Genomic DNA, 57,260 nt, shown 5'->3' on the forward strand with positions numbered 1-57,260 from the left:
CACCCGAGCAGATCTGGGCGGGCAACGGCAGCAACGAAGTGCTGCAGCACGTGCTCCAGGCGTTCGGCGGCCCCGGCAGAACGCTGCTGTCGTTCTCGCCCACGTACTCGATGTACCCGCTCCTGGCACAGGGCATCGCCATGGACTACGTCGCAGCTCCGCGACGCGACGACTTCACCGTCGATGCAGAGCTGGTGCGAGAGGCCGTCGCCGAGCACGATCCCGACATCGTGTTCCTCTGCGGCCCGAACAACCCGACCGGAACTCCGCTCGACCCTGCAGCGATCACGGCTGCGCTCGAGTCGCGGGCGATCGTCGTGGTTGACGAGGCCTACGTCGAGTTCGCGACCGATCGAAGCCGCACGGCCGTCTCGCTGCTGCCCGAGCACCCGCGCCTCCTCGTCTCGCGCACCATGAGCAAGGCGTTCGCCTTCGCCGGGGTCCGACTCGGGTACCTGATCGCGCATCCGGCAGTCACCGACGCGCTTCGTCTCGTTCGTCTCCCGTACAACCTCTCTGCGCTGACGCAGGCTGCCGCGTGCGCTGCGCTCGAGCACTCCGACATCATGCTCGCGCAGGTCGACGAGCTGCGCGCACAGCGCGACCGCCTCGAGACCGGCCTCCGCGAGCTCGGTCTTGCTCCGCATCCGTCAGACTCCAACTTCGTGCTCGTCGGCGGCATCGACGACCCGCAGCGTGTGTTCGAGGCCCTGCTGGCAGAGGGCGTGCTCGTGCGCAATGTGGGTCTTCCCGGCACGCTGCGCATCACGGCTGGCACGCACGACGAGACATCGGCTGTGCTCGCGGCTATGGCGAAGGCGACGGGGCGCGTCGAGCCGTCGCAAGACGCCTAGGATTGACGCATGGCACGTACAGCATCGAACAAGCGCGTCACCAGCGAGAGCACTGTCTCGGTCGAGGTCGATCTTGACGGAACAGGCACGAGCTCGATCTCGACGAGCGTTCCCTTCTTCGACCACATGCTCACGGCGCTGTCGAAGCACTCGCTCATCGACATGCGCATCGAGGCGACCGGCGACACCGAGATCGACGTGCACCACACGGTCGAAGACACCTCCATCGTCCTCGGCCAGACTCTCGCTGAGGCGCTCGGCGACAAGCGCGGCATCACGCGGTACGGCGACGCCACCGTGCCCCTCGACGAGGCACTCGCCCGTGCTGTCGTCGACGTCTCCGGTCGTCCGTTCCTCGTGCACGAGGGCGAGTCAGAGGCATTCGTGCACCACCTGATCGGCGGTCACTTCACCGGGTCGATGGTTCGCCACGCATTCGAGGCGATCACACTGAACGCGCGCATGAGCGTGCACATCGACGTGCTGCGCGGTCGCGACCCGCACCACATCGCCGAAGCCGAGTTCAAGGCGTTCGCCCGCGCGCTGCGCGTCGCTGTCTCGCCGGATCCCCGGGTCGACGGCGTTCCCAGCACCAAGGGAGCCCTGTAGTGCCGACCGTCGCGCTGCTCGACTACGGCAGCGGCAACGTCCACTCGGCCAAGAAGGCCCTTGAGGCGGCCGGTGCGCAAGTCGATCTCACTCGTGACCGCAATGCCGTGATGTCGGCCGACGGGCTCGTGGTGCCGGGCGTCGGCTCCATCGCCGCGTGCATGGAGGGGCTTCGCGAGGTGAACGCCGGCGAGCTGATCGGCCGGCGCCTTGCCGGAGGCCGTCCTGTGCTCGGCATCTGCGTCGGCATGCAGGTGCTCTTCGACGAGGGACGCGAGGGCGGCGAGACAACCGAGGCCCTCGGCGAATGGCCGGGCGTTGTCGACAGGCTCGACGCACAGGTGCTCCCGCACATGGGCTGGAACACCGTCGAGGTGCCCGAGGGCTCGCGCCTCTTCGAAGGCATCGAGTCGGAGCGGTTCTACTTCGTGCACTCGTACGCCGCAAAGGAGTGGCTCATCGAGCAGCACCCGCGCATCCGCACGACTGCCCTCACCTGGGCGACGCACGGCGAGCGATTCCTCGCGGCCGTCGAGAACGGGCCACTGACCGCGACGCAGTTCCACCCTGAGAAATCGGGTGAGGCCGGCGTCCGGCTCCTGGCAAACTGGCTGGCGACACTCAGCTGAATCGAGAGAGAAGACCATGACCGACTTCAACCAGTCCCCGAAGCTCACGCTGCTGCCCGCAATCGATGTGGCCGACGGCAAGGCTGTGCGACTCGTCCGAGGCGAGGCCGGCAGCGAGACGAGCTTCGGACATCCGGTCGACGCCGCTCGCGACTTCGCAGAGCAGGGCGCCGAGTGGATTCACCTCGTCGACCTCGACGCGGCGTTCGGCCGCGGCAACAACACCTCGGTCATCAAGAAGGTCATCAAGGCCGTTCGCGACGAGGTCAGCATCGAGCTCTCGGGAGGCATCCGCGATGACGATAGCCTCAAGGCCGCGCTCTCTACTGGCGTCAAGCGCATCAACCTCGGCACCGCGGCGCTCGAGAACCCGCAGTGGACCGAGGCCGTGATCTCGCAGTACGGCGAGCAGATCGCCATCGGGCTGGATGTGCGCGGCGAGACGCTCGCAGCCCGCGGCTGGGCGAGCGAGGGCGGCAACATCTGGGAGGTCCTCGAGCGACTCGAGCAGGCCGGCGCCGCACGCTACGTGGTCACCGACGTCAACCAGGACGGCACGCTCAAGGGGCCGAACATCGACCTGCTCCGAGCAGTCGCCGAGCGCACCGACAAGCCCGTCATCGCATCGGGCGGCGTCTCGAGCCTCGACGACATCGCAGCGCTGCGCGAGCTGGTGCCGACCGGCGTCGAAGGCGCGATCGTGGGCAAGGCCCTCTACTCGGGCGCCTTCACGCTCGCGGCAGCACTCGACGTGGCAGGAGACTGACGCTTGTCCGGTGCAGACAGAGACGCCGACTCCGCAGGGTTTCCCTGGGAGGGGCGCACCTTCAACCACCACGACACCGAGTACAAGGACGACGACGGCTCGATTCCGGCCGGCTTCGCAGCTGCGATGGCAGCGTTGCGCGCGCAGGGCGACAAGGCAGCAGAGACGGATGCGCTGGCACGGGCGGTCGCGTCCCTCGCCGGCCAGCGGCTCCTGATTCCGCTTGTGGCCGAGGCTGGCGAGACCGGGCACACGCCTGCGGGCAAGCTCGTCGACAAGTCGCAGGAGCTCTCGATCCCCACGGTCGAAGGCCCTGACGGAGCGCCCATCCTGCCGGTCTTCTCGAATGCGGCAGCCATGAGCGCGTGGAATCCCAAGTCGCGGCCGGTGCCGGCCTCGGTGCAGCGCGTGGTGTTCGCGGCGCTCGAAGACGATGCGCAGCGCGTCGTGATCGACGGCGGCACCGACACCGAGCTCGTGCTCACCGCTCCCGTCCTTCGTGCCATGGCGGCCGAGCGCGATTGGAGCCCTGCCTACGCCCGCGCCGATGTGATGGAGGCGATCGGGCTCGCGGCGACGCAGCTGCAGACGGTCGCCGCGATGGCGGTCGTGCCGGGGGATCCGCAGTCGATGCTTCGCGGACCCGAGATCCTCATCGTGCTCGTGACCGGTGACGAGGCCGAGACGCGCAGCGAGCTGCCTGCGTTCGTGGCGGCGCTCGGTCAGGCAGAGCCTGTCGCGCTGCATGCGGCGTCTATCAAGGTGAGCCTCTACCCGCTGGGCGAGAGCGGGCTCGACGTGCAGTTTCCTCCCGGAAGCCGCGTCGCCGGGCTTCGAGCCTGACGAGCGGCCCCGGCTCAGATGACTGAGCCGGTGTACTTCTCGCCGGGGCCCTTGCCGGGCGCATCGGGGTGGTGCGAAGCCTCGCGGAAGGCGAGCTGCACCGAGCGCAGGCCGTCGCGCAGGGGAGCGGCGTGCGAGCTCGAGACCTCGGGCGCAGCGGCCGTGATGAGGCCTGCGAGCGCGTTGATCAGCTTGCGCGCCTCGTCGAGATCCGTCTGCGTCTCGGGGCTGTCGGCGAGGCCGACCTTCACCGCAGCTGCGCTGAGGAGGTGCACGGCAACCGTGTTGATCAGCTCCACTGCCGGCACATCTGCGATGTCTCTGGCCTCGTCGTTCCCGTTCAGCTGCTCGTCGCTCATGCTTCTCCGCTCGTGGTCGCTCTTGGCCAAAGCCAAGTTGCCTGGTAGTATCTTGCAGGTTACCGGGCATTTGTCCGGCGAAGAGGAGTCACTCCCACCCGCAACCGACTCAAGGTTACCGGGTTCCGAACGCCCCGCCGCTCGCGGCAGGTGCATCTTCATCAGATGCCAAGGGTGTGGTTGATGCTCCGCTTTGCTTTGTACCAAGCAGATTTAAGGAGCACGCTATCAGCGACGACCACCGCATCAATGAGCGCATCAGAGTCCCCGAAGTACGTCTTGTCGGCCCCAGCGGCGAACAGGTCGGCGTCGTGGCCGTGGATGTTGCGCTCCGTCTCGCACGGGAGGCCAGCCTCGATCTCGTGGAGGTCGCCCCGGGATCGCGCCCGCCGGTGGCCAAGATCATGGACTTCGGCAAGTTCAAGTATGAGCAGGCGCAGAAGGCCAAAGAGGCACGTCGCAACCAGGCGAACACGGTGCTCAAAGAGGTGCGATTCCGTCTGAAGATCGACGAGCACGACTACGAGACCAAGCGTCGCCGCGCCGAGGGATTCCTCCAGGCTGGCGACAAGGTCAAGGCGATGATCCTGTTCCGCGGCCGCGAGCAGTCGCGTCCCGAGATGGGCGTCAAGCTCCTCCAGCGCTTCGCAGAAGACGTCGCTGAGTTCGGTGCCGCAGAGACGCGCCCGACGATCGACGGACGCAACATGACGATGATCGTCGGCCCGCTGCGCTCGAAGTCCGATGCACGTGCCGAGATCAACGAGGCACGCAAGGTGCAGCGCAACCGCCAGCAGGAGAAGCGTCGCGAAGCCGCCGAGAACAAGGCTGCGCACCAGGCCGAGGCTGAGGCTGAGCGTGCGAAGCGCCCCGCGGCCAAGGTAGATGCGACGTTCGACGTCAAGCGCAACCAGACCACCGCTTCTGCGGCGGCCAAGGTCGCTTCGGCACGCCCTGCCGCTGAGAAGAAGCCGAGCACGGCTCCTGCTGCAGCCGCAGAGAAGAAGTCGAGCGCTGCGTCAGCACCGAAGTCGGCGTCCGCGCCGGCCGCCAAGAAGCCCGCTGCAGCTGCAGCACCGAAGTCGACCGCCACGACCGGCCAGAAGCCGGCGCCCGCAGCGGCCGAGAAGAAGCCGCGCGCGGCAGCTGACAGCAAGTCGGCAGCGGCTCCGGTGAAGCCCGTCGCCAAGGCGACACCCAAGCCCGCGGCCAAGCCTGCTGGCGGATCGACCCCCAAGCCTGTGGCCAAGCCCGCAGACCGGCCGGCCGCCAAGCCTTCAGCCAAGCCCGCAAGCCCGAAGCCGAAGCCCAGCTCCGGCGATTCCCAGTAGGAGAAGAACAATGCCAAAGCAGAAGACGCACTCCGGTGCGAAGAAGCGATTCAAGGTGACCGGCAGCGGCAAGATCCGCAAGCAGCAGTCGGGCATGCGCCACAACCTCGAGGTGAAGTCGTCGGTGCAGACCCGTCGTCTTAACCGCGACAAGGTGGTTGCACCCGCTGACGCCAAGAACATCAAGCGGCTGCTCAGCAGCTAGACGCTTCACACAGGTTTATAGGAGAGAACAATGGCACGAGTAAAGAGGGCGGTAAACGCCCAGAAGAAGCGTCGCACAATCCTGGAGCGCGCAGAGGGCTACCGCGGACAGCGGTCACGCCTGTACCGCAAGGCGAAGGAGCAGGTCACACACTCCTTCAAGTACTCATACCGCGACCGTCGCGCGAAGAAGAACGAGTTCCGTCGCCTCTGGATCCAGCGCATCAACGCTGCGTCACGCGCCAACGGCCTGACCTACAACCGTCTGATCCAGGGCCTCGGCCTGGCAGGCGTCGAGGTCGACCGTCGCATCCTGGCCGACCTCGCAGTGAACGACGCAGACACGTTCGCCGCCCTGGTCGCCAAGGCGAAGGCAGCGCTTCCCGCCGACACCTCCGCTCCGAAGAGCGAGTAGTCGTGCTGTCGTCTCCGCGCTCCCCGAGAGTGCGCGAGGTGGCAAAGCTCAAGACGAGAACAGCCCGGTCCGAGACCGGGCTGTTCTTGCTTGAGGGGCCACAGGCGCTCGGCGAGGCCGTCGCAGCGGATGCGCGCGTGCACGAGGTGTTCTTCACAGAAGCCGGTGCCGAGAAGCACCCTGCGCTCATGCAGCACAGCGACGCCGAGTACGTCGAAGTCAGTGAAGAAGCACTTGCACGGATGGCCGACACGCGCACTCCGCAGGGGTTCGTCGCAGTCGCCAGTCAGTTTCCGAAGACCCTCGACGATGCCCTCGAAGGAGCATCACGTGTCGTGATCCTGCACGAGGTCAGAGACCCGGGCAACCTCGGCACCATCATCCGGGTCGCCGACGCAGCGGGCTTCGACGCCGTCATCGTCACGGCTGAGTCCGTCGACGTGTACAACCCGAAAGTCGTCCGCGCGACCACAGGATCACTGTTCAACATGGTGCACTCAGTCGAGGTCACCACGATCGACGCCATCGCGGCCGTGAAGCGACTCGGCATACAGGTCATCGCAGCAGACGTCTCGGGCGATGATCTGCGCGAGCAGACGGCGGCGTTCGAGCAGCCGCACGCCTGGGTGTTCGGCAACGAGGCTCGCGGGCTCGACGACACGACGCGCGACCTCGCAGACGTCACGCTGCGGGTTCCGATCTTCGGCAGAGCCGAGTCGATGAATCTCGCGACCGCAGCTGCGGTCTGCCTCTATCAGAGCGCGTTCGCCGCTCGCTGAGGGCACCAGCCTCGCGGGAGGGGAGTTCTCCCCTCCCGCGAGATGACAACCATTCGGTCACGATTGTGCCTGCGCTGTCAGCAAAGAGACGAAACCTAGGGTTTACTGTCAGCATGATCCCTGTCATCGAGGTCGAGCACGTCAACAAGCACTACGGCGAATTCCACGCGCTCAAAGACATCAGTCTCACGGTGAGCAAAGGCGAAGTCGTTGTCGTGATCGGCCCTTCGGGCTCCGGCAAGTCGACCCTCTGCCGCACCATCAACCGTCTTGAGACCATCACCGACGGTGAGATCCGCATCGACGGCAACGTGCTCCCGAAAGAGGGCAAGGGCCTCGCGAAGCTCCGCGCCGACGTCGGCATGGTCTTCCAGTCGTTCAACCTCTTCGCGCACAAGACGATCCTCGAGAACGTCATGATCGGGCCCATCCAGGTCAAGAAGATCCCCAAGGCCGAGGCCGCAGAAGACGCCCGCCGTCTGCTCGACCGCGTCGGCGTGGGCCACCAGGCCGACAAGTACCCCGCGCAGCTCTCCGGCGGCCAGCAGCAGCGCGTCGCGATCGCGCGCGCCCTGGCGATGAAGCCAAAGGCGCTGCTCTTCGACGAGCCGACCAGCGCGCTCGACCCCGAGATGATCAACGAGGTCCTCGACGTCATGATCGAGCTCGCCAAGGAGGGCATGACGATGGTCGTCGTCACGCACGAGATGGGCTTCGCTCGCAAGGCCGCCGACCGTGTCGTGTTCATGGCAGACGGCGAGATCGTCGAGGAGTCGACGCCCGACGAGTTCTTCACGAACCCCCAGACTTCGAGGGCGCAGGATTTCCTCTCGAAGCTCATCACCAACTGACCACTCAAGAAGACCCATCACCCCACAAAGGAGTAAACGATGATGAAGCGACGTTTTGCCGCCATGGCGGCAGCTGGTGCCGCAGCGGCACTGGTCCTGACAGGATGCGCGGGCGGAGGCGGCGGCGACAACGGCGACCAGCCCTGGACCGTGGCTGAAGACGTGACGATCGAGGGCTCGGCCACGTTCGAGGCGATGCAGTCGGCCGGCCAGATCGTGATCGGCGTCAAGGAAGACCAGCCGGGTCTCGGCTACCTCGACGCAGCCACGGGCGAGCGCACCGGCTTCGACGTCGACATCGCGCGCTGGATGGCAGCAGAGCTCGGCTTCGGCGAAGACCAGATCGAGTTCAAGGCGATCCCGTCGGCCAACCGCGAGCAGGAGCTCGTCAACGGCAACATCGACATGTACGTCGGCACCTACTCGATCACCGACTCCCGCAAGGAGCAGATCGACTTCGCAGGCCCCTACGCCATCACAGGCCAGGGACTCCTCGTCGCTGCTGACAACGACTCGATCAACGGACCCGACGACCTCGCAGGTACCAATGTCTGCTCGGCAACCGGCTCGACCCCGATCCAGAACATCCGCGAGAACTACCCTGAGGCCAAAATCCAGGAGTTCGACACCTACTCGCAGTGTGTTGCCAAGATCGAAGACGGCTCGGCTGACGCAGTCACCACCGACGCCCTGATCCTGCTCGGCTACGCAGCGCAGTCGCCCGACACGCTCAAGACCGTCGGCGACACCTTCAGCGAAGAGATCTACGGCATCGGCGTCCCCAAGGGCGACGACGCATTCCGTGACTTCCTGAACACGGCGCTCGAAGAGGGCGGCGAGACCTGGACGGCAATCTGGGACGCCAACCTCGGCGAGACCGGTGTCGAGGGCGAGCAGCCCGCTGTCGACCGCTACTAGCAAGTGAGAGTCGGGGCGGCAGAGCGCTGCCGCCCCGACTTGCACCGCAGATTCATCTCAACCCCGCACCAACTGGAGGAGCGCGCCAATGGGCGTCATCACCGATAACTGGGATCTCTGGGTCGACGCAACCGTCGGCACGCTCCAGATCTTCTTCTTCGGACTCATCATCGCCTTGGTGCTGGGATTCATCGTCGGCGCCATGCGCGTCTCGCCCATCCCGATTGCGCGATGGGTCGGCACCGCCTATGTGAACCTGGTGCGCAACACCCCGCTGACGCTCATGTTCTTCGTCTTCGCCTTCGCTGTTCCGGTCGTGTTCGAGATCCGAGACCTGAGACTGCTCGGCATTCTCGCGATCGGGCTGTACACAGCGACGTACGTTGCAGAGACGCTCCGAAGCGGCATCAACACCGTGCCTGTCGGCCAGGCTGAAGCAGCTCGTGCCGTCGGCATGAGCTTCACGCAGGTCATGGGGCACATCGTGCTTCCGCAGGCGGCCCGCAGCGTGATCCCTCCGATGATGAGCGTCATCATCGCCTTCCTCAAGAACACCACGGTCGCAGCAGGGTTCTCGATCATGAACCTCGGCTCCATCCGCGCGTATCTCTCCGAGCGCGGTGAGAACGCGATGGTCGTGCTGCTCTGGGTCGCGCTCGTGTTCGTGGTCATGGTGTTTGCCCTCAGCGGCGTCCAGCGATATCTCGAGAAGAAGTGGAGGGTGGCCCGATGAGCGGTGGCGCCTCTGTTCTGTATGACGTTCCGGGCCCGAAGGCAATCGCCCGCAACCGCATTCTCGGCGGTCTCGTCGTTGTCGTCGTGCTTGCCGCGTTCGCCTTCACCATCTTCCGGCTTGCCGACTCCGGCCAGTTCTCGGCCGAGAAGTGGGAGGCCTTCACCTACCCCTTCATCTGGCAGAACATCGGCCTTGCGCTGCTGCGCACGCTCAGCGCGTTCGTCCTGTCTGCTGTCGGCGCACTCGTGCTCGGATTCCTGCTCGCGGTCGCACGCCTCTCCACCGTTCGGGTGCTGAGCATCCCGGCCACAGTCGTGACCGAGGTGCTGCGGGCCATCCCCGTGCTCGTGCTCATGATGCTGCTGTACTACGGCTTCGGCTCCATCGGCGTGCCGATGTCGTCGTTCGCGGCAGTCGTCATCGCGCTGATCGCCTACAACGGCTCTGTGCTTGCAGAAGTATTCCGTGCCGGCGTCGAGTCGCTGCCGAAGGGCCAGGGCGAAGCCGGCTTCGCGATCGGCATGACGAGCCGTCAGGTCATGAACCTCATCCTCATGCCGCAGGCAGTTCGAGCGATGATGCCCGTGATCATCGCGCAGCTCGTCGTGACGCTGAAAGACACAGCCCTCGGGTTCGTCATCACATACAACGAGCTGCTGTACTACGCTCGCTACCTCATGTCGCAGACCACACTCGGCAACCCGATCATTCCGTCGATCCTGATCATCGGCGCGATCTACATCATTCTCTGTCTGCTGCTGTCGTGGCTTGCCCACACCGTGCAGAAGCGCACAAGCCGCTCGGTCAAGGTCAAGGTCAAGGTCGCAGCGCACCACCCGGGCAACCCGGGCGGAGCCACCGACACGCAGATGATGGCCGCGCAAGACGTCGGCACCGACGATCAGACCGGCCACTCGCAGGCCGGCGGCTAGCGCGATTCCCCAACCAGTCACCGAATCACCGGCACGCCGCCCGCTGGCGGTCGTTAGGATAGATGCTTGTGTCATCTCTCACTCTCGCCGAGCAGGTGGAGTCCGCCGTGAGCCGAGCGCTCGCTGAGATCAATGCGGCAACCACCAGCAGGCAACTGCAAGCGGCCAAAGCCGCCCACAATGGTCCTGACTCCGAGCTTGCGAAGCTCAACGCGTCGCTCAAGTCGCTCGCGCCCGAGCAGCGGAAGGACGCCGGTGCAACCATCGGCGGCGGCCGCAAGCAGGTCGGGCAGGCCCTGACCGATCGGGCCGTCGAGGTCGCGGCAGCCGAAGAGCAGGCAAAGCTCGAGGCCGAGTTCATCGACGTGACGGCGCTTCCGCAGCGACTGGCTTCCGGTGCACGGCATCCGCTCGCCCTCATGCAAGAAGAGATGAGCGATGTGTTCGTCGGCATGGGCTGGGAAGTCGCCGAGGGGCCCGAGGTCGAGCACGAGTGGTACAACTTCGACGCGCTGAACGTCGACCCCGACCACCCCGCCCGCAGCGAGTCCGACACCTTCTACGTCGAGCCCGAGGGCAGCCACCTCGTGCTGCGCACGCAGACCAGCCCCGTGCAGATCCGGTCGCTGCTGACCCGTGACCTGCCCGTGTATGTCGTGTCGCCCGGTCGCGTGTTCCGCACCGACGACGTCGACGCGACGCACCTTCCGGTGTTCACGCAGATCGAGGGGCTCGCGATCGACCGCGACCTCAACATGGGGCACCTCCGCGGAACCCTCGAGCACCTCGCCAAGGCGATGTTCGGGGCGGATGCGCGCATCCGGCTTCGCAACAACCACTTTCCGTTCACCGAGCCGAGCGCCGAGATGGACGTCTGGCACCCGGGCATGCGCGGCGGACCTCGCTGGGTCGAGTGGGGCGGCTGCGGCATGGTCAACCCGAACGTGCTCCGCGCGGCCGGCGTCGACCCCGACGAGTACCGAGGCTTCGCATTCGGCATGGGCATCGAGCGCTCGCTGCAGTTCCGCTACCAGCTCTCTGACATGCGCGACATGATCGAGGGCGATGTTCGCTTCTCACAGCAGTTCGGAATGGTGATCTAGATGCGGATTCCCCTTGACTGGCTTGCCGACTACGTCGAAGTGCCAGCAGACGCGACTCCTGAGAGCGTGCTCGAAGCGCTCGTGAACGTGGGCCTTGAAGACGAGGCGATCCACGGCGGCGACGTGCGCGGGCCGCTGACGGTCGGTCGCGTGCTCGAGTTCGTCGGCGAGCCGCAGAAGAACGGCAAGATCATCCGCTGGGTGCAGGTCGATGTTGGCGAGGCAGAGCCCCGCGGCATCGTGTGCGGCGCCGACAACTTCGAGGTCGACGACCTCGTGGCTGTTGCCCTGCCCGGCACAGTGCTGCCCGGCGGCTTCGAGATCTCGGCCCGCAAGACGTACGGCCATGTCTCCGACGGCATGATGGCCTCCTCTCGCGAAGTCGGTCTCGGCAGCGACCACGACGGCATCATGCGCCTGAACGAGATGGGCTACGACGCGGCTCCCGGCGACGACGCGAAGGCCCTGCTCGGCCTCGACAAGGTCGCGGTCGAAGTCGCTGTGACGCCCGACCGCGGCTACGCGCTCAGCATGCGCGGCATCGCGCGCGAGTTCTCGAACTCGACGGGCGCCGCGTTCACCGACCCCGCGCTCATCGAGACCGGCAGCGGCTCGGGCTACACCGTGACGCTCGCCGACGACGCACCCGTTCGCGGCCGTGTCGGCTGCTCGCGCTTCATCACGCGCTCGGTTCGAGGCATCGATGCGCTCGCTCCGACGCCGGCCTGGATGTCGCAGCGACTCACCCTCGCAGGCATGCGCTCGATCTCGATCGCGGTCGACGTCACGAACTACGTCATGCTCGAGTTGGGGCAGCCGCTCCACGCGTACGACGCCGACCAGCTGACGGGCGGCATCACCGTGCGCCGCGCCCGCGCCGGCGAGACGATCACGACGCTTGACGACAGCGAGCGCAAGCTGAGCACCGAAGACCTGCTGATCACCGACGAGTCGGGCCCGATCGGCATCGCCGGCGTCATGGGCGGCGCGACGACCGAGGTCACCGACCAGACGCAGAACGTGCTGATCGAGTCGGCGTGGTTCGAGCCGGTCACGATCGGCCGCTCATCCCGCAGGCACCGTCTGCCGAGCGAAGCGTCGAAGCGCTACGCACGCGGCATCGACCCGACCATCCAAGAGGCGGCAGCCGAGCGCGCGGTGCAGCTGCTCGTCGAGTTCGCGGGCGGAACAGCGGATGCGCTGGGCGGCATCGCAGAGATCGACGTTCCCGAGACGGTCGCCATCAGCCTCGATCGCCAGAAGGCGCCTGCCATCATGGGCATCGCATACACCGATGCCGAGCAGCGCCAGGCTCTTGAGGCGATCGGCGCAGACGTCGCCGACACCGAGAGCGGCTGGCTCGTGACGCCTCCTGCCTGGCGCCCTGACCTGACTGGTCCAGAGCAGCTGGTCGAAGAGGTCGCCCGCATCGTCGGCTTCGACCGCATCGAATCCCTGCTGCCGGTGCCTCCCGCAGGCCGCGGCTACACGCAGAGCCAGCGCATCCGTCGCGAAGTCGAGCGCCAGCTCGCCGCCGCAGGTGCCACGCAGGTGCTGCTTGCTCCGTTCATGTCGCGGGCTCAGATCGACATGACGGGCGAACCCGCTGCCGAGCTGTCGAACGCGCTCGACAACGAGCGACGCTGGCTTCGCACCGGTCTGACCGCAGGGCTCGTCGAGGCGCTTGCGCGCAACGTCGCCCGAGGGCTCACCGATGCTGCGATCTACGAGGTCGGCACGGTGTTCCTGCCCTCGGGCGAGCACGGAACGGCTGAGCTGCCTTCGGCGGCGCAGCGACCCGATGCAGCGACGCTCGAGCAGCTCGACAACCTTCCGAAGCAGCCGAAACACGTCGGCATCGCGCTGACGGGTGCTCGCACGCCGAAGCAGCCCGGCCAGCCGGCTGCGGCGTACGATCTGGCGGATGCGATCGACCTGCTGCGCGTTGCCGCACGGGCCGCCGGTGCCGAGTTCGGCGTGCGCCAGGGGCAGCGCTCATGGACGCACCCGGGCCGCACTGCAGAGCTGACGGTCGGCGAAGCCGTCGTCGGCTACGCGGCCGAGCTGCTTCCGGCGGTCGCCAAGGAGCACGCGCTGCAGACGGTGATCGTCGGCGAGATCGATCTCGACCTGCTTGAGCAGCTGCGGCGCGCATCCCTCGCTCCGGGCGAGATCGCCGCAGTGCCGGCAGCCACACAAGACCTGTCGCTGACGGTCGCGAGCGAGATTCCTGCTGGCGACGTGCTCGCCGTGGTCAGGGAGGGCGCCGGTGGGCTGCTCGAGTCGATCACACTGGTCGACGACTACCGCGGTGCCGGCCTGGCAGAGAACGAGAAGTCACTGACATTCGCGCTGCGCTTCCGCGCGGCCGACCGAACCCTGAAGGCCGAAGAGGCGTCTGCTGCGAAGCTCGCAGGCGTCGCCGCGGCAGAAGCGCGCTTCGGCGCGACACTTCGCGCTTAGGAGAACCCATGGTGTATTCCGTTGCCGTAGCAGGAGCAAGCGGCTACGCAGGCGGAGAGCTGCTGCGTCTGCTCGCAGCTCATCCTGAACTCGAGGTGGCCACAGTCACTGCGCACTCGCGAGCGGGCGAGCCGCTGGTGAACGTGCACCCGCATCTGCGCTCGCTCTCGCACCTGGGTCTCATGGAGACATCGGCCGAGCGTCTGGCCGGCCATGACGTCGTGTTCCTGGCGCTGCCGCACGGTCACTCGGCCGAGCTTGCCGAACAGCTGGGCGAAGACACGCTCGTCATCGACTGCGGTGCCGACCACCGTCTTGAAGACCCTCAGGACTGGGTCGACTACTACGGCACCGAGGCGGTTCCCGCTTGGCCGTACGGCATGCCCGAGCTCGAGACTGCCGACGGCAAGCAGCGTCGTTCGCTGCGCAGCGCCAACCGCATCGCGGTTCCCGGATGCAACGCGACAGCGGTGACGCTCGCGATGATTCCCGGCATCGAGGCGGGCCTAGTGGACACCCAGCACATCGTCGCGACGCTCGCGGTCGGACCGAGCGGCGCCGGGCGAACGGCGAAGACGAATCTGCTGGCGGCCGAGCTGATGGGCAACGCTCGCCCATACTCTGTGGCGGGACACAGGCACATCCCCGAGATCAAGCAGAACTGGCGCACGGTCACCGACGCCGAGATCGGCCTGACCATGACACCTGTGCTCGTGCCGATGTCACGCGGCATCCTGGCGACGGTCGTGGCACCGCTTGCCGAAGGCGTGGCTGCTGAGCGAGTCGATTCGATCTGGCGCGGGGCATTCGACGGCGAGGACTTCGTCACGGTGCTGCCCAAGGGGCAGGTTCCCCAGGTGAGCGACGTCGTGGGATCGAACCAGGCGCTGATCGGCGTGGCCGTCGACGAGCGGGCCGGCACCGTCATCGCGATGTGCGCCATCGACAACCTCGGCAAGGGCACCGCCGGCGCTGCAGTGCAGTCGGCGAACATCGCCCTGGGGCTCGATGAGCACCTGGGGCTGTCTGCAGACGGGATCGCGCCGTGAGCGTCACAGCTCCCCGCGGGTTCGCGGCCGCCGGTGTCGAAGCCGGCTTCAAGCACTCCGGCGGACGCGACCTGGCCCTCGTCGTCAATCGCGGCGAGGCCCGATCCGCGGCCACGGTGTTCACGAGCAACCGTGCGAAGGCGAATCCGGTGCTCTTCAGCGAGAAGGTCGCAGCGGCCGGCGACGTGCGCGCGGTCGTGCTGAATGCGGGCGGCGCCAACTGCTTCACGGGCGACGAGGGCTACCGCGTGACCGAAGCCACTGCCGCGCTGACTGCGACAGAACTCGGACTCGACGCCATGAACGTGCTCGTCTGCTCGACCGGCCTGATCGGCGAACAGCTGCCGATCGCGTCGTTCGAGCGGGGTGTTCCTGCCGTGGTCGAGGCACTGAGCGACGATGCGGCCGGCGGCGATTCCGCAGCCGACGCGATCCGCACGACAGACACCGTCTCGAAGCAGTCGGTGCACCAGGCAGACGGATGGTCGGTCGGCGGGATGGCGAAGGGCGCGGGAATGCTGGCGCCAGGACTTGCGACGATGCTCGTGGTGCTGACCACCGACGCCGTCGCAGCGCCGGACGTGCTCGAGAAGGCGCTTCGCGCATCCGTTCGCGTGACGTTCGATCGCCTCGACTCCGACGGCTGCATGTCGACCAACGACACCGTGACGCTGCTGGCGAGCGGCGAGAGCGGCGAGACGCCGAGCGAAGCCGCGCTGACCGAGGCGATCACTGCGGTGTGCGCTGATCTCGCGCAGCAGCTGCAGCTCGATGCAGAGGGAGCCAGCCACGACATCACGATCGAGGTCGTCGGCGCCGCGAGCGAAGACGACGCCGTGACCGTGGGCCGCTCGTGCGCGCGCTCGAACCTGCTCATGACCGCGATCTTCGGCAATGACCCGAACTGGGGCCGCGTGCTCGCCGCGATCGGCACGACCGATGCGGCATTCGACCCCTACGACGTCGACGTCTCGTTCAACGGCGTGCGCCTCTGCCGCAAGGGCGGCCCCGACCGGCCTCGCGACGAGGTCGATCTGACGCCCCGCGCGACGCACATCCTCATCGATCTCCACGCGGGCGACGAGACCGCCACCGTGCTCACCAACGATCTGACTCACGACTATGTCCACGAGAATTCCGCGTACTCCAGTTAGCCGCGAGGCCGCGAAGGGCAAGGCCCTCACGCTGATCGAGTCGCTGCCGTGGCTCGAGCGCTTCCGCGGCACCGTGATGGTCATCAAGTACGGCGGCAACGCGATGGTGTCGCCCGAGCTGCAGCGCGCGTTCGCAGAGGACGTCGTCTACCTGCGACACGTGGGAATCCTGCCGGTCGTGGTGCACGGCGGCGGGCCTCAGATCTCGAGTGCGCTCGAGCGCTTCGGCATCGAGTCCGAGTTCAGGGGCGGGTACCGCGTGACGACTCGCGAGGCGATGGACGTCGTGCGCATGGTGCTCACCGGCCAGGTCTCTCGCGAGCTCGTGTCGCTGATCAACAGGCACGGGCCGCTCGCGGCGTCGGTCTCGGGCGAAGACGCGGGGCTGTTCACCGGCAGGCGCAAGACCGTGCAGGTCGACGGCGAGACGGTCGACCTCGGTCACGTTGGCGACGTCGTGTCGGTCGACGCGTCGCGCGTTCGGCGCATGCTCGATGCCGAGCTGATTCCGGTCATCTCCTCGGTCGCACCCGACGAAGAGCACCCGGGCGACTCGCTCAACATCAACGCCGACGCCGCGGCCAGTGCGCTCGCGATCGCGCTGCAGGCCGAGAAGCTCGTCATCCTGACCGATGTCGAGGGCCTCTATGCCAACTGGCCCGACCGGTCGTCGCTCATCTCGTCGCTCGATGCGGCCGAGCTCGAGCGCATTCTGCCGTCGCTGGCGAGCGGCATGATCCCCAAGATGCAGGCGTGCCTCGACGCAGTGCGCGGCGGCGTGCCGAAGGCTGCGATCATCGACGGCCGCGACGAGCACTCGATGCTGCTCGAGGTGTTCACCGACGACGGCTCCGGAACCGAGGTCGTGGAGCAGCTCGAACGGTAGACTCCGGGCCATGCAGACCGAGACGATGCACGCAGACGTGGCGGTGATCGGCTGGGGCAAGGCCGGCAAGACGATCGCAGCCAAGCTGGCGGCCGGCGGCACGCGGGTCGTGATCGTCGAGCAGTCGGATGCGATGGTCGGCGGCACGTGCATCAACATCGGGTGCGTCCCCACGAAGACGCTGCTGCACGATGCCGGCGGGCGCCGCGCAGACGATGACCCGCAGTCGTTCTTCGATGCCGCGCAGCAGCGTCGCGATTCGCTCATCGCCAAGCTCAACGGCGTCAACCGCACGATGGTCGAGCAGCACGAGCAGGCGGTCGTCGTCATGGGCCGTGCTCGATTCTCGGGTGAGCGCACGATCGAGGTGACGGCGGGCGACGACCTCCTCACGGTCACCGCCGACAGGTTCGTGATCGGCACGGGTGCTGTGTCGCGTCAGGCTGATGTGCCCGGGCTCGACCCTCGATCGCCTCGTGTGCTCGATTCGACGACTGCGCAGGGCGTGCATCCGCTTCCCGATCACTTGGCCATTGTCGGCGCAGGCCCGATCGGGCTCGAGTTCGCCACCATGTTCGCGCTGTTCGGCTCTCGGGTGACGCTGATCGACCGCGGAGCACGCCTGCTGCCAGAGCACGACGAGCAGCTCTCGGCCGAGGTCGAGCAGCGGCTGCGTGAGCAGGGCGTCGAGGTGCTGCACGACACCATGGTTGTCGAGGGCAGCGAAGAAGACGACGGCGTGCGGCTTGAGACCGACACCGGCTCCGCTGTGACGGCAGACGCGGTGCTCTTCGCGATCGGCCGCACACCTGCCACCTCAGGCCTCGGGCTCGAGGCTGCCGGCGTCGAGACCGACGAGCGGGGCGCGATCGCGGTCGACGACCTGCTGCGCACGAGCGTCGAAGGGGTGTGGGCCGTCGGCGATGTCAACGGCGGGCCGCAGTTCACCTATGTCTCGTACGACGACCACCGCATCGTGCTGCCGCAGCTGCTCGGCCGCGAGCCCGAGCACACTCGCGCAGATCGCACGGCGGTGCCGACCACCACATTCATGCATCCGCCGCTGGGGATTGTCGGTCTCACGGCCGACGCCGCCCGAGAGGCAGGGCACGCCGTGCGCGTGGCAACGAAGCCGGTCGCGAAGATCGCCGCGATGCCGAGGCCCAAGGCGGTCGCGAACACGGCAGGGCGCATCACCCTCGTCGTCGATGCAGACACCGATTTGGTGCTCGGGGCCCAGCTCTGGACGATCGATGCGCAAGAGCTCGTCAACCTGGTAGCACTGGCGATGCGAGGCGGAGTCTCGGCGTCGAAGCTGCGCGACGGCATCTGGACGCACCCCTCGACGACCGAAGCCCTCAACGAAGTGCTCGCCGAGCTGGATTAGGCTTGGTGCATGACACGGCACTTCCTGCGCGACGACGACATCACCAAGGCTGAGCAGACCGAGATCCTCGATCTCGCGATCGCGATGAAGGCCGATCGATTCGCCAGGCAGCCGCTCGCCGGCCCCCAGACCGTGGCCGTGATCTTCGACAAGACGTCGACGCGCACGCGAGTCTCGTTCGCGACCGGCATCGCCGATCTCGGCGGCTCGGCGCTCATCATCAACCCGGGCGAGAGCCAGCTGGGCGGCAAGGAGTCGATCAGCGACACAGCACGTGTCATGGAGCGGATGGTCGCAGCGATCGTGTGGCGCACCTTCGGTCATGAGGGGCTCGAAGAGATGGCGCGGGGCACTTCGGTGCCCGTGGTCAATTCCCTGAGCGATGACTTCCACCCGTGCCAGCTGCTGGCCGACCTCCAGACCGTGCGCGAGCATCGCGGCGACCTCGAAGGCCAGCGGCTCGTGTTCTTCGGTGACACCGCGAGCAACATGGCGCACTCGTACTTGCTCGCCTGCGCGACCGCAGGCATGCACGTGGTTCTGGCGGGCCCCGCATCCGCGGCTCCGAGGGCCGACATTCTGGCTGACGCCGAGCGCATCGCGATGGCGAGCGGCGGCAGCGCCGTGTTCACGACTGACGCCGCAGAGGCAGCCGATGACGCCGACATCGTCGTCACCGACACCTGGGTCTCGATGGGGCAGGAGTCCGAGAAGGAGCAGCGCATCGCGCAGTTCGGCGAGTACCAGGTCAACGGCGCGGTGATGGCGCGCGCGAAGAGCGACGCGATCTTCCTGCACTGCCTGCCCGCATACCGAGGCCTCGAGGTTGCAGCCGACGTGATCGACGGCCCGCAGTCGGTCATCTGGGACGAAGCCGAGAACCGTCTGCACGCGCAGAAGGCTCTGCTCGCGTGGCTGCTCGAGAACAGCTGAGCAGTAGGCTTGCCAGGGGATTGCGGAGCATCCGCAGCGCGTGACTGAGAGGACGACGGATGACCGAGGGCGACGCCGCACAGCGGCACGGAACCAATGAGGGCTCACTCTGGGGAGCCCGATTCGCTTCTGGCCCTGCTCCCGAGATGGCGATCCTGTCGAAGTCGACGCACTTCGACTGGCGCCTCGCCCAGTACGACATCGCCGGGTCGCGAGCACACGCGATCGCGCTGCACGCTGCGAACTATCTCAGTGACGACGAGCTGCGCGGCATGCACTCGGCGCTCGACGAGCTGAGCGCCCGCGTCGCCGACGGACGATTCCAGGCGGCAGAGTCTGACGAAGACGTACACGGTGCCCTCGAGCGCGGCCTCATCGAGATCGCCGGCGCCGAGCTCGGCGGCCGACTCCGCGCTGGCCGCAGCCGAAACGACCAGATCGCCACGCTCATCCGCCTCTGGATGCGCGATGAGTCCGAGCACATCGTGCGCGGGCTCCACGGCATGATCGCGGCGCTCATCGAACAGGCCAAGGCACACCCGAACGCGCCCATGCCGGGCCGCACCCACTTGCAGCACGCGCAGCCCGTGCTGCTGTCGCATGATCTGCTGGCCCACGCATGGCCGCTCGTGCGTGATCTCGAACGACTTCGCGACTGGCGCGTGCGCGCATCCGAGTCTCCGTACGGCGGGGGAGCCCTCGCCGGATCATCGCTGGGACTCGACCCGCGCCTCGTCGCCGGCGAGCTCGGCCTCGGCGCCCCGAGCCACAACTCGATCGACGCCACGAGCGCTCGCGATGTCACCGCTGAGTTCGCCTACGTGCTGACGCAGATCGGCATCGACCTGTCGCGCCTCGCCGAAGAGGTGATCTTCTGGGTGACGCGTGAGGCAGGCATCGCAAAGCTGCACGATGCGTTCTCGACCGGCTCGTCGATCATGCCGCAGAAGAAGAACCCCGACATTCCCGAACTGACGAGGGGCAAGGCTGGCCGGCTGATCGGCAACCTGACCGGGCTGCTGGCCACGCTCAAGGCGCTGCCGCTCGCGTACAACCGCGACCTGCAAGAAGACAAAGAGCCGGTGTTCGACTCGGTCGACCAGCTGCGCATGGTGCTGCCGGCGATGGCAGGCATGGTCGCGACGCTCGAGTTCGACACCGATCGGATGCGCGATCTGGCACCGCAGGGATTCTCGCTGGCGACTGACGTCGCCGAGTGGCTGGTGCGTCAGGGGGTTCCGTTCAGGGATGCCCACGAGGTCTCGGGCGAACTCGTGCAGTTCTGCGAGGAGCGCGGCCTCGAGCTGCATGAGCCGAGCGACGACGACTACCGCTCGATCAGCGAGCACCTGCTGCCGGCAGTGCGCGACGTGCTGAGTGTCGACGGAGCGATTGCGAGCCGACGCGGCGTCGGAGGAACAGCGCCGGATGCAGTGGCAGAGCAGCTGCGCGCGCTCGAGGAGCGTCTCGCCTCACTGGTCGGCTGACCCTCGGCTTTCGCGCGCCTTCAGGTTCGGAAGAAGTATGCGACCGTACCCCCGCGCTGGAGCTCTGGAGCGGATGCATCGCATCCGCCGCGACGCCAGCGTCCCTGAGCGTTCAGGTGCGAAACAGGTAAGCCACTGTTCCCCATAGCCCCGCCACCCCCAGCGACGCCAGTGTTCCGATGATGAATCGCTCGCGGGATGCGGGCTTGTCGAGCTCGCCGAACCGGCCGACGGCTTTGACGGCGACGATGACGGCAACCGCTCCGAACTGGCCGACGCCGATAGCGACCGCGGTCGCAGTGCGCTCGAGCAGCCCGATCATCCAGCCGCCGCGCATCGTGCCGTCGGGTGCCTCAAGCGGCGGGCGACCGGTCTCGAGCGCACTCTTCGGCGGATCAGCGATCGCGAATGCCGCTTTCACGATGAACCAGCCGTGCACCGCTGACGCCACTGCAGCGAACACGGTGATCAGCGCATTGAGCCACACGGGAAGCACAGGCAGCACGGCACCGACGAATACGAGTGCGAGTGCGAGCGCGAGCCCTCCGGCGCAGGCGATGACGAGCGGGATCGTCAGGCGGTCGAGTCTCATGCGTCCACCTTGTCAGCTACCTCTGTCATCTTGGTCGATGCATCGGCTCGGGCGAGCAGTCGCTCGGCGAGCTCGATGCCTGCCTGCTCGTGGCGGAGGCCCGCGATCCGTGCTCGCTTCGACGCCGCGCTGACAGAGATTCCGAGATGCTCGGCTGCGGCGGTGACTGATCCGAGCCTGTCGATGAGCTCTGCGATCTCGTTTCCGGCGTCTGTCCTCCGAGACTGCAGCGTCTGCAGCAGGGCGAGGGCCGCTTCGCAGTCCTGGGCGGCTTCGGCATCCTCGGATGAGCGCACTGCGATGTGCCAGGGGAGTGGCTTCGCCGCATTCACCGCATCACGCGCGGCTTGAAACGCGGTGCCATGCGAATCTGCGGCAGAGGTCGAGAGGCTTCCATTGCCGATGCCGATGCCGACATGCCAGTCGTCGCCGGCGAGGTCGAGCGCGACTGCCGCAACAGTGGTCGGATCGTCGGTGATGAGCTGCAGCTCGTCGCCGGCGAACTGCGCCGCAGGAAGCAGCAGACTCTCGCCGTGCTGCTGCTCGAGCTGACGCATCTGCTGGGCGGCTCTGTTGCCCGCTGTGGTCGAGTTCTTCTGGTCAACGGTGATGACGAACATGATCCTCCAGACCTCCTGGGCAATATGAACCGCACACGCTCCACTTTGCATACAGAACCCTACAAGGTTCACCACGACGATACAACCGTTTTCGGTTGTCACACGCCAGACGCTCGATGCGCGCAATTGCCGAGAATCCCACTACGCTGGTGGCATGACTGGTGCTGCACCCATCCGGCTCGACCCGACATTCGACAATGTCTGGGACGAACTCGTCTGGCGAGGAAGCGTGCACGTCTCAACTGATGAGACGGCTCTGCGAGACGCCCTGGCCGGAGACCCGATCACCTTCTACTGCGGGTTCGACCCGACAGCACCGAGCCTCCATCTCGGCAACCTGGCGCAGCTGATCGTCATGCGGCGACTCCAGTTGGCCGGCCACAAGCCGCTTGCGCTGGTCGGCGGATCCACTGGCCTCATCGGAGACCCCAAGCCCACCAGCGAGCGGCAGCTCAATGAGCGCGAGACCGTGGCCGAGTGGGTCGAGTACCTCGGAGGGCAGACGCTGCGCTTCCTCTCCGAAGACGGCGACAATGCGGTTCGCCTCGTGAACAACCTCGACTGGACGGCCCCGATGTCGACCGTCGACTTCCTCCGCGAGATCGGCAAGCACTTCCGGGTCGGCACCATGCTGAAGAAGGACGCCGTTGCCGCGCGCATGGATTCCGAAGACGGCATCTCCTACGCCGAGTTCAGCTACCAGGTGCTGCAGGGGCTCGACTTCCGTGAGCTGTACCTGCGGCACGACTGCCTGCTGCAGCTGGGAGGCAGCGACCAGTGGGGCAACCTGACAGCCGGCACCGAGCTGATCCGAAAAGCCGAAGGCGTGCACGCGCATGCACTCGGCACTCCGCTCATCACCGATGCCGATGGCCGCAAGTTCGGCAAGAGCGAGGGCAACGCGGTGTGGCTCGATGCCAACCTGACGAGTCCCTACGCGATGTACCAGTTCTGGCTCAACCAGGATGATGCGATCGTGGTCTCGCTGCTGCAGAAGTTCACCTTCCTGTCGCGCGAGCGCATTGCCGAGCTCGAGCGCGCGGTCGCCGACGAGCCGTTCCGCCGCGAGGCGCAGAGGGTGCTCGCCTACGAGGTGACGTCATTCGTGCACGGAAGCGACACGACTGACGAAGTCGTGGCCGCATCCGCAGCGCTGTTCGGCGGGGGAGCACTCGATGCCCTGAACCCCGATGTGCTCGACCAGGCACTGAGCTCACTGCCAACGGTCACGGTGACTCCAGACTCGAGTGTGCTCGAGGCTCTGCGCGAGACCAAGCTGGTGTCGAGTCTGTCTGAGGCACGACGCGCAGTCACCCAGGGTGCAGTGTCAGTGAACAACGAACGGATCACGGATGCCGAATCGACGTTCGAAGGCCGCCTTCTGCACCAGCGCTTTGCAGTGCTGCGTCGAGGCAAGAAGACACTCGCCGCAGTGAGAGTGCAGAGCTGACTGCACTCCTGACAGTGGACGCCCCGCCGGCATTTGCCGCGGGGCGTCCGCTGTCTCCGAGGGCGACACGCCCGAGATGCTGCCCGAATTGGGGGCGGGGGCAGAGCGTGCGTAAAGTATCTCCTTGTCACCCCAAAGGAGTTGAAGCCGAAAGGGCCTCCTCCTCAAGCGGGACACCATTCGAAATATCGAATGAACTACCACTCAATGAAGCGAAACAGTCAGGTTTGACTGGCACACGGTTGTGTGTATGATGGAGTTCTGCAAGTTTAACAAGCAGTGAACATCTACACAGTCCCGGCCAGTCAATTTGACAGTGAGTTTCGGGTGTGTATGATGGACAAGTTGCCTCGGCAACATAAGCCCACCACACACACTGGGTCGCAGGTCGATTTGACAGGCAGTTTCGAGTGTGTATGATGGACAAGTTGCCTCGGCAGCGAAAGACCACCACACACTCTGAACCGCGAGTCGATTTGACACAGCGAAGAGAAGTGGTAAATTAGAGAAGTTGCCTCAGAGCAAGCCGCAAGGCCCAACTGAGAGCGTCCGATCCTTGAGAACTCAACAGCGTGCACAATGTCAAATGCCAAATAACTCGTTGTGTTGTTTACAACACACGATTCCTTTGGACAAACGAGATTGTCAGCAAGACAGTCTGAATTGTCAGCATCAAACTCGTTTCTGCAGCGATATTCCTCGCAGCAGAAACAACATTTCTTTACGGAGAGTTTGATCCTGGCTCAGGACGAACGCTGGCGGCGTGCTTAACACATGCAAGTCGAACGATGAAGCCGGAGCTTGCTCCGGTGGATTAGTGGCGAACGGGTGAGTAACACGTGAGTAATCTGCCCCTGACTCTGGGATAAGCACTGGAAACGGTGTCTAATACTGGATACGAGCTGCGAAGGCATCTTCAGCAGCTGGAAAGAACTTCGGTCAGGGATGAACTCGCGTCCTATCAGTTAGTTGGTGAGGTAATGGCTCACCAAGACGACGACGGGTAGCCGGCCTGAGAGGGTGACCGGCCACACTGGGACTGAGACACGGCCCAGACTCCTACGGGAGGCAGCAGTGGGGAATATTGCACAATGGGCGAAAGCCTGATGCAGCAACGCCGCGTGAGGGATGACGGCCTTCGGGTTGTAAACCTCTTTTAGTAGGGAAGAAGCGAAAGTGACGGTACCTACAGAAAAAGCACCGGCTAACTACGTGCCAGCAGCCGCGGTAATACGTAGGGTGCAAGCGTTGTCCGGAATTATTGGGCGTAAAGAGCTCGTAGGCGGTTTGTCGCGTCTGCTGTGAAAATCCGAGGCTCAACCTCGGACCTGCAGTGGGTACGGGCAGACTAGAGTGCGGTAGGGGAGATTGGAATTCCTGGTGTAGCGGTGGAATGCGCAGATATCAGGAGGAACACCGATGGCGAAGGCAGATCTCTGGGCCGTTACTGACGCTGAGGAGCGAAAGCATGGGGAGCAAACAGGCTTAGATACCCTGGTAGTCCATGCCGTAAACGTTGGGAACTAGATGTGGGGACCATTCCACGGTGTCCGTGTCGTAGCTAACGCATTAAGTTCCCCGCCTGGGGAGTACGGCCGCAAGGCTAAAACTCAAAGGAATTGACGGGGGCCCGCACAAGCGGCGGAGCATGCGGATTAATTCGATGCAACGCGAAGAACCTTACCAAGGCTTGACATATACGAGAACGCTGCAGAAATGCAGAACTCTTTGGACACTCGTATACAGGTGGTGCATGGTTGTCGTCAGCTCGTGTCGTGAGATGTTGGGTTAAGTCCCGCAACGAGCGCAACCCTCGTCCTATGTTGCCAGCACGTAATGGTGGGAACTCATGGGATACTGCCGGGGTCAACTCGGAGGAAGGTGGGGATGACGTCAAATCATCATGCCCCTTATGTCTTGGGCTTCACGCATGCTACAATGGCCGGTACAATGGGCTGCAATACCGCAAGGTGGAGCGAATCCCAAAAAGCCGGTCTCAGTTCGGATTGAGGTCTGCAACTCGACCTCATGAAGTCGGAGTCGCTAGTAATCGTAGATCAGCAACGCTACGGTGAATACGTTCCCGGGCCTTGTACACACCGCCCGTCAAGTCATGAAAGTCGGTAACACCCGAAGCCGGTGGCCTAACCTTTTGGAGGGAGCCGTCGAAGGTGGGATCGGTGATTAGGACTAAGTCGTAACAAGGTAGCCGTACCGGAAGGTGCGGCTGGATCACCTCCTTTCTAAGGAGCATCTGATTGCGAAAGCAATCCAGAGCCTGATTGATCACATGTGTTGATCACAGGTCAGCTCAAGGGTGGAACATTGACATTGGTGCTGCGGAAGCAAAATCAGCTGAGTACGATCTTCGGATCTGGAAAGACTGGTGGAGCTGAAGCAGCACATGCACGTTGTTGGGTCCTGAGGGACCGGGCCGGCGAAAGCCGATCTGGTACCTTAGCGGATCTGTTCTGGCAGCCTGGCTGTCCGACAGATATCGCCCGTACTTTGAGAACTACACAGTGGACGCGAGCATCTTATAAATAAGATCAAAATTGGTCGTGTCAATTTATTGACACGTCTTAACGTGATAACTCATGCAATCAAATTTCTAAGAGCAAACGGTGGATGCCTTGGCATCTGGAGCCGAAGAAGGACGTAGTAATCTGCGATAATCCTCGGGGAGCTGATAAACGAGCTTTGATCCGAGGGTCTCCGAATGGGGAAACCCAGCTGGCGATCATAGCCAGTTACCTCTGCCTGAATATATAGGGCAGTTGGAGGGAACGTGGGGAAGTGAAACATCTCAGTACCCACAGGAAGAGAAAACAACATGTGATTCCGTAAGTAGTGGCGAGCGAACGCGGAAGAGGCCAAACCGCACGTGTGTGATAGCCGGCAGGCGTTGCACGTGCGGGGTTGCGGGACGTCTCTGTTGATCTGCCGATCAGCAAACGTTACAGCGCAGGATAGTCGAAGAGCTTGGAACAGCTCATCAAAGAGGGTGAGAATCCCGTAGACGAAATTCTGTAATGGCGTGAGACCCATCCCAAGTAGCACGGGGCCCGAGAAATCCCGTGTGAATCTGCCAGGACCACCTGGTAAGCCTAAATACTCCCAGATGACCGATAGCGGACAAGTACCGTGAGGGAAAGGTGAAAAGTACCCCGGGAGGGGAGTGAAATAGTACCTGAAACCGTTTGCTTACAAACCGTTGGAGCAGCCCTAGTAGCTGTGACAGCGTGCCTTTTGAAGAATGAGCCTGCGAGTTAGTGATATGTGGCAAGGTTAACCCGTGTGGGGAAGCCGTAGCGAAAGCGAGTCTGAATAGGGCGATTCAGTCGCATGTCCTAGACCCGAAGCGAAGTGATCTATCCATGGCCAGGTTGAAGCGAGGGTAAGACCTCGTGGAGGACCGAACCCACTTATGTTGAAAAATGAGGGGATGAGCTGTGGATAGGGGTGAAAGGCCAATCAAACTTCGTGATAGCTGGTTCTCTCCGAAATGCATTTAGGTGCAGCGTTGCGTGTTTCTTGCCGGAGGTAGAGCGACTGGATGGCCGATGGGCCTCAACAGGTTACTGACGTCAGCCAAACTCCGAATGCCGGTAAGTGAGAGCGCAGCAGTGAGACGGTGGGGGATAAGCTTCATCGTCGAGAGGGAAACAACCCAGACCATCATCTAAGGTCCCTAAGCGTGTGCTAAGTGGAAAAGGATGTGGAGTTGCTTAGACAACCAGGAGGTTGGCTTAGAAGCAGCCACCCTTGAAAGAGTGCGTAATAGCTCACTGGTCAAGTGATTCTGCGCCGACAATGTAACGGGGCTCAAGCACACCACCGAAGGTATGGAATTCAGACAATAGGCCGGCACTTTGTGTCCAGCCGTCTGGATTGGTAGGAGAGCGTCGTGTGGCGAGCGAAGCGGCGGGGTAACCCAGCCGTGGATGCCACACGAGTGAGAATGCAGGCATGAGTAGCGAAAGACGGGCGAGAAACCCGTCCTCCGAAAGACCAAGGGTTCCAGGGTCAAGCTAATCTTCCCTGGGTAAGCCGGGACCTAAGGCGAGGCCGACAGGCGTAGTCGATGGACAACAGGTTGATATTCCGTGCTAACGAAGAACCGCCCAAGCTAATCTAGTGGTGCTAAGAGTCTGAAGCGTTTATCAGATCCCTTCGGGGTGACGATTCACGTGGAGCACTCGACCCCATGCTAGTGCGGCTAGCGTATTAACAGGTGTGACGCAGGAGGATAAGTGAACCGGGCGGATGGAAGAGCCCGGGTAACGGTGTAGGACTGAAGATTGGCAAATCCGTCTTCTATATGTCTGAGACCGGACGCCGAACCGTAAAGGGAAGTCACTGATTCCATGCTGCCTAGAAAAGCATCGACGCGAGGTTCTAGTTACCCGTACCCCAAACCAACTCAGGTGGTCAGGTAGAGAATACTAAGGAGATCGAGATAATCATGGTTAAGGAACTCGGCAAAATGCCCCCGTAACTTCGGGAGAAGGGGGGCCGGAAAGGTGATGGCACTTGCTGCCTAAGCCCAGAAGGCCGCAGAGACCAGTGGGAAGCGACTGTTTATCAAAAACACAGGTCCGTGCGAAGTCGCAAGACGATGTATACGGACTGACGCCTGCCCGGTGCTGGAAGGTTAAGAGGAGGGGTTAGCTTCGGCGAAGCTCTGAATTTAAGCCCCAGTAAACGGCGGTGGTAACTATAACCATCCTAAGGTAGCGAAATTCCTTGTCGGGTAAGTTCCGACCTGCACGAATGGCGTAACGACTTCCCAGCTGTCTCAACCGTGAACTCGGCGAAATTGCAATACGAGTAAAGATGCTCGTTACGCGCAGAAGGACGGAAAGACCCCGTGACCTTTACTATAGCTTGGTATTGGTGTTCGGAGTTGCCTGTGTAGGATAGGTGGGAGACTTTGAAGCTTGGACGCTAGTTCAGGTGGAGTCATTGTTGAAATACCACTCTGGTAACTTTGGATATCTAACTTCGAACCGTGATCCGGTTCAGGGACAGTGCCTGGTGGGTAGTTTAACTGGGGCGGTTGCCTCCTAAAGAGTAACGGAGGCGCCCAAAGGTTCCCTCAATCTGGTTGGCAATCAGATGTCGAGTGTAAGTGCACAAGGGAGCTTGACTGTGACACCGGCGGGTGGAGCAGGGACGAAAGTCGGGACTAGTGATCCGGCAGTGGCTTGTGGAAGCGCTGTCGCTCAACGGATAAAAGGTACCTCGGGGATAACAGGCTGATCTTGCCCAAGAGTCCATATCGACGGCATGGTTTGGCACCTCGATGTCGGCTCGTCGCATCCTGGGGCTGGAGTAGGTCCCAAGGGTTGGGCTGTTCGCCCATTAAAGCGGCACGCGAGCTGGGTTCAGAACGTCGTGAGACAGTTCGGTCCCTATCCTCTGCGCGCGTTGGAAATTTGAGAAGATTTGACCCTAGTACGAGAGGACCGGGTTGAACGAACCTCTGGTGTGTCAGTTGTCCTGCCCAGGGCACCGCTGATTAGCTACGTTCGGGATGGATAACCGCTGAAAGCATCTAAGCGGGAAGCCGGCTTCAAGATGAGATTTCCATGCCCCTCGGGGCGAGAGGCTCCCAGTAGACTACTGGGTTGATAGGCCGGATGTGGAAGTGCAGCAATGCATGCAGCTGACCGGTACTAATAAGCCAATAATTTGATTACATGCTTACTTCTAAGTAATACTTGCGTCCACTTTGTGGTTCTCGATGTACGGTCGAGAACAAAAATGATCTAACTATTGATCGACTGAAACATCCATAGTGTTTCGGCGGCCATAGCGAGAGGGAAACGCCCGGTCACATTCCGAACCCGGAAGCTAAGCCTCTCAGCGCCGATGGTACTGCAGGGGGGACCCTGTGGGAGAGTAGGACACCGCCGAACTTTCTTTGAGAGGGGCCCCAGCTATTCAGCTGGGGCCTTTCGCTTTTTCTGGGAAGTTGTTACCTGCGTCGAATCCATCGGTTCGCGCTGAGATCTGGGAGGCTTGTTCCATGGCAGAGCAGCATGATGACGAGCGTTCGGATCGCTCACGCGGCGGCGACGATCGCCGGCAGAGCAGCAGCGGACGCGGTGAGCGCGGACGTCGTGATGGTGACCGTCGGGGTGGATCCTCGCAGGGTGACCGTCGTCCGTCCTATGGCAACCGCAAGCCCTATGGCGAGCGCAGGAACGACCGTGGTGAGCGTCGCTCCTACGGTGATCGTGACAACCGCAGTGACCGTGGCGAACGTCGTCCCTATGGCGACCGTGACAACCGCGACCGCAAGCCGTACGGTGATCGCAGCAGCGACCGTGGTGAGCGTCGCTCCTATGGTGACCGTGACAATCGTGATCGTAAGCCATACGGTGATCGCAACAGCAGCGACCGTGGCGAACGTCGTCCCTACGGTGACCGCGACAACCGTGACCGGAAGCCGTACGGTGATCGCGACAACCGTGATCGCAAGCCCTACGGTGACCGCAACAATGATCGTGGCGAACGTCGCCCCTATGGCGACCGTGACAACCGTGATCGCAAGCCCTACGGTGACCGCAACAGCAGCGACCGTGGCGAACGTCGTCCCTATGGTGACCGTGACAACCGCGATCGTAAGCCATACGGTGATCGCGACAGCAACGATCGTGGTGAGCGTCGTCCCTATGGTGACCGCGATATTCGTGATCGCAAGCCGTACGGTGACCGCAACAACGACCGTGGTGAGGGTCGCTCCTATGGTGATCGCGACAACCGTGGTGACCGCGACCGCAAGCCTTACGGTGTGCGCAACCACGCACAGCGTGGAGGTCGCGACCGCGAAGACGACGGCATGCCCGATCTGCGTCCAGTCCGCGAGCGATTCCGGGCGCCGGATCTGCCGGCGGATGTCACACCGGACGAGCTCGACGGCATCGCCCGCATGCAGCTCAAGACGCTGCAGAAGGAGAACGCAGACGTCGCGGCAATGCATCTTGCGATGACAGCCCGTCTGATCGACGACGACCCCGAGCTAGCGCACCAGCACGCGCTCGCCGCATCCCGAACCGCGGGACGCATCGGAGTCGTCCGCGAGACGCTGGGCATCACTGCGTACACGACCGGTGACTTCGCACTTGCCCTGCGTGAGCTGCGCACCTACCGTCGCATCACCGGCAATGACGATCAGATTCCACTCATGGTCGACTGCGAGCGTGGCCTTTCGCGCCCTGAGAAGGCACTCGAGCTGGCACGCTCTGTCGACGCGTCGAAGCTCGACACCGAAGTCCGTGTTGAGCTCGCCATCGCGAAGAGCGGTGCACGACTCGACCTCGGACAGGCTCAGGAAGCCCTTGAAGAGCTGCGCATCCCCGAGCTCGATCGCACACGTGCATTCGACTACTCGCCGGCGCTGTTCGCAGCACACGCGACAGTCCTCGAGGAGCTCGGCCGCACAGAAGAGTCGGCTGAATGGTTTGCACTCAGCGACAAGGCTGTCGATGCACTCGAGAATGCCTACCTCGAAAAGGGCACCGAAGAGGTGTCCATCGAGGAAGAGCGTCTGCCAGAGCCAGAGCCAGAGCTCGAGCCGGAGCAGGAGCAGGAGTCTGACGAAGCAGTTGCTGACGAAGTAGTTGTTGATGAAGCAGTTGCTGACGAAGCACCTGTCGAGGTCGAGGAAGCAGCAGCTGACGAATCTCCTGTCGAGGCAGCTCCCGTCGAAGAAGCACCGGTCGCGGAAGCGCCCGTGTCAGAAGATGAGGCGGCACCCGTCGCTGAAGTCTCTGAGACACCAGCTGACGCAGCTGGCGCAGCTGACGCTGACGACGCTGAAGACGACATCGCCCTGTTTGACTTCAAGGAGGACTAGTGCGGCCGATTGACGGCATCGACCTGCTGCTGCTCGATCTTGACGGAGTCGTCTACAAGGGCGCGCACGCGATTCCCCATGCAGTTGAGGCAATCAACGGCTCGGGCGTGCCTGCGGCGTACCTGACGAACAACGCGGCGCGCACCGACACCCAGGTTGCTGACCACCTGGCCTCGTTCGGCTTGGCTGTGCGCGCATCCGACGTCGTCACGAGCCCGCAGGCGGCGATGAACCTGCTTGCGTCGCACGTTCCCGACGCGGGACGCGTGCTCGTGGTGGGTGGCGAAGGCATCACAGCTGAGATCGCGAAGCGCGGCTGGCAGGTGGTGCGCAAGGCATCCGAGCAGCCGCACGCGGTCGTGCAGGGCTTTGCTCCGCACGTGTCATGGACAGATCTCGCTGAGGCGAGCTTCGCTCTGCAGCGCGGAATCCCGTGGGTCGCAACGAACATGGACTGGACGATGCCCGTTGCCGAAGGCATCGCGCCGGGCAACGGAACACTCGTGTCTGCTGTGCACACCGCTGTCGGGCGGATGCCCGAAGTGGCGGGCAAGCCTGAACGCCCCATCTTTCAGCTGGCGAAGGGGCGCTTCGGCGCTTCGTCGCCCATGATGATCGGCGACCGCCTCGACACCGACATCGAGGGCGCGAACAAGGTCAAGATGAAGACGCTGCATGTGCTCACTGGCATCGATCAGGCACGGCAGCTGATCGCGGCGCCGAAGATGCGGCGCCCGGATTACATCGTGCAGGATCTGCGCGAACTCGGCGACGACTACGAGGTGCCGCGCGAGACGCTCGAGAAGTCGACCGGCAACGTGTTCTTCGAGGTCGGCCGTGCCGCTGTGAAGCGCAGCGGCAACCGCGTCGAGCTGCTGCGAGCAGGGGAGCGCCATGTCGACACCGTGCGCGCTGCGTGCATCGCTGTGTGGACGAGTGACTTCAACATCCACGGCATGCACATCGGCAAGGAGATCCTCGAGCTCTGACGCTCAGTCTTCGCTGTCGTGCCAGTCGAGCCATCGGCGGATGCGCGCTGCATCTGGCGCGATGCCGTAGGCGTCGAAGAACAGCGGCTCGAAGCCCTGGCCGTAGTTCCAGCCGAGCGACCTTGAGGCGATCGCGAGATCGAGCCATCGGTCGGCCACGCCGACCCTTGCGACATCGACGATTCCGGCGAAGGATCCGTCGGGCGCGATGACGGTATTCGGTGCGCACGCGTCGCCGTGCGAGACGACGAGGTCATCGTCGGCGGAAGCCGGTGCGCTGCTCATGAACGGACAGTCAGCCGCATCGAGGGTGTGCAGTCGCCGCAGGCCGGTCGCGATGGCGCGCACCGCATCCGATGGTCTGCGCAGCCACTCGTCGGTGACCGCGCCGGCTCCGGGGAGGGCGGCGGTGACGAGCACCTCGCCGTCGTCTTCGGCTGCGAACTCGATCGGCTGGGGTGCGGGGAATCTGCCGTCGAGCCAGCGCATGCGCATGAATTCCTCGCCGAGGGACTCGGAGCTGTCTGCGGGGTCGCACTTCACGTATCGGTCGCCGGCGAACCAGGTCGTGCCGCCGGCCTGATTGAGCCAGATGCACTCGGCGTCGTCGCCGAGGCGGCTGCGCACCGAGTCGGGAATCGGGGGCCTCGTTGCGGGCCTGCCAGCGAGATCAGTGCGCATATCGCTCACACTACGCGGGGCGCGAGCCGGTACGCTCGTGACGTGACCGATGAACCGCACCGCGAGGAAGACCTCATAGACGAGCTCGACATCATCGAAGAGCAGCCGCTTGAGGCACGCGCCCCCATGTACGGGCGCATTCACGAACGGCTGCAGGCAGAACTGGACGCATAGTGCGGCTCGACGTCGCCCTCGCCGCTCGCGGCCTGGCACGCAGCCGCTCGCACGCACGGCAGCTGATCGACGCGGGCAGCGTGCTCGTCGACGGCGCGCACGCCAAAGCGGGCGCTCAGGTCGATGATCAGACGGTGCTCGAAGTCGCCGAGGATCGCTACGTGTCTCGCGGGGCCCAGAAGCTGCTGCGAGCGCTCGACGTCTTCGGCGTTGACGTACGCGGACGCAGCGCGATCGACGTCGGTGCATCGACGGGCGGATTCACCCAGGTGCTGCTCGAGCGCGGCGCACAGCACGTGACAGCGCTCGACGTCGGCCACGGGCAGTTCGCGCTGCCCAACGAAGTCGAGGCGGGCCGGGTGCGGCTGCTCGAGGGCACGAACGTTCGCGATGTGGCACCTGGCGACCTCGACGCTGCGATCGACCTTGTCGTCACCGACATCTCGTTCATCTCGGTCGCCTTCATCTTCGAGCCGCTGGCGGCGGCACTGCCTGGTGTGGCCGACTGGGTGCTGCTGATCAAGCCGCAGTTCGAAGTCGGCCGCGGCAGCATCGGCGACGGCGTCGTGCGCGATGCAGCGCTTCGCGAGAACGCTGTCGGCAGCGTGGTCGAGGCGGCGGCGGGCTTCGGGCTCGCCCTGCGCGGTCTGGCGAAGAGTCCGATCGCAGGAGCCAAGGGCAACGTCGAGTATCTCGCGCACTTCGTGAACGGTGCCGCTGATGCGACACAATGGAGGGCGATGTTCGCAACCACTGAGGGAGGAGCAGAAGCATGCGCAGATTCCTGATCGCCTTCCACTCGGGGCGGGCAGACTCCGTGACCATGGCCGCAACGATCTGCCGACGGCTGCAGGCGGCCGGCATCGAGCCGCTCGTGCTTCGCGCCGATCGTCCGGCGCTGCTGGCTGCGGCCCCCGAGCTCGAGACTGTCGGCGAGTACGCAGACGGTCACATCGACATCATCCTGACGCTGGGCGGCGACGGCACCATTCTGCGTGCGGCTGAGCTGCAGCGCAGCACGGGAGCACCGCTGCTCGGCATCAACATGGGCCACGTCGGCTTCCTGGCCGAGGCCGAGGTGCGCGACGTCGACGCCGTCATCGAGCGGGCGGTCTCTGGCGACTACACGGTCGAGGAGCGCACGGTGCTCGACGTGCAGGTCATCGTCGAAGCCGAAGAGGTGTACCGCACATGGGCCGTCAACGAGGCGGCGATCGAGAAGGTCGACTCCGGCCGCATGATCGAGGTGATGCTCGAGATCGACGATCGCCCGATCTCGTCGTTCGGCACTGATGCTGTGATCCTCGCGACGCCGACTGGCTCGACCGCATACTCGTTCTCGGCGGGAGGCCCGATCGTGTGGCCCGAGGCCGACGTGATGCTCATGGTGCCGCTCGGGGCGCATGCGCTGTTCACCAGGCCGCTCGTCGTGGGGCCGCGCTCGCGCATGACGGTGCGCATCGCCGACCACAGTGTCGACGGAGCAACGCTGTGGTGCGACTCGCGGCGCACGTTCGAGCTGCCGCAGGGGGCCGAGGTGCACGCGACTCGCGACACGCAGCCGCTGCGGTTCGCGCGCCTGTCGCACGCACCGTTCGCAGACCGACTCGTGGCGAAGTTCGACCTGCCGGTCGAGGGCTGGCGGAGCAGAAGAGCATGAGCAGACCCGCTCTCACTGAGCTGAGCATCCGGGGCCTCGGCGTCATCGAATCCGGCGTGCTGCCGGTCGGCCACGGCTTCACCGCCATCACGGGCGAGACCGGTGCAGGCAAGACGATGGTGCTGCAGGCCCTGTCGCTGCTGAGAGGCGAGCGCGCCGACAGCGGCGCTGTGCGCCGCGGGGCTGATCGCGCATCCGTGCAGGGCATCTGGTCGGGAGTCGAAGCGGATGCGCGCCAGCTGGTCGAAGACGCCGGCGGCACCGCAGACGACGACGAGGTGATCCTCGGGCGAACGGTGCAGAGCACGGGCCGATCGCGTGGGCAGGCCGGCGGAGTAGCGGTGCCCGCGAGTCTGCTGGCATCGGTGACCGGACAGCTGGTCGCGGTGCACGGACAGGCCGATCAGCAGCGGCTGCGATCGGCGACGGCACAGCGTCAGGCGCTCGACCGCGGAGCCGGCAGGCAGCTCGAGGCGACATTCCTCGACTACGCAGATCATCTGCTGGCCTGGCAGCGGGCGAAGGCCGAGCTCGACGACATCACGGCGAACCGCGAGGCGCGTGCTCGCGAGGCGGCGATGCTGCGCGAGGAGCTCGAGCAGATCTCGGCCGTCGACCCGCAGCCCGACGAAGACGAAGAGCTGGCAGCGCTCGCGAACCGCCTGCAGCATGCCGAGGGGCTGCGACAGGCTGTCGCGGAGGCGCAGGCGTCGATCTCGAATGACACCGACGCGCCCGATGCCGTGACGCTCGCGGGGCAGGCTCGCAGGCTCGTGGAGCGCGAGGACGACCCGCTGCTGGCTCCTGTGACCGAGCGGCTGATCGCCGCCGAGACCGCGCTGTCTGAGGCTTCGAGCGAGCTCGTGAACTATCTCGACGCGCTCGCGGCTCCTGAGCGGTCGGCCGACGAGGTGCAGACGCGACTGCATGAGGTCATGGCGATCGTGCGCCGCTACGGCTCCATCGACGAGGCGCTCTCGCACGGCGCGTCGGGTGCTCTGCGCATCGCCGAGCTCGATGACGACGACGCCAGCACTGAGCGCCTGCAGGCCGAGGTCGAGCGCGAGCATGCGAAGGCGCTCGAGCTGGCAGAGAGCATCACACAGCAGCGGCAGGCGGCCGCGCAGCGGCTGTCTGCTGCCATCGAAGCCGAGCTGCGGCAGCTCGCCATGCCCAACGCGAAGGTCACGATCGACGTGGTGCCCGGCGAAGAGCTGCACCAGCACGGCCGTGACGAGGTGCGCATCCTGCTTGCTCCTCACCCCGGTGCTGATCCGCGGCCGGTCGCAACGAGCGCTTCGGGAGGCGAGCTCTCGCGTGTGATGCTCGCGATCGAGGTCGCTCTGGCCTCTGGCGATGTGCCGACGCTCGTATTCGACGAGGTCGACGCCGGTGTCGGCGGCGAGGCGGCGATCGAGATCGGACGACGCCTTGCGAGGCTGTCGGAGCACGCGCAGGTGATCGTGGTGACGCACCTGGCGCAGGTCGCGGCATTTGCATCGACGCATGTGCGCATCGAGAAGGGCACCGACGGCGAGGTGACGTCTTCGAGCATCGCCGAAGTGCGTGGCGAAGCTCGTGTGTCAGAGCTGGCTCGTATGCTTGCCGGAACAGATTCGAAGGTGGCGCTCGCACACGCACGTGAGCTGCTGGCAGACGCTGCGGGCTGAGCCTCGCGAACGAAACCGAAAGAGTGAGATAGCATTGAAGCCCGTGGACGCAACTACTGGCAAAGTGACCAAGCAGGTTTTCATCACGGGCGGAGTAGTCTCCTCTCTCGGCAAGGGATTGACAGCGGCATCCCTCGGTCGAATCCTCACCTCGCGCGGACTGCATGTCGTCATGCAGAAGCTCGATCCGTACCTCAACGTTGATCCGGGAACCATGAACCCGTTCCAGCACGGCGAGGTCTTCGTGACCGACGACGGCGCTGAGACTGACCTCGACATCGGACATTACGAGCGCTTCCTCGATGTGAACCTCTCTCAGGCAGCGAACGTGACGACCGGGCAGATCTACTCGCGCGTCATCGAGCGCGAGCGTCGCGGCGAGTACCTGGGCGACACGGTGCAGGTCATCCCGCACATCTCTGACGAGATCAAGCGCCGCATGCGTCTGCAGTCGCAGAACGATCCGCAGCCTGACGTCATCATCACCGAGATCGGCGGAACCGTCGGCGACATCGAGTCGCAGCCGTTCATGGAGTCGGCGCGTCAGCTGCGTCACGAGCTCGGTCGTTCGAACGTGTTCTTCGTGCATGTCTCGCTGGTGCCGTTCATGGGTGCTGCGGGCGAGCAGAAGACCAAGCCGACCCAGCACTCGGTTGCGGCTCTGCGATCGATCGGAATCCAGCCGGATGCGCTGGTGCTGCGAAGCGACCGACCCGTCTCAGACGCCAACCGCACGAAGATCGCGCTCATGTGCGACGTCGAAGAGCGCGCTGTGCTCAACGCCATCGACAAGCCGTCGATCTACGACGTGCCGTCGATGCTGCACGAGCAGGAGCTCGACCAGGTCATCGTCGAGCAGCTGCAGCTCGACGCCCAAGAGATGGAGTGGGGCGACTGGAACAAGGTGCTCGACTCGGTGCACAACCCCCGCAACACCGTCACCGTCGGGCTCGTCGGCAAGTACATCGACCTGCCCGACGCCTACCTGTCGGTGACCGAGGCACTCAAGGCCGGCGGCTTCGCCTCGCAGATCAAGGTCAACGTCAAGTGGATCGCCTCCGACACGTGCGAGACGCCAGAGGGCGCGGCTGCTGCGCTCGCCGACGTCGACGGCATCATCGTGCCGGGCGGCTTCGGCATCCGCGGCATCGAGGGCAAGCTCGGCGCACTCAAGTTCACGCGTGAGAACGGCATCCCCACGCTCGGCGTCTGCCTCGGCCTGCAGTGCATGGTCATCGAGTACGCACGCAACGTGGCCGGCATCGAGGGCGCGTCGTCGACAGAGTTCGACGAGGCGACCGAGGCTCCTGTCATCGCGACGATGGAAGAGCAGATGCAGCACATCCACGGCGGCGACCTGGGCGGCACGATGCGCCTGGGCCTCTACGAGGCGAAGCTCGAAGAGGGATCCCTCGCGGCACGCGTCTACGGCAGCGACACCGCATCCGAGCGTCACCGTCACCGCTACGAGGTCAACAACCGCTACCGTCAGCAGCTGGCGGATGCGGGGCTCAAGTTCTCGGGCCTCTCGCCCGACGAGACGCTCGTCGAGTACGTCGAGGTCGCCGACCACCCGTACTACATCGCGACGCAGGCGCACCCCGAGCTGAAGAGCCGCCCGACGAAGGCGCATCCGCTGTTCAAGGGCCTCATCGACGCATCGCTCGAGCGCCAGCGCGCTTCGCGACTGTTCGACGAGGAGTGAGCATGCTGCGCGACGAGGACGGCGACGCAACCGAGATCGGCCGGCAGCGGGTCTTCACGGGCCGCATCTTCGACCTCGACGACGTCTCGATCGACTTTCACGGCGAGACGCTGCGCAGGCAGTGGCTCGTGCATCCGGGCTCCGTTGCGGTGCTGGCGATCGACGAGCGCGACCAGGTGGTGCTGCTGCAGCAGTTCAGAGCGCCCATCGGGCAGCGCATGTGGGAGCTCCCGGCGGGGCTTCGCGACGCACCGGGTGAGCCGGCTGTGTCAGCGGCCAGGCGCGAGCTCGCAGAAGAGACCGAGCTGCAGGCCGCTGAGTGGCAGAAGCTGACCGAGTTCGTGCCCACAGGCGGCTCGTCAGACGAGACGGTTCAGGTGTTCCTCGCAGAGGGCCTCAGCCATGTCGCGACCGACTTCGAGCGCACGGGCGAAGAGGCGCAGCTGCGCGTTCGCCGGGTGCCGTTCGACGAGGTGCTGGCCGCAGTGCTCGCAGGCGACGTGCGCAACGGCGCACTCATGATCGGCGTGCTCGCCCTGGCGGCCAAGCGGCGCTGATGCACCCGCGCACGGCGATCGAGCGGTACCTGCGCCAGCTGGCTGTCGAGCGGGGGCTGTCGAAGCACACAGCGGCCGCATACCGTCGTGACCTGGCTGCGTATGAGGCCGTGCTCGAGGCTCGCGGAGTCTCAGCGGTCGCCGACATCACCGCTGACGACGTGGCTGCCTTTCATGTTTCGCTGGCCGATCGCGAGCTGGCGGCCTCGAGCGTCGCACGGCATCTGAGCTCGGTTCGGGGGCTGCATCGCCACCTGATCGAGGAAGGGCTCGCGACCGAGAACGTCGCGGCCGACCACCGGCCGCCGAAGCTGCCGCAGCGGCTGCCCAAAGCGATCGGCGTCGACCAGATGACGACGCTCATCGAGGCCGCCGGCGGGGGAGTCGACGCGACGCCTGCGCAGCTGCGCGATCGTGCGCTGCTCGAGCTCCTCTATGCGACCGGCGCCCGCATCACCGAGCTCGTCTCGCTCGACGTCGACGACGTGCAGGAGGACATCGTGCGCGTCACCGGCAAGGGCAACAAGCAGCGGCTCGTGCCCGTGGGGCGCTTTGCGCGCCGTGCGCTCGACGCCTGGCTCGTGCGCGGCAGGCCCGTCTTCAGCAAGAAGGGCACGTCGACGCCTGCGCTGTTCCTCGGTGCTCGCGGCGGCAGGCTCAGCAGGCAGAACGCGTGGCTCATCCTGCAGGCCGTCGCTGAGCGCGCCGGGGTCGAGAACGTCTCGCCCCACACGTTCAGACACTCGTTCGCGACGCACCTGCTCGAGGGAGGGGCGGATGTGCGGGTCGTGCAAGAGCTGCTGGGCCACGCGTCGGTGGCGACGACGCAGATCTACACCCACCTCACTGCTGACGCGCTTCGCGACATGTACACGAGCGCGCATCCGCGTGCTGTTCATCGCTAGTCGCACGCTGTTCACCCATCCGTTGCATTCTCCCCGTACTCTCGAATGGTCTCCTTGATGCAACCGAAGAGAAATGATCCACGTGCGCACACTCACGAAGAAGCTGGGCATCGTCGCCCTGTCAGCCACGGTCGCAGCCAGCGGCCTCACAGCGATCACGCCGGCACCAGCAGCGCAGGCTGCTCCGTCGACGGGACTCGTCATCAGCGAAGCGTACGGAGGAGGTGGCAACGGCGGCGCGAAGTTCAACCAGGACTTCATCGAGCTGTACAACTTCTCTGCTGCAGAGGTCTCGCTCGACGGCGTGACCGTCTCGTACTACTCGTCGAGCGGCAACCTCGGCGCCTCGACTGAGCTCGAGGGCTCGCTGCAGCCGGGCGAGCACTATCTCGTCGGCGCCGCGTACGGTTCGAACCGCGACCTGCCCTCGTTCGAGTCGGATGCGACCTTCAATGCGGCCATGAGCGGCTCAAAGGGGTCGGTCGAGATCGCGGCAGGCGACACCGTCATCGACCTGGTCGGATGGGGCGATGCAGCGCTGTTCGAGGGTGCTCCGGCTCACGGCACGAGCAACAGCGTCTCGGTCGCTCGTGTCGACCCGGCGTCTGACACCGACGACAACAGCGTCGACTTCGCCACGGGCGAGCCCACGCCTCAAGGCCTCGCAGAGGACGGCACGGAAGAGCCTCCGGTCGACCCTCCTGCAGATCCCGAGACGGCAACGATCTCTGAGATCCAGGGCGAGGGCGCTGAGACGCCCTTCATGGACCAGCCCGTCATCACCCAGGGCATCGTGACCGCTGTGTACACGGGCCAGGGCAGCAAGAACGGCTTCAACATCCAGGAGCCGGGAGTCGTCGACATCGCATCGCACGCGGCATCGACCGGTGTGTTCGTGTACGGATCGAGCCACGCCGAGAGCGTGCAGATCGGCGACTCGGTCGAGGTGCACGGCACAGCGACCGAGTACTACGACGTCACTCAGATCGAGGCGTCGAGCGTCACAGCACTCGGCGAGTCGCTGGGTGAGGCGACTGCGGTCGAGCTGGCCGAGTGGCCCACAGAAGAAGAGGTTCGCGAGCTGTTCGAGGGCATGCTGCTGGCGCCGCAGGGCACCTACACGGTCAGCAACAACTACGCGCTCAACCAGTACGGCGAGGTCGGCCTCGCATTCGGCGACAGCGCCCTCGTGCAGCCGACTGAGGTCGGAGCCCCCGGGTCAGACGCCGCATACGCACAGGCTGAGGCGAACGCCGCAGCGAGCGTGCTGCTCGACGACGGCCAGACCTGGGACTACATGAGCAACGACGCCGCGAAGGACTCGCCGCTGCCGTACCTGACGCTCGAGACCCCGGTCACGATCGGCGCAGTCGCAGCCTTCACCGACGGTGTCGTGCTCGACTACAGCCACGGCACGTGGCGCTTCCAGCCCACGCAGCCGGTGCACGGCACTGAGAACGCGCCCGTTGCATTCTCGGATGTGCGAGAGCAGGCTCCTGAGGACGTCGGAGGCGACATCACGATCGGCACGTTCAACGTGCTCAACTACTTCACCACCCTCGGCGACACCGAGGCCGGCTGTGAGGCGTACGAGGACCGCGACGGCAACCCGATCGCGACCGACTACTGCACGCCTCGCGGTGCATACGACGCTGAGAACTTCGAGCGCCAGCAGGCCAAGATCGTCACCGCGATCAACACGCTCGACGCTTCGGTTGTGGCGCTCGAGGAGATCGAGGACTCGTCTGACTTCGGCAACGACCGCGATGCTTCGATCGAACACCTCGTCGGCGAGCTCAATGCTGCTGCTGACGAGGACCGGTGGGCATTCGTTCCGTCACCGGAGTGGATCCCCGCGACGGGCGATGACGTCATCCGCACCGGCTACATCTACAAGCCGGCTGAGGTCTCATACATCGAGGGCAGCGCAGAGCTGCTCGACGATGCGGCGTTCGAGAACGCCCGTGCTCCGTTCGCGGCACTGTTCGCACCGGCAGACGAGGCGCTTTCGGGCAACGAGTTCCTGGTCATCGCCAACCACTTCAAGTCGAAGGGCGGCAGCGGAGACGGCGACAACGCCAACCGCGACGACGAGCTCGGCCCGGCACACGCTGTCGGCGGCTGGAACGGCGACCGCGTTCGTCAGGCAGAGGCTGTTGTCGAGTTCGCCGACACGCTCGAGCAGCAGCACGGCACCGACCTGGTCTTCATCACCGGTGACCTCAACTCGTATGCACAGGAAGACCCTGTGACGACGATCCTGAACGCCGGGTACACCAACCTGACTGCGGGCGGCCCCGAGTACTCGTACGCCTTCGGCGGCATGGTCGGATCGCTCGACCACGTGCTCGCGAGCGAGGCGGCGACTGCGCTGGTCACCGGTGCTGACCTCTGGACGATCAACGCCTACGAGCCGGTCGCGCTGGAGTACAGCCGTCACAACTACAACGTGGCTCAGCTGTACGCGGCTGACCAGTTCCGCTCGTCTGACCACAACCCGGCACTCGTGGGCGTCTCGTTTGCTGAAGACGACGACATTGAGGCGGATGAGCCGCTGCTGGTCATCGAGCAGGAGCAGTACACGCAGACAGAGTCGATCGACGGCGTCTCGTACGCTGCCACAGGTTTGCGTGAAGGCACCGCTGTGGTCGAGCTGATCGATGCAGGCGGCAGCGTCTCGGTCATCGAAGGTGCGGCTCAGACTGAGGCGGGTGCTCTCGCGGGCGAGGTCTCCTACGAGACCGAAGCCGGTGAGCGTCTGCGGATGCCTGTCGGAACGTACACACTGCGAGTGACGCAGGAGGGTTCTGGCGGCGCTGAGAGCATCGTGCTCGAAGCCGCATTCGAGGTCGTCGCAGACGAAACCGGCGATGACGGAACCGGTGACGACGGTTCGTTCGACGGAGACGAAGACGGCCAGCCCGACCTGCCCGAGACGGGCTTCGACGGCGGTCTCGCACCGTTCGTGCTCGCTCTCGCGCTGATGCTCGGCGGAACCGGATTCGTGCTGCTGCGTCGTCGCAACGCGTAGACAAGCAACGGATGTGGGGGCGGACCGAATACGGTCCGCCCCCACATTGTCTCGGAAGTCAGCCGCGCGCGAGTCGGGTCGCGTCTACGAGACTCCTCAGGCTCTCTGAGGTCTCTTCGTAGCCTCGCGTCTTCAGTCCGCAGTCGGGGTTGATCCACAGCAGCTGCTCGGGGATGTTCGCGGCCGCGATTCCGATCAGCTCAGACACCTCGTCAGTCGACGGCACTCGTGGGGAGTGGATGTCGTAGACGCCCGGGCCGATGCCTCGGCTGTATCCGTGGGCTGCGATGGCCTCGACGACCTCCATCTTCGAACGGGCAGCCTCAATGCTTGTGACGTCGGCGTCGAGCCCGTCGATTGCGTCGATGATCGTGTTGAACTCGGAGTAGCAGAGGTGCGTGTGGATCTGCGTCTCAGGGGCTGCCTGACCGGTTGCGAGTCGGAAGGAACCGACTGACCAGTCGAGATAGGCGGCACGATCGGATGCGCGCAGCGGCAGCAGCTCTCGCAGCGCGGGCTCGTCGACCTGGATGATGCTGGTGCCAGCCGCTTCAAGGTCGGCGATCTCATCGGCAAGTGCAAGCGCCACCTGGTCTGCGGTGTCGGCCAGCGGCTGGTCATCACGCACGAACGACCACGCGAGGATCGTCACGGGGCCGGTCAGCATGCCCTTGACCGGCTTCTCGGTCAGTGACTGCGCATAGCTGATCCACTCGACCGTGAACGGCTTCGGACGCGACACGTCACCCCAGAGGATCGACGGACGTGTGGCGCGCGACCCGTAGGACTGCACCCATCCGCGCTTCGTGACGCTGAAGCCGTTGAAGTTCTCGGCGAAGTACTGCACCATGTCGTTGCGCTCAGGCTCACCGTGCACGAGCACATCGAGCTCGAGGTCGCTCTGCAGGTCGATGACGCGACGGACTTCAGCCTGCAGCGCCTCCCGGTACTGCTCGTCAGACGACTCGCCCTTGGCATGAGCGGCACGGGCAAGGCGGATGTCGCCCGTCTGAGGGAACGAGCCGATCGTCGTGGTGGGCAGCGCTGGCAGCGGGGTCTTCTGCCGCTGCAGCTGTGCTCGCTGGTCGTACGGGAGCCGCGTTCGCGCATCCGCCTGAAGGGATGCGACGCGCTCGCGAACGGAACCGTCGCGCACGCCCTCGGCTGCAGCGCGGCTGCCGAGGGCAGCGCGGGCCTCGTCGAAGGCGGGGCTCGTGGTGCCGGTTCGCAGGGCGTCAGCCAGGGTGACGACCTCAGCGACCTTCTCGTCGGCGAAGGCGAGCCATGAGCGCAGCTCGTCACCGAGGTCGGATTCTGGCTCAAGCGTGTGGGGCACGTGCAGCAGCGGTGTCGTGGTGCCGACTGAGACGTCTGACCCGCTGGCTCGAAGCGTCTCGAGGGCTTTGTCGAGATCGGTTCGCCAGACGTTGCGGCCATGGACGACACCGGCGACCAGTGGTGTGTCGGTCACAGCGGGAAGCCCGCCGCGGACGAGGTCGAAAGCGATCGCATCGACGTCGGAGGCGAGAGCTTCGACACGACCTGATGATTCTCCGTAGCCGGCGGCGAGCAGCACCTTGAGGCCGCCCTCGCGAACAGCACGGGCGCCGCTTCGCGCGATCCCCTGCAGCTCGACAGGTGTGAAGCCCTCAAGGTCTGCGACCAGTGCCGGCTCGTCGAGCTGCAGCCAGGTGGCGCCGGCGGCGGCCAGCCGCTCAGCGAGCTCACGGTAGAGCGGCACGAGCCTGTCGGCGAGCTCGGTCGTGCGCACGCCTTCGGCCTTTGCCAGTGCGAGGTAGGTCGCGGGGCCGACCACGGCAGGGCGCGTATGGAATCCAGCGGCCCTCGCCTCGATGAACCTGTCGACGATGCGGGTGTCAGCGAGCGAGAACGTCGTCTCTGCATCGAGCTCTGGCACAAGGTAGTGGTAGTTCGTGTCGAACCATTTGGTCATTTCGAGCGGGGCGCGGTCGACGTCGCCGCGGGCCAGCAGCCACTCCCAGGCGAGTCCGTGCGTGACTGCGTCGCGCAGCCGCGGCGGAACGGCGCCGAACGTGAGCGTGGCATCGAGCACGTGGTCGTAATGCGCGGTCTCGAGCGGCAGCGACGCGTCGTCTGGGCTGAGGCCGAGCTCGACGAGCCGCTGCAGGTCAGCGAGACGCAGCTCACTCGTGCGGCGGGCGAATTCGGCGTCGTCGATGCGTCCGCGCCAGTTGGCCTCGAGTGCGCGTTTGAGCTCGCGGTCGGGGCCGATGCGCGGGTATCCGAGGATCGTGCCGTTGGGAAAGAGGGTCATGGTGCTCCTATGCAGGTGAGGCCCCGACGCTGGTGAGGCCGATGTGGTCGAGCACATCGAACGCGGGGCGATGATCATTGAAGGTGTAGAGGTGAATGCCGGGTACGTCGTGGTCTCGCAGTTCGTCGATGAGTGCGACTGCGGTGTCGACGCCGATGCGGCGGGCGTCGTCGTCGGATGCCCCGTCGAGTCGACGGGCAAGCTCGGTCGGCAGCCGCTCGCCAGAGAGCTCGGCCGACCGCTCGAGACGACGAAGAGACGTCGGGATCACGATGCCGGGGACGATGGGGATCGTGACGCCCTTGGCTCTGGCGAGATCGACGAACTCGAGGTAGTCGAAGGGGTCGAAGAAGAGCTGGGTGATCGCCATGGTCGCTCCGGCAGACTGCTTCGCAAGCAGTGCGGCCACGTCGCTGCGGTGCACGCCGGCGCCGGGATGCCCGTTGGGGAACGCGGCCACCGAGATCTCGGTCTTCGACTGACGGTCTCGGATCTCTGATCGACGCAGTCCGGGCAACAGCAAACTCTGGTACGGCTCGCGCTCGGTGTCGACACGATCGATGAGCTGCACCAGCTCAGCGGCAGATCGCAGGTCGGTGACCCGATCTCCGGCGTCGTGGGGCAGGTCGCCTCGCAGTGCGAGGAAGCGCGTGATGCCCGCGTCAAGAAAGCTGCGCACGAGTCTGCTCGCCTGCTCGACGTCAAGGCCGACGCAGGTCAGGTGGGCCATCGGCGGAACACCTGCATCGAGCAGCCGCTGTAGCACGCCGAGTGAGTGGCGGCTGTCGGAGCCGCCCGCGCCGAACGTGACCGAGACGAACGCGGGGTCGAGTTTCGCGAACATCTCGACCGTGCGGTCGATGCGGTCGAAGCCGTTCGGGGTGCGTGGCGGGAACAGCTCGAATGAGTAGGGAAGCGTCATGCAAGCCCCTCTGTCTTGGCAAGCGCCTGGGTCAGATCCGCGATGATGTCGCTGACGTCCTCGAGCCCTACCGAGATGCGCACCAGGGAGTCGGAGATGCCGACCGCTTCGCGCTCCTGGTCGGTGAGCTTGCCGTGGATGGTCGAGGCCATATGGATTGCGAGCGTCCGCACGTCTCCGATGTGAGTCATCTGGGTCACCAGGTCGAGCGAGTCGAGAAAGGTGCGGGCGGCTGCGCGTCCGCCGTGCAGCTCGATCGTCACGATCGATCCGGCGCCGAGCGGCGTGAAGCGGTCGGCGAGTGCGCGGTAGGGCGAACCGGCCAGGTCGGCGTGATGCACACGGGCGACTGCTGGGTGCCGACTCAGTGCATCCGCCACTGCATGCGCGTTGCTGATGTGCCGCTGCATGCGCAGGCTGAGCGTCTCGATGCCGTGCAGTAGCAGGAACGAGCTGGTCGGCGGCATCGTCGGTCCGTACTCGATGATCGTGCTCGAGCGAAGCAGCCCGGCATATGCCGCGCGACCGCATTTCGCCACAGCGCTGGGCCGACCGTGAGGCCCCGGAGCTGTGAACTGGGGAAACCGTTCCGCGTTCGCGGCCCAGTCGAAGGATCCTCCGTCGATGACTGCGCCGCCGATGACCGACCCGTGACCTGCGAGCCATTTCGAGGTCGAGTGGATGATGATGTCGGCACCGAACTCGAACGGTCGACACAGATACGGCGTCGCCACCGTGTTGTCGACGACGAGGGGCACGCCAGCCCGCTTGGCCACCCGGGCGAGCAGATCGAGATCGGTGACGCCGCCGACCGGGTTTGGGATCGACTCGGTGTAGATCGCCTTCGTGTTCGGCCGCACGGCGGCAAGCCAGTCGGCCTCTGTCGCGTGCTCGTCGAGTGCGGTCGAGGTCACGCCCTGGCGCAGCAGCGAGCCCCGCAGCATCTCGCGCGTGCCCTCGTAGAGCAGCTGGGTGGTCAGCAGGTGGTCGCCGGCGCTCGCGAGCGAGAACACCGTCATGGCGATTGCCGCCTGTCCGCTGCCGACGAGCACGCCGTCGACGCCGCCCTCGAGGTCGGCGATGCGCTTGGCCGCAACGACGTTGGTGGGGTTGTCGGTGCGGGAGTATGCGCGCAGCGGGCTTGTTCCGGCGAAGCGCTCGGCCCCCTCGTCGAAGCTGTCGAAGACGTAGCCCGAGGTCTGGTAGATCGGGGTGACACGCGCTCGCGACTCGGCGTCGACGATCGAGCCGGCGTGGATCTGCCGCGTCGAGAAGCCGGCCTGCGCTGTGCTCACAGCGCTGCTCCGATCGCCTTGATCGCCTCGGCGAGCACGGGCTTGGGAGTCGCATAGGTGAGGCGCACGAACCGCTCGTATCCCTGGCCGCAGGCAGACCCTGCGGTGACGGCCACGCCGGTGCGCTCTCGCAGCCGCGCTGCCGCATCCGAACCGCCTGCTTCGCCGAGGTCGAGCCAGGCGAGGTAGGTGGCTTCGTTGGGCGTCCAGCTGATCTGGGGCGCATGCTCGGCGAGCAGGGCTGCGAGCACGGCGCGGTTCGATGCCAGGTACTCGATCGACTCGCGCTGCCAGTCGCGAGCCTCGCGGTAGGCGGCGATCGTCGCGACGACGCCGAGTGTCGAGGGGCCGTGCTGGCCGCCGAGCCCGCTGTCGACGAAGCGCTGCTGGTCGGCGTCGTTCGAGGTGATGAGCTGGGCGGTCTTGAGCCCGGGGATGTTCCAGGCCTTCGACGCGCTCGTCGAGGTGATCGTGTGCGCCGCTGCGGCTTCTGAGACCGATGCGTAGGGCACGTGCGGTCGGCTGTCGAAGCGGATCGGCGCGTGGATCTCGTCTGCGAAGACGCGGCCGCCGTGCCGGTCGACGATCTCTGAGATCGCGACGAGCTCTTCGCGGGTCAGCACCGAGCCGGTGGGGTTGTGCGGGTTGCACAGAAACAGGGTCTTGGCGCCTGCCCTGAATGCCTCGTCGATCGCGTCGAGGTCGTGTGCCCAGCGGCCGTTCGAGGCGGTGCCCGGCACTTCGACAACCGGATGGCCGAGTGCCGGCAGCAGCGTCAGCACGGGCATGTAGGCGGGCGTGGGCACGATCACAGCACTGCCCGCAGGAGCGTACGCGCGAACCGTGATCGTGAGTGCGGCCAGCACGTCAGAGACTGCGTGCACCCTCTCGGCGGGAACCTGCCAGCCGCAGGAGTCGCGGAGCCACCCTGCCCCCGCATCCGCGTGCTCCGCTGCGAGCGGATCGGAAAGGTAGCCGAGCGTGCCTGCGTCGACGGCTCGGTGCAGGGCAGCCGTGACGGCGGGGGCTGTGCCGAAGTCGGCCTCTGCGACCCAGGCGCCGATGGTGCCGGGGTGGAGGCTCCATTTACGGGACTCGGGGCGATCGAGGTCGGTGCGAGTGATCTGGTCGTAGGGGTGCAGCTGACAGTCGGGCATGGTTCGAGGTTCGCGCCTCGAGGCACTCGCAGACAACGCTGCGCGACACAGTCCGTAACCTTGCACCCTCAAGTGGAGGTTGAAATACACGCCGCCTCTGCCTGGGCGGCCAGGTCAGTCGTCGCTTCTAGACTCAAGGTGTGACTACCAACGGCTACGACGCGCTTCCTGGAATGGATGCGCCCGAACTCGGACCCACAGGTCGTCCGCTGCGCGAGTTTCCGGTGCCTGCGCCGCTGGCCGACCACGGCCCCGCGCGCATCATCTCGATGTGCAACCAGAAGGGCGGTGTCGGTAAGACGACGACATCGATCAACCTCGCAGCTGCGCTCGCCGAGTACGGCCGTCGTGTGCTGGCTGTCGACTTCGACCCGCAGGGTGCGCTCTCTGCAGGGCTCGGTGTGCAGAACTACGATGTCACGACGATCTACGACCTGCTGCTGAACCCCAAGCTCGACCCGCATGAGGCGATCCAGCCGACGAGTGTCGAAGGCCTTGATGTGATTCCGGCCAACATCGACCTCTCGGCTGCCGAAGTGCACCTCGTGAGTGAGGTCGCGCGCGAGCAGATTCTGGCACGCGTGCTGCGTCGGGTCGCCGATGACTACGACCTGATCCTGATCGACTGCCAGCCGTCGCTCGGCCTGCTCACGGTCAATGCGCTCACCGCGGCGCACGGTGTGCTGATTCCGCTCGAGAGCGAGTACTTCGCCCTTCGCGGTGTCGCGCTGCTGAAAGAGACGATCGACAAGGTGCAGGAGCGCCTGAACCCGTCGCTCGAGCTCGACGGCATCCTGATCACGATGTTCGACAGCCGCACCCTGCATGCGCGCGAGGTGCTCGAGCGTGTTGTCGACGCGTTCGACAGCCAGGTGCTCGACACCGTGATCCGCCGCACCGTGAAGTTCCCTGACGCATCGGTTGCCGGCACGCCCGTGACGCAGTTCGCGCCCAACCATGCGGCGGCTGAAGCGTACAGAACCCTTGCCCGAGAGCTGGTCGTGCGTGGAGCAGTCGCTTAACGACGGCGAAGTGAACGCCGAGCAGTCGCATAACGACACTGCCGAAGTCGAAGGGTCGGGCGGCTTCGAGCTGCATCTCGAGAACTTCGAGGGTCCGTTCGATCTGCTGCTGACGCTGATCGGCAACCGCAAGCTCGACGTCACCGAGCTTGCGCTGAGCACGGTGACGGGCGAGTTCATCTCGTATGTCTCGAAGCTCGAGGGCGAAGGCAGCCTCGACAAGGCGAGCGAGTTCATCGTGGTTGCGGCGACGCTGCTCGACCTCAAGATCGCGAGTCTGCTGCCTGCGGGCGATGTCGTCGACCGTGAAGACGTGGCGCTGCTCGAGGCACGTGACCTGCTGTTTGCGAGGCTGCTGCAGTATCGGGCGTTCAAGCATGCGGCGAAGTGGCTGTCAGGCCACCTCGACGCCGAGAGCGGGCGTCATGCCAGGCAGGTCAAGCTCGAGCGCAAGTTCGTCGAGCGCACGCCCGAGCTCGTCTGGACGCTGACCCTTGACGACTTCGCGGCGCTTGCGCTGCTGGCGATGACGCCGCGTGAGATTCCGACGGTCGGCCTTGACCATCTGCATGCTCCGCTGGTGTCGATTCGCGAGCAGGCTGCCGAGATCGTCGCGCAGCTGCGCGGTGCCGGCTCGCTCTCGTTTCGTGAGCTCATCGCCGGGGTTGCCAGCAGGGGAGTGATCGTCGCACGCTTCCTGGCGGCGCTCGAGCTGTATCGTCGGTCGGCGGTGACGTTCGAGCAGCTCGAGCCGCTGGGTGAGCTGACGATCACCTGGAGCGGTCACGACTTCGCCGACGAGTCGCTCGCTACGCTGGGGGCTGACTACGACTGAAGCGAGCCCAATGCCAGCTCGACTCGTCCTGGGTACTCGGCGCGCAGCTGCTGCAGAATGCTCCCTGATTCGTCAAGGTATGCGGCACGATGCCGGCTGCTGCTCCAGGCGCCTGTTTCAACATCGAACTCATTGAGCCAGATCTGATGCCATCGGCGGATGTGCTCAGTCAGTGCCTGCGAGAGCCCGAGCTGGTGGGGCGATACTGCATACTCGTCTGTTCCCGGCAGCCACAGCGGCCACGGGTGTCCGTAGTCGGGAAAGATCTTCAGATCCGGTTGCATACGTCGAGCCTGGCACAATGAGCACATGACCGAAATCGACCGCAAGCTCGAAGCGATCTTCACTGTCGCCGACGAGCCGCAGTCGCCGACCCACCTGGCCGCCGCACTGCAGGAGCCGGTCGCAGCCGTCAAGGACGCCATTGAGCGCATCCGTGCAGACTTCGACGGCGAAGGCGACGGTCCCGCTCGAGGCTTCGAGCTGCGCGAGGTCGGTGGCGGCTGGCGGCTGTACGTGCGAGGCGATTACGACGACACGGTCGCTGACTTCGTGTCGACCGTGACACCGTCGAAGCTCTCACAGGCAGCACTCGAGACCCTTGCCGTGATCGCCTACCGACAGCCAGTCACGCGCGGACAGGTGGCGGCCATCCGTGCTGTCAATGTCGACTCTGTCGTGCGCACGCTGCTGGCCCGCGGCCTCGTCGAAGAGGCATTCACCGACAGCGACACGGGCGCGATCCACTATCGAACCACCGACCTACTGCTGACGCAGCTGGGCATCAATGACATCACCGAGCTGCCGCTGATCTCGCCGCTGCTGCCGGATTCACCCGAGGAAGAGGCATTCGCATGAACAACCAGTCGACTGAGGGCGAGCGCGTGCAGAAGGTGCTCGCGGCTGCGGGTGTCGCAAGCCGACGTGTCGTAGAAGACATGATCGTCGACGGCCGCATCACGGTCGACGGCAAGATCGTGACCGAGCTGGGCACCAGGATCACGCCGGATGCGCGAGTGACGGTCGACGGCAAGGCGATTCAGCTCGACGTGAGCAAGCGGTACATCATGCTCAACAAGCCGGTGGGCGTCGTATCGACCATGAAGGACGAGAACGGCAGACCCGACCTGCAGCAGTATGCCGACCGTGTCGGCGAGCGCGTCTACAACGTCGGCCGGCTCGACGAGATGACCAGCGGACTGCTGCTCATGACCAACGACGGCGAAGTCGCGCACCGACTCGCGCATCCGTCATTCGAAGTGCCGAAGACGTACATCGCGCTCGTGCACGGCCAGCTCGAGACGCGCACGCTGCGACGCCTGCGCGAGGGCTTCGAGCTCGAAGACGGCTTCATCGCAGCCGACGACGTGCGAGTCAAGGGCGTCAAGGGCGGCCTGACCATGGTCGAGATCACCCTGCACTCGGGACGCAACCGCATCGTGCGACGCATGATGCTGCACGTCGGGCATCCGGTGCAGGAGCTCGTGCGTCGCAGCTTCGGGCCGCTGAATCTCGGCACTCTCGGCGCTGGAAAGACACGTCAGTTGACTACGATGGAACTTCGCGACGTGCTCACCCTGGTGCGCGATTCGCCCAACACGTAAGGAGTCACCGTGCCGCACCGCCTGCAAGGACCCGTGCGCATCGTCGGCACGGGGCTTCTCGGCACGAGCATCGGCCTCGGGCTGACTGCTCGGGGCGTCGATGTGCAGCTCGCAGACGCCAGCCCTTCGCAGGCTGCGCTCGCGGCTGACTACGGTGCGGGGCGTCTCGCGACCGCTGACGATGCGACGCCGCAGCTGATCGTCGTGGCAGTTCCGCCCGATGTCACCGCTGAGGTCGTCGCCTCTGAGCTCGCGCGCTTTCCTCAAGCGATCGTGACCGATGTCGCGAGCGTCAAGCAGCTGCCGCTGACGCAGCTGCGCGAGCTTGGAGCAGACGTGTCGCGCTACCTCGGCAGCCACCCCATGGCGGGCAAGGAGCAGTCGGGTGCGCTCGCGGGCACGGGCGACCTCTTCTTCGGCAGGCCGTGGGTCATTGCGAGCCACGATGACATCTCGTACTCGAGCGGCAGCCTCATCGACGATCTCATCCTCGACCTCGGCGCGGTTCCGATCGAGATGTCTGTCGTCGAGCATGACCGGGCTGTTGCGCTCGTCTCGCATGTTCCGCAGCTGGCATCGACGCTGGTTGCATCGCTGCTGCAGGAGGCCCCGTTCGAGTCGCTGAGGCTCGCTGGCGGCGGGCTTCGCGACGTGACGCGCGTCGCTGGCAGCGATCCGGCGCTCTGGATGCAGATTCTCAGTGCGAATGCCGAGGCAGTCACAGAAGTGCTGAAGCAGCTGCGCGACTCGCTCGACGGCGTCATCGAAGCGCTCGACACTGCGGGGGAGCCCGGCTCGCTGCGAGCCATCGCCGGTGCGCTCGTCGAAGGCAACCAGGGCGTTGCCAGGCTGCCCGGCAAGCACGGAACGCACACGAAGTTCGCGCGCACGCTCGTGCGGGTCGACGACCGCCCCGGCCAGCTGGCGCGGCTCTTCACCGACATCGGCGATGCGGGAGTCAACCTCGAGGATGTGCGGATCGAGCACGCAGAGGGTGCCCAGTTCGGTGTCGCCGAAGTGCTCGTCGCGCTCGATGCAGAGCTCGAGCTCGAAGCGGCGCTGACGGAGCTGGGCTGGAAGGTGCTCGGATGACCGATGCTGAGAAGAAGGATGCACGGATGAGTGAGAACGTCGTCGTCGGAATTGACGGCCCAGCAGGCAGCGGCAAGTCGTCGGTGGCGCGGGCTGCGGCACGCGAGCTCGGCTTTCAGTTTCTCGACACCGGTGCCGCCTACCGCTCGCTCGGCTGGCTCGTGTACGACCGCGGTGCCGACCCGGGCATCCGTGAGCACGTGCTCAAGACCCTCGAGCAGTTCGACTACGAGATCAGCCTCGAATCGGGCTCGCAGCGGGTGCTGGTGAACGGTCTCGACGTGACGGCGCAGATTCGTGCCGAGCACATCTCGGGCGCTGCCAGCAGGGTTGCTGTCGTGCCCGAGGTGCGCACGCGCGTGAATGAGATCTTCAGGGGTCTCATACAGTCGGCAGAACCCGGTATCGTAGTCGAGGGCCGCGACATCACTACTGTCGTTGCCCCGGATGCCGATGTGCGCATCCTGCTGACGGCCAGACCCGAGATCCGCGCAGAGCGACGAGCTTCTGATGTGGGCGAGGACGCAGACGCCATTGCCAAGCGCATTCGAGATCGAGACGATCGCGACATGGGCAACAGTGACTTTATGGAGCCGGCTGACGGCGTGCACCTGGTTGACTCGAGTGATCTGAGCTTCAACCAGACTGTGCAGGCGGTCGTCAACCTGGTTCACGGAAGGACCCCAAGATGACGAATGACGAGACGAACCAGGAGTTCGAGGCGAGCGAAGAGTTCGACCCGACCCTCGAGCTCGACGACGCCCGCATGCGCACCCTGCGTGCCGGCCTCGACGACTACGAGTTCGAAGACGACGACGAGCAGCTGCTTGCTGACTTCGACTTCGACCCCGATGCGCCGATTCTCATGCCTGCGCTGCCGGTGCTGGCGATCGTCGGCCGGCCCAACGTGGGCAAGTCTGCGCTCGTCAACCGCATTCTCGGTCGCCGCGAAGCTGTCGTCGAAGACACTCCGGGTGTGACGCGCGACCGCGTGAGCTACAAGGCCGAGTGGGGCAACCAGCCGTTCACGCTGGTCGACACCGGTGGCTGGGAGCCGGATGCGCGGGGCATCGACAAGTCCGTCGCTCAGCAGGCAGAGATCGCCGTGGAGCTTGCGGATGCAGTGCTGTTCGTCGTCGACATCAATGTCGGCCCGACATCCACTGACGAGCACGTCGTTCGGATGCTGCGCCAGTCGAAGAAGCCCGTGCTGCTCGTTGCCAACAAGGCAGATGATGCGCGTCGTGACATCGAGACTGCTGACCTCTGGAGCCTCGGCCTCGGTGAGCCGCACCCTGTCTCTGCTGCGCACGGCAGGGGAGTTGCCGACCTGCTCGACAAGGTCATCAAGGTGCTGCCGAAGGAGTCGGCTGTTGCCAAGGAGGAGTATGGCGGGCCGCGTCGCGTTGCCATTCTCGGGCGTCCGAATGTCGGCAAGTCGTCGCTGCTGAACAAGGCAGCAGGCGAAGAGCGTGTTGTCGTCAATGACATCGCAGGCACCACGCGTGACCCGGTTGACGAGCAGATCGAGCTCGGCGGACGTGTGTGGCGCTTTGTCGACACGGCTGGCATCCGTCGCCGTGTGCACCTGCAGCAGGGTGCTGACTTCTATGCGACGCTGCGCACGCAGGCGGCGCTCGAGAAGGCTGAAGTCGCTGTCGTGCTGCTGGATGTCACGCATGTCATCAGCGAGCAGGACATTCGCATCATCGATCTCGTGCTCGAGTCGGGCCGTGCGCTCGTGCTGGCGTTCAACAAGTGGGATCAGCTCGAAGACGAACGGCGTCGCTACCTCGAGCGTGAGATCGAGCAGGATCTTGCGCATGTCGAGTGGGCGCCTCGTGTCAACATCTCGGCACGCACCGGTCGTCACCTCGAGAAGCTCGTGCCGGCGCTCGAGACGGCGCTTGACTCGTGGGACATGCGCATTCCGACTGCCAAGTTCAATGCGTTTCTCGCTGAGCTCACGGCGGAGCACCCGCACCCGCTTCGTGGTGGCAAGCAGCCGCGCATCCTGTTCGGAACACAGGCTGCGTCGCGTCCGCCGACGTTTGTGCTGTTCACGACCGGATTCCTTGACCCGCAGTACAGAAGGTTCATTCAGCGTCGACTGCGCGAGGTCTACGGCTTCGAGGGCACGCCTGTCATCGTCAATCAGCGCATTCGCGAGAAGCGTCAGCGTCGCACGTAGGCGCCAAGCGCAGGCTTCACAGCACCTCGAGCAGGGTCGCCTGCACGTAGCCGAGCCAGTCGGTGACGCCCTGAAATGCCTCGTTGCCCTGCTCGACTCGCGTCGTCAGAACGAGGCGCATGTCACTGAGGGCGCGCAGCCAGTCGTCGATCTCTTCTGAGCCGACGTGCACAGTCGCGGTGTCGCCCTCGCGCTTTGCTGTGACAGAGCCGACGATCACTGCGTCGTGGTAGCGCTCGCGTGCAGCTGCGAGCTCGGGCAGGGCGAGCCTGCGGAACTCGTGGGCCTCTTCTGCGTCGTCGTAGGCGTCGGGGTAGAGGCGCAGCACCGCCGGGTCTTCGAAGTTGAGTGCGCCCTGGCCGGCAGCGCGGTGCAGGCGCTTGAGCTGCTCGGCGAGATTCTCGAGCATCTTCGCCTCGTCGAGGTCGAAGACGGCCTCGACGCCGTCGTGCACCTTCTGCCAGGCGTGCATCAGAGGGCCTCGACCGTTGCCTGCAGGCCGTACGCGTGCATCGCAGAGACGTGGCGCTCCATGGTCTCGCGATCGCCTGCTGCGACAGCGGCTCGGCCCTCGTTGTGCACGAGCAGCATGAGTCGCTGTGCCTTCTCGCGCGAGAAGCCGAAGTAGCTGCGGAACACGTACGTCACATACGGCATGAGGTTGACCGGGTCATCCCAGACGAGGGTGATCCAGCCGCCCGTCGTGAGCGCCTCGGTGTCGAGCTCTTCGAGCACTGCGTTGTCGGCCATCACTGACATGGTGTCACGGAATGCGCAGTTCTTCTGTGATCGGGTCGATCGGCTTGCGGCGGATGCGCGCGAATGCGATCACCAGCAGCACAAGGCCGAGGGCGGATGCCATGGCTCCGAAGAGTCCGGGCGCCAGGTATCCGAGGCCGCCGGCGATGACGATGCCGCCGAGCCATGCGCCGATGCTGTTGCCGATGTTGAAGGCCGAGTGGTTCATGGATGCGCCCAGCAGCTTCGCGCGTCCGGCCGTGCGTATGAGCAGCGACTGGATGGCCGGCGTGAACGACGACGACGTGAAGCCGATCAGGAAGAGCGAGGCGAACAGCATGACAGGGTTGGCTGCCGTCGCCCAGAACAGGAGCAGAGATGCGACGAACGCGCCGACCCCTGCGACAGCCGTGCGCTCCATGGCGCGGTCGCTCGCCCATCCGCCTGCAATGTTGCCCAGTGTCATGCCGACGCCGACGAGTGCGAGTGCGAGGGGGATGAAGCCGGCTGTGAGACCGGCCTCTCTGACGACGGTCTCGGCGACGTAGGAGTAGACGGTGAAGAAGCCGGCGAGGCTGAGGGCTCCGGCGGCGACGACCAGCCAGAGCCTGGCGCTTCTGAAGGCGCCGAGCTCGGCGAGGGCGCTTCGGGTCGGGTCGCCCTTGACGCGGGGCACGGCGATGATCGTCATGATCATTGCGAGCACGAAGAGCACTGCGACGAAGGCGTAAGTCCAGCGCCAGCCGGCGAGCTGCCCGAGCCAGGTGCCGAGCGGAACGCCGATGACGTTGGCGATCGTGAGGCCCGAGAGGGCGATGGCGATGCCGGCTCCCTGTTTGCCGGGGCCCATGATGCGGGCGGCGAGCAGCGACGCGACGCCGAAGTAGGCGCCGTGGGGGAGCCCTGCGATGAACCGGGCGATCGACAGCGTGAAGAACTCGGGTGCGACGGCTGAGAGCAGGTTGCCGAATGCGAGGGCTGCGAGCAGCACGATCGCGAGCTTCGACTGAGAGAAGCGGGCTGTGGCCATGGCCAGCACGGGTGCGCCGACCACGACGCCGACGGCGTACCAGGTGATGAGCCACCCGGCTGCGGCGATCGACTGCTCGGGCTGCGTCTGGAAGTTGTCGGTCAGCTCGCTCGCCATGAGCGGCAGGATGCCCATGGTTGCGAACTCGGTCGTGCCGATGGCGAAGCCACCCAGAGCGAGGGTGATGAGCGCGAGGATCCGGCGACCGGGAGTGAGCTGAGGCACAGCCGTCTATCCTACGCCCTGAGAGGATGTGCGAGCATCGGGAATACGCGCCGAGGGGGTGCGTTATCGTTCAATGTTGCAATACTTCAACGAGAGGATTCGCCACTATGGCAAAGGTCATGATCATCGTCGCTTCTGTTCGCGAGGGCCGCATCGGCCTGCCCGTCGGTCGCTGGGTCGAGGAGGAGCTTCGCGGTCGCGATGTCGAGGTCGACTGGGCTGACCTCAAGGAGATCGGGCTGCCGTTCATGGACGAGCCCAACCACC

General features: G+C 65.1%; 53 protein-coding genes and 3 rRNA genes (2 of these 56 cut by a window edge). 43 read left to right on the plus strand and 13 right to left on the minus strand.

Annotation, left to right across the window (positions count from 1 at the left end; all coding sequences use genetic code 11):
• The 5 genes in view from CZ674_RS12510 to CZ674_RS12530 are tightly spaced (at most 16 nt apart) and all read left to right on the plus strand, a layout consistent with a single transcriptional unit that may run on beyond the window.
• Positions 1-854, plus strand: partial view of a histidinol-phosphate transaminase gene (locus CZ674_RS12510; RefSeq protein WP_086992854.1) — the 3' portion only. The gene continues 259 nt to the left of window position 1, outside the view; 854 of the gene's 1,113 nt are visible here — the last part of the coding sequence; its start codon lies beyond the left edge, outside the window; the stop codon is at positions 852-854.
• A 9-nt stretch (positions 855-863) separates the two neighbouring features.
• Complete coding sequence (gene hisB, locus CZ674_RS12515; RefSeq protein ID WP_086992855.1) at positions 864-1,463, plus strand: imidazoleglycerol-phosphate dehydratase HisB; 600 nt, start codon at positions 864-866, stop codon at positions 1,461-1,463.
• Positions 1,463-2,092, plus strand: coding sequence for an imidazole glycerol phosphate synthase subunit HisH (hisH, locus tag CZ674_RS12520; protein ID WP_086992856.1), 630 nt, complete (start codon positions 1,463-1,465; stop codon positions 2,090-2,092). Before hisB ends, hisH begins: the two co-directional genes overlap by 1 nt.
• A 16-nt stretch (positions 2,093-2,108) precedes the next feature.
• Entirely contained in the window at positions 2,109-2,858 is a 750-nt protein-coding gene (gene priA, locus CZ674_RS12525; protein ID WP_086992857.1) for a bifunctional 1-(5-phosphoribosyl)-5-((5-phosphoribosylamino)methylideneamino)imidazole-4-carboxamide isomerase/phosphoribosylanthranilate isomerase PriA, read from the plus strand.
• A 3-nt stretch (positions 2,859-2,861) separates the two neighbouring features.
• A complete protein-coding gene (locus CZ674_RS12530; protein WP_086992858.1) occupies positions 2,862-3,701 on the plus strand; it encodes an SseB family protein in 840 nt (279 codons plus the stop codon).
• Between the two features lie 14 nt (positions 3,702-3,715).
• On the opposite strand, the gene CZ674_RS12535 is transcribed toward CZ674_RS12530, so the two are convergent.
• Positions 3,716-4,060 carry a DUF1844 domain-containing protein gene (locus tag CZ674_RS12535; RefSeq protein ID WP_086992859.1) on the minus strand — a complete coding sequence of 115 codons (345 nt, stop codon included), beginning with the start codon at positions 4,058-4,060 and terminating at the stop codon, positions 3,716-3,718.
• Positions 4,061-4,236: 176 nt separating this feature from the next.
• On the opposite strand from CZ674_RS12535, the gene infC reads away from it, so the two are divergent.
• The 16 genes from infC to argH all read left to right on the plus strand — a co-directional run bounded on the left by infC (position 4,237) and on the right by argH (position 20,688).
• Positions 4,237-5,391, plus strand: coding sequence for a translation initiation factor IF-3 (infC, locus tag CZ674_RS12540; protein ID WP_086992860.1), 1,155 nt, complete (start codon positions 4,237-4,239; stop codon positions 5,389-5,391).
• Between the two features lie 10 nt (positions 5,392-5,401).
• Positions 5,402-5,596, plus strand: coding sequence for a 50S ribosomal protein L35 (rpmI, locus tag CZ674_RS12545; protein WP_086992861.1), 195 nt, complete (start codon positions 5,402-5,404; stop codon positions 5,594-5,596).
• Between the two features lie 30 nt (positions 5,597-5,626).
• A complete protein-coding gene (gene rplT / locus CZ674_RS12550; RefSeq protein WP_086992862.1) occupies positions 5,627-6,010 on the plus strand; it encodes a 50S ribosomal protein L20 in 384 nt (127 codons plus the stop codon).
• A gap of 2 nt (positions 6,011-6,012) precedes the next feature.
• Complete coding sequence (locus tag CZ674_RS12555) at positions 6,013-6,789, plus strand: TrmH family RNA methyltransferase (RefSeq protein WP_086992863.1); 777 nt, start codon at positions 6,013-6,015, stop codon at positions 6,787-6,789.
• A 113-nt stretch (positions 6,790-6,902) separates the two neighbouring features.
• On the plus strand, positions 6,903-7,640 hold the full coding sequence (locus CZ674_RS12560) for an amino acid ABC transporter ATP-binding protein (protein WP_086992864.1): 738 nt from the start codon (positions 6,903-6,905) through the stop codon (positions 7,638-7,640).
• A 39-nt stretch (positions 7,641-7,679) separates the two neighbouring features.
• Complete coding sequence (locus CZ674_RS12565) at positions 7,680-8,558, plus strand: glutamate ABC transporter substrate-binding protein (protein WP_086992865.1); 879 nt, start codon at positions 7,680-7,682, stop codon at positions 8,556-8,558.
• Between the two features lie 88 nt (positions 8,559-8,646).
• Positions 8,647-9,291: an amino acid ABC transporter permease gene (locus CZ674_RS12570; RefSeq protein WP_086992866.1), complete on the plus strand. Its 645-nt coding sequence runs from the start codon at positions 8,647-8,649 to the stop codon at positions 9,289-9,291.
• A complete protein-coding gene (locus tag CZ674_RS12575) occupies positions 9,288-10,226 on the plus strand; it encodes an amino acid ABC transporter permease (protein WP_086992867.1) in 939 nt (312 codons plus the stop codon). The genes CZ674_RS12570 and CZ674_RS12575 overlap by 4 nt, the downstream gene beginning before the upstream one ends.
• Before the next feature lie 68 nt (positions 10,227-10,294).
• Positions 10,295-11,329 (plus strand): phenylalanine--tRNA ligase subunit alpha, encoded by a 1,035-nt coding sequence (gene pheS, locus CZ674_RS12580; RefSeq protein WP_407640223.1) that lies wholly within the window; start codon positions 10,295-10,297, stop codon positions 11,327-11,329.
• Positions 11,330-13,792, plus strand: a complete 2,463-nt coding sequence (gene pheT / locus CZ674_RS12585; protein WP_086992869.1) for a phenylalanine--tRNA ligase subunit beta — start codon at positions 11,330-11,332, stop codon at positions 13,790-13,792.
• Between the two features lie 8 nt (positions 13,793-13,800).
• Positions 13,801-14,841, plus strand: coding sequence for an N-acetyl-gamma-glutamyl-phosphate reductase (argC, locus tag CZ674_RS12590; protein ID WP_086992870.1), 1,041 nt, complete (start codon positions 13,801-13,803; stop codon positions 14,839-14,841).
• Positions 14,838-15,995, plus strand: a complete 1,158-nt coding sequence (gene argJ / locus CZ674_RS12595; protein WP_086992871.1) for a bifunctional glutamate N-acetyltransferase/amino-acid acetyltransferase ArgJ — start codon at positions 14,838-14,840, stop codon at positions 15,993-15,995. Before argC ends, argJ begins: the two co-directional genes overlap by 4 nt.
• Positions 15,964-16,881 (plus strand): acetylglutamate kinase, encoded by a 918-nt coding sequence (gene argB, locus CZ674_RS12600; protein WP_086992872.1) that lies wholly within the window; start codon positions 15,964-15,966, stop codon positions 16,879-16,881. Before argJ ends, argB begins: the two co-directional genes overlap by 32 nt.
• A 10-nt stretch (positions 16,882-16,891) precedes the next feature.
• Positions 16,892-18,268 carry a dihydrolipoyl dehydrogenase family protein gene (locus CZ674_RS12605; RefSeq protein WP_200810109.1) on the plus strand — a complete coding sequence of 459 codons (1,377 nt, stop codon included), beginning with the start codon at positions 16,892-16,894 and terminating at the stop codon, positions 18,266-18,268.
• 9 nt (positions 18,269-18,277) lie between these two features.
• Positions 18,278-19,201 carry an ornithine carbamoyltransferase gene (gene argF / locus CZ674_RS12610; protein WP_086992873.1) on the plus strand — a complete coding sequence of 308 codons (924 nt, stop codon included), beginning with the start codon at positions 18,278-18,280 and terminating at the stop codon, positions 19,199-19,201.
• A 59-nt stretch (positions 19,202-19,260) separates the two neighbouring features.
• Positions 19,261-20,688: an argininosuccinate lyase gene (gene argH, locus CZ674_RS12615; RefSeq protein WP_086992874.1), complete on the plus strand. Its 1,428-nt coding sequence runs from the start codon at positions 19,261-19,263 to the stop codon at positions 20,686-20,688.
• A gap of 112 nt (positions 20,689-20,800) precedes the next feature.
• On the opposite strand, the gene CZ674_RS12620 is transcribed toward argH, so the two are convergent.
• Positions 20,801-21,280, minus strand: coding sequence for a hypothetical protein (locus CZ674_RS12620; RefSeq protein WP_086992875.1), 480 nt, complete (start codon positions 21,278-21,280; stop codon positions 20,801-20,803).
• Positions 21,277-21,900, minus strand: coding sequence for a hypothetical protein (locus CZ674_RS12625; RefSeq protein WP_086992876.1), 624 nt, complete (start codon positions 21,898-21,900; stop codon positions 21,277-21,279). Before CZ674_RS12625 ends, CZ674_RS12620 begins: the two co-directional genes overlap by 4 nt.
• A gap of 154 nt (positions 21,901-22,054) precedes the next feature.
• Here CZ674_RS12625 and tyrS point away from each other — a divergent pair, with 154 nt between their 5' ends.
• The 4 genes from tyrS to rrf all read left to right on the plus strand — a co-directional run bounded on the left by tyrS (position 22,055) and on the right by rrf (position 29,271).
• The gene (gene tyrS, locus CZ674_RS12630; RefSeq protein ID WP_086992877.1) at positions 22,055-23,350 is read left to right on the plus strand and encodes a tyrosine--tRNA ligase; all 1,296 of its coding nucleotides are present in this window, start codon (positions 22,055-22,057) and stop codon (positions 23,348-23,350) included.
• A 720-nt stretch (positions 23,351-24,070) separates the two neighbouring features.
• Positions 24,071-25,593: ribosomal RNA gene (locus CZ674_RS12635) — 16S ribosomal RNA — on the plus strand.
• Positions 25,594-25,951: 358 nt separating this feature from the next.
• Positions 25,952-29,052: ribosomal RNA gene (locus tag CZ674_RS12640) — 23S ribosomal RNA — on the plus strand.
• A 102-nt stretch (positions 29,053-29,154) separates the two neighbouring features.
• A 5S ribosomal RNA gene (gene rrf / locus CZ674_RS12645) occupies positions 29,155-29,271 on the plus strand.
• Together the 16S, 23S and 5S rRNA genes form the textbook arrangement of a ribosomal RNA operon.
• Positions 29,272-29,417: 146 nt before the next feature.
• Here the strand turns inward: rrf and CZ674_RS12650 are convergent.
• Positions 29,418-30,161 (minus strand): hypothetical protein, encoded by a 744-nt coding sequence (locus CZ674_RS12650; protein ID WP_086992878.1) that lies wholly within the window; start codon positions 30,159-30,161, stop codon positions 29,418-29,420.
• Here CZ674_RS12650 and CZ674_RS12655 point away from each other — a divergent pair.
• Together CZ674_RS12655 and CZ674_RS12660 are read left to right on the plus strand one after the other, a co-directional pair.
• Positions 30,150-31,214, plus strand: coding sequence for a hypothetical protein (locus CZ674_RS12655; protein WP_143244745.1), 1,065 nt, complete (start codon positions 30,150-30,152; stop codon positions 31,212-31,214). The two genes, CZ674_RS12650 and CZ674_RS12655, sit on opposite strands and share 12 nt — an antisense overlap.
• On the plus strand, positions 31,214-32,203 hold the full coding sequence (locus CZ674_RS12660) for an HAD-IIA family hydrolase (RefSeq protein ID WP_086992880.1): 990 nt from the start codon (positions 31,214-31,216) through the stop codon (positions 32,201-32,203). Before CZ674_RS12655 ends, CZ674_RS12660 begins: the two co-directional genes overlap by 1 nt.
• Before the next feature lie 3 nt (positions 32,204-32,206).
• Here the strand turns inward: CZ674_RS12660 and CZ674_RS12665 are convergent, their stop codons facing one another.
• On the minus strand, positions 32,207-32,884 hold the full coding sequence (locus CZ674_RS12665; RefSeq protein ID WP_086992881.1) for an aminoglycoside 3'-phosphotransferase: 678 nt from the start codon (positions 32,882-32,884) through the stop codon (positions 32,207-32,209).
• A gap of 42 nt (positions 32,885-32,926) precedes the next feature.
• On the opposite strand from CZ674_RS12665, the gene CZ674_RS14540 reads away from it, so the two are divergent.
• The 8 genes from CZ674_RS14540 (at position 32,927) to CZ674_RS12700 (ending at position 42,586) form a co-directional block, all read left to right on the plus strand.
• Positions 32,927-33,058, plus strand: a complete 132-nt coding sequence (locus CZ674_RS14540) for a hypothetical protein (protein ID WP_268802406.1) — start codon at positions 32,927-32,929, stop codon at positions 33,056-33,058.
• Positions 33,058-33,846 carry a TlyA family RNA methyltransferase gene (locus tag CZ674_RS12670; RefSeq protein ID WP_234988580.1) on the plus strand — a complete coding sequence of 263 codons (789 nt, stop codon included), beginning with the start codon at positions 33,058-33,060 and terminating at the stop codon, positions 33,844-33,846. The genes CZ674_RS14540 and CZ674_RS12670 overlap by 1 nt, the downstream gene beginning before the upstream one ends.
• Positions 33,831-34,718, plus strand: a complete 888-nt coding sequence (locus CZ674_RS12675) for an NAD kinase (protein ID WP_086992883.1) — start codon at positions 33,831-33,833, stop codon at positions 34,716-34,718. Before CZ674_RS12670 ends, CZ674_RS12675 begins: the two co-directional genes overlap by 16 nt.
• On the plus strand, positions 34,715-36,388 hold the full coding sequence (gene recN / locus CZ674_RS12680) for a DNA repair protein RecN (RefSeq protein WP_086992884.1): 1,674 nt from the start codon (positions 34,715-34,717) through the stop codon (positions 36,386-36,388). Before CZ674_RS12675 ends, recN begins: the two co-directional genes overlap by 4 nt.
• A gap of 64 nt (positions 36,389-36,452) precedes the next feature.
• The gene (locus tag CZ674_RS12685; RefSeq protein WP_200810110.1) at positions 36,453-38,093 is read left to right on the plus strand and encodes a CTP synthase; all 1,641 of its coding nucleotides are present in this window, start codon (positions 36,453-36,455) and stop codon (positions 38,091-38,093) included.
• A 2-nt stretch (positions 38,094-38,095) separates the two neighbouring features.
• The gene (locus tag CZ674_RS12690; protein WP_086992886.1) at positions 38,096-38,650 is read left to right on the plus strand and encodes an NUDIX domain-containing protein; all 555 of its coding nucleotides are present in this window, start codon (positions 38,096-38,098) and stop codon (positions 38,648-38,650) included.
• A complete protein-coding gene (gene xerD / locus CZ674_RS12695) occupies positions 38,650-39,555 on the plus strand; it encodes a site-specific tyrosine recombinase XerD (protein WP_086992887.1) in 906 nt (301 codons plus the stop codon). The genes CZ674_RS12690 and xerD overlap by 1 nt, the downstream gene beginning before the upstream one ends.
• Positions 39,556-39,637: 82 nt before the next feature.
• Positions 39,638-42,586 carry an ExeM/NucH family extracellular endonuclease gene (locus CZ674_RS12700; protein WP_159456995.1) on the plus strand — a complete coding sequence of 983 codons (2,949 nt, stop codon included), beginning with the start codon at positions 39,638-39,640 and terminating at the stop codon, positions 42,584-42,586.
• Between the two features lie 58 nt (positions 42,587-42,644).
• On the opposite strand, the gene metE is transcribed toward CZ674_RS12700, so the two are convergent.
• From metE to CZ674_RS12720, 4 genes are read right to left on the minus strand one after another with little or no spacing between them, the layout of a single operon-like run.
• Positions 42,645-44,882, minus strand: a complete 2,238-nt coding sequence (metE, locus tag CZ674_RS12705) for a 5-methyltetrahydropteroyltriglutamate--homocysteine S-methyltransferase (RefSeq protein WP_234988581.1) — start codon at positions 44,880-44,882, stop codon at positions 42,645-42,647.
• 7 nt (positions 44,883-44,889) lie between these two features.
• A complete protein-coding gene (locus CZ674_RS12710) occupies positions 44,890-45,804 on the minus strand; it encodes a methylenetetrahydrofolate reductase (protein WP_086992890.1) in 915 nt (304 codons plus the stop codon).
• Complete coding sequence (locus CZ674_RS12715) at positions 45,801-47,099, minus strand: O-acetylhomoserine aminocarboxypropyltransferase/cysteine synthase family protein (RefSeq protein ID WP_086992891.1); 1,299 nt, start codon at positions 47,097-47,099, stop codon at positions 45,801-45,803. Before CZ674_RS12715 ends, CZ674_RS12710 begins: the two co-directional genes overlap by 4 nt.
• Entirely contained in the window at positions 47,096-48,256 is a 1,161-nt protein-coding gene (locus CZ674_RS12720; RefSeq protein WP_086992892.1) for a MalY/PatB family protein, read from the minus strand. The genes CZ674_RS12715 and CZ674_RS12720 overlap by 4 nt, the downstream gene beginning before the upstream one ends.
• A gap of 173 nt (positions 48,257-48,429) precedes the next feature.
• Between CZ674_RS12720 and CZ674_RS12725 the strand changes: the two genes are divergently transcribed.
• Together CZ674_RS12725 and CZ674_RS12730 are read left to right on the plus strand one after the other, a co-directional pair.
• Positions 48,430-49,278: a ParA family protein gene (locus CZ674_RS12725; RefSeq protein ID WP_086992893.1), complete on the plus strand. Its 849-nt coding sequence runs from the start codon at positions 48,430-48,432 to the stop codon at positions 49,276-49,278.
• Positions 49,262-50,113: a segregation and condensation protein A gene (locus CZ674_RS12730; RefSeq protein ID WP_407640224.1), complete on the plus strand. Its 852-nt coding sequence runs from the start codon at positions 49,262-49,264 to the stop codon at positions 50,111-50,113. Before CZ674_RS12725 ends, CZ674_RS12730 begins: the two co-directional genes overlap by 17 nt.
• Here CZ674_RS12730 and CZ674_RS12735 read toward each other — a convergent pair.
• Positions 50,104-50,397, minus strand: a complete 294-nt coding sequence (locus CZ674_RS12735; protein WP_086992895.1) for a hypothetical protein — start codon at positions 50,395-50,397, stop codon at positions 50,104-50,106. The genes CZ674_RS12730 and CZ674_RS12735 overlap by 10 nt on opposite strands.
• Before the next feature lie 25 nt (positions 50,398-50,422).
• On the opposite strand from CZ674_RS12735, the gene scpB reads away from it, so the two are divergent.
• The 5 genes from scpB (at position 50,423) to der (ending at position 55,000) form a co-directional block, all read left to right on the plus strand.
• The gene (gene scpB / locus CZ674_RS12740) at positions 50,423-50,971 is read left to right on the plus strand and encodes an SMC-Scp complex subunit ScpB (protein ID WP_086992896.1); all 549 of its coding nucleotides are present in this window, start codon (positions 50,423-50,425) and stop codon (positions 50,969-50,971) included.
• Positions 50,968-51,717 carry a pseudouridine synthase gene (locus tag CZ674_RS12745; protein ID WP_086992897.1) on the plus strand — a complete coding sequence of 250 codons (750 nt, stop codon included), beginning with the start codon at positions 50,968-50,970 and terminating at the stop codon, positions 51,715-51,717. Before scpB ends, CZ674_RS12745 begins: the two co-directional genes overlap by 4 nt.
• Before the next feature lie 9 nt (positions 51,718-51,726).
• Positions 51,727-52,809, plus strand: coding sequence for a prephenate dehydrogenase (locus CZ674_RS12750; RefSeq protein ID WP_234988582.1), 1,083 nt, complete (start codon positions 51,727-51,729; stop codon positions 52,807-52,809).
• Positions 52,806-53,501: a (d)CMP kinase gene (cmk, locus tag CZ674_RS12755; RefSeq protein ID WP_234988583.1), complete on the plus strand. Its 696-nt coding sequence runs from the start codon at positions 52,806-52,808 to the stop codon at positions 53,499-53,501. Before CZ674_RS12750 ends, cmk begins: the two co-directional genes overlap by 4 nt.
• A 74-nt stretch (positions 53,502-53,575) precedes the next feature.
• Positions 53,576-55,000: a ribosome biogenesis GTPase Der gene (gene der, locus CZ674_RS12760; RefSeq protein WP_234988592.1), complete on the plus strand. Its 1,425-nt coding sequence runs from the start codon at positions 53,576-53,578 to the stop codon at positions 54,998-55,000.
• A gap of 16 nt (positions 55,001-55,016) precedes the next feature.
• Here the strand turns inward: der and CZ674_RS12765 are convergent, their stop codons facing one another.
• Genes CZ674_RS12765 through CZ674_RS12775 form a run of 3 tightly spaced genes read right to left on the minus strand, consistent with a single transcriptional unit; the run spans position 55,017 to position 56,993 of the window.
• Positions 55,017-55,472, minus strand: a complete 456-nt coding sequence (locus CZ674_RS12765; RefSeq protein WP_086992899.1) for a DUF2017 family protein — start codon at positions 55,470-55,472, stop codon at positions 55,017-55,019.
• Entirely contained in the window at positions 55,472-55,750 is a 279-nt protein-coding gene (clpS, locus tag CZ674_RS12770) for an ATP-dependent Clp protease adapter ClpS (RefSeq protein WP_234988584.1), read from the minus strand. The genes CZ674_RS12765 and clpS overlap by 1 nt, the downstream gene beginning before the upstream one ends.
• 13 nt (positions 55,751-55,763) lie before the next feature.
• On the minus strand, positions 55,764-56,993 hold the full coding sequence (locus CZ674_RS12775) for an MFS transporter (protein ID WP_086992901.1): 1,230 nt from the start codon (positions 56,991-56,993) through the stop codon (positions 55,764-55,766).
• 107 nt (positions 56,994-57,100) lie between these two features.
• Here CZ674_RS12775 and CZ674_RS12780 point away from each other — a divergent pair, with 107 nt between their 5' ends.
• Positions 57,101-57,260 carry the 5' portion of an NADPH-dependent FMN reductase gene (locus tag CZ674_RS12780; RefSeq protein WP_086992902.1) on the plus strand. Its footprint extends 395 nt past the window's final position, so only the first 160 of its 555 coding nucleotides appear in the window; the start codon lies at positions 57,101-57,103; its stop codon lies off the right edge, out of view.

The sequence above is a fragment of the Agrococcus casei LMG 22410 genome (assembly GCF_900163565.1).
GTDB lineage: Bacteria > Actinomycetota > Actinomycetes > Actinomycetales > Microbacteriaceae > Agrococcus > Agrococcus casei.

Bases quoted from the DNA above. Each gene is read 5' to 3' on its own strand.
- CZ674_RS12675 (WP_086992883.1), top strand. From the start codon at position 33,831: ATGCGCAGATTCCTGATCGCCTTCCACTCGGGGCGGGCAGACTCCGTG.
- CZ674_RS12665 (WP_086992881.1), bottom strand. From the start codon at position 32,884: ATGCGCACTGATCTCGCTGGCAGGCCCGCAACGAGGCCCCCGATTCCC.
- clpS (WP_234988584.1), bottom strand. From the start codon at position 55,750: ATGGCCGACAACGCAGTGCTCGAAGAGCTCGACACCGAGGCGCTCACG.
- CZ674_RS12620 (WP_086992875.1), bottom strand. From the start codon at position 21,280: ATGAGACTCGACCGCCTGACGATCCCGCTCGTCATCGCCTGCGCCGGA.
- CZ674_RS12725 (WP_086992893.1), top strand. From the start codon at position 48,430: ATGGATGCGCCCGAACTCGGACCCACAGGTCGTCCGCTGCGCGAGTTT.
- argB (WP_086992872.1), top strand. From the start codon at position 15,964: ATGTCCACGAGAATTCCGCGTACTCCAGTTAGCCGCGAGGCCGCGAAG.
- CZ674_RS12605 (WP_200810109.1), top strand. From the start codon at position 16,892: ATGCAGACCGAGACGATGCACGCAGACGTGGCGGTGATCGGCTGGGGC.
- argH (WP_086992874.1), top strand. From the start codon at position 19,261: ATGACCGAGGGCGACGCCGCACAGCGGCACGGAACCAATGAGGGCTCA.
- recN (WP_086992884.1), top strand. From the start codon at position 34,715: ATGAGCAGACCCGCTCTCACTGAGCTGAGCATCCGGGGCCTCGGCGTC.
- CZ674_RS12575 (WP_086992867.1), top strand. From the start codon at position 9,288: ATGAGCGGTGGCGCCTCTGTTCTGTATGACGTTCCGGGCCCGAAGGCA.
- CZ674_RS12565 (WP_086992865.1), top strand. From the start codon at position 7,680: ATGATGAAGCGACGTTTTGCCGCCATGGCGGCAGCTGGTGCCGCAGCG.
- CZ674_RS12625 (WP_086992876.1), bottom strand. From the start codon at position 21,900: ATGTTCGTCATCACCGTTGACCAGAAGAACTCGACCACAGCGGGCAAC.
- CZ674_RS12745 (WP_086992897.1), top strand. From the start codon at position 50,968: ATGAACAACCAGTCGACTGAGGGCGAGCGCGTGCAGAAGGTGCTCGCG.
- rplT (WP_086992862.1), top strand. From the start codon at position 5,627: ATGGCACGAGTAAAGAGGGCGGTAAACGCCCAGAAGAAGCGTCGCACA.
- argC (WP_086992870.1), top strand. From the start codon at position 13,801: ATGGTGTATTCCGTTGCCGTAGCAGGAGCAAGCGGCTACGCAGGCGGA.
- CZ674_RS12710 (WP_086992890.1), bottom strand. From the start codon at position 45,804: ATGACGCTTCCCTACTCATTCGAGCTGTTCCCGCCACGCACCCCGAAC.
- CZ674_RS12535 (WP_086992859.1), bottom strand. From the start codon at position 4,060: ATGAGCGACGAGCAGCTGAACGGGAACGACGAGGCCAGAGACATCGCA.
- priA (WP_086992857.1), top strand. From the start codon at position 2,109: ATGACCGACTTCAACCAGTCCCCGAAGCTCACGCTGCTGCCCGCAATC.
- CZ674_RS12560 (WP_086992864.1), top strand. From the start codon at position 6,903: ATGATCCCTGTCATCGAGGTCGAGCACGTCAACAAGCACTACGGCGAA.
- rpmI (WP_086992861.1), top strand. From the start codon at position 5,402: ATGCCAAAGCAGAAGACGCACTCCGGTGCGAAGAAGCGATTCAAGGTG.
- xerD (WP_086992887.1), top strand. From the start codon at position 38,650: ATGCACCCGCGCACGGCGATCGAGCGGTACCTGCGCCAGCTGGCTGTC.
- der (WP_234988592.1), top strand. From the start codon at position 53,576: ATGCGCACCCTGCGTGCCGGCCTCGACGACTACGAGTTCGAAGACGAC.
- CZ674_RS12735 (WP_086992895.1), bottom strand. From the start codon at position 50,397: ATGCAACCGGATCTGAAGATCTTTCCCGACTACGGACACCCGTGGCCG.
- cmk (WP_234988583.1), top strand. From the start codon at position 52,806: ATGACCGATGCTGAGAAGAAGGATGCACGGATGAGTGAGAACGTCGTC.
- scpB (WP_086992896.1), top strand. From the start codon at position 50,423: ATGACCGAAATCGACCGCAAGCTCGAAGCGATCTTCACTGTCGCCGAC.
- metE (WP_234988581.1), bottom strand. From the start codon at position 44,882: ATGACCCTCTTTCCCAACGGCACGATCCTCGGATACCCGCGCATCGGC.
- pheT (WP_086992869.1), top strand. From the start codon at position 11,330: ATGCGGATTCCCCTTGACTGGCTTGCCGACTACGTCGAAGTGCCAGCA.
- tyrS (WP_086992877.1), top strand. From the start codon at position 22,055: ATGACTGGTGCTGCACCCATCCGGCTCGACCCGACATTCGACAATGTC.
- CZ674_RS12570 (WP_086992866.1), top strand. From the start codon at position 8,647: ATGGGCGTCATCACCGATAACTGGGATCTCTGGGTCGACGCAACCGTC.
- CZ674_RS12720 (WP_086992892.1), bottom strand. From the start codon at position 48,256: ATGCCCGACTGTCAGCTGCACCCCTACGACCAGATCACTCGCACCGAC.
- CZ674_RS12690 (WP_086992886.1), top strand. From the start codon at position 38,096: ATGCTGCGCGACGAGGACGGCGACGCAACCGAGATCGGCCGGCAGCGG.
- argF (WP_086992873.1), top strand. From the start codon at position 18,278: ATGACACGGCACTTCCTGCGCGACGACGACATCACCAAGGCTGAGCAG.
- CZ674_RS12765 (WP_086992899.1), bottom strand. From the start codon at position 55,472: ATGCACGCCTGGCAGAAGGTGCACGACGGCGTCGAGGCCGTCTTCGAC.
- hisB (WP_086992855.1), top strand. From the start codon at position 864: ATGGCACGTACAGCATCGAACAAGCGCGTCACCAGCGAGAGCACTGTC.